Here is a 57,671-nt window from a genome sequence, read left to right as displayed (position 1 = left end):
CGCGTATTCCGGCGTGCTGCGCTTGCCGCGCATCGATTGATGATCGATCGCGTCGACGATGACGACGCCGTAGCCACGCTGAGCCCACAACTCACGCGTGCGTACAACGAAGTTGTCGTCGTGCTTGATTGAGCCGTCGCGTTCGATGCCGACATCGCCTGCTCCGCCCGGAAACATAACGATAATGCCGCGCATGTCATGCTTCGGACCATAGAACAGCACACGCTGATATGCGCCGCCGTCTAGCGGTAGGTCTTGCACGGCGCTCAGGATCGTACCGGCGCCGGACGTTGAATCCGTCGCTTTCTGACGCCAGGACGTCTCGTGGGCGCTGGCGCATAAACTCGACGTCCCGATCGCGATCGACGCGACATGAGCGAGCACGTGATTGGCAAGCTTACCGAGATGCATAGTTATCCAAAATATAATGTAAGAAAGAAAAAACCTTGGTGTAATTTGCAGCTGTTACTCGAGCATGGATGCATATCGAGTCTACAAGCGTTCGCCGGGTTAGGGTTGAAAGATGTTCGGCGTCCAATACGTTTGAATGCGATGACTCATAGTTGGTGCGTATGGTGAGCATTGTCTTCGCACCCCGCATATCGCCTCGGGACGGCGGCACCATGCAACGAGAGCTGAAGATGTAGTTTGCCGGTACCTTAAGATCCGTTCAGGAATTCAACGGTAGTCCTGATATCTATCATCAACGGCGCCAGGGAGATGTACGATGCGCACGTTTTTTACGAGGAATGAATCGGGCGCGGCTACCGCTGGGCCGAACCTGCCGGAGCTATACCTCGGATCTATCGCCTGTCTTAACCGGTACGACTGGCCGGGCCTTTATCACTTTGTGGCCGATGACGTGCAGTACAACGACAGAATGCTTCGCCTTCCAGGCTACATCCGAATGCAGAAGATGCATTGCGATGAAATCCCCGACCTTTACTTTCAGATCGGTACGCTGATGGCCTCGCCGCCGCTCGTCGCTAGCCCCCAGTCAGCGGATGACGACCGCTCGCCAACCGACGTCAGGCGTCCGGTCGAGTCTCGGAATGTTTTCGTAAGCCGAATCTCTTCGGCTGAAACATTCGATCCGCGAGCGTTCAGGCGCGCGGCGATGGCCGCAAAGGGCATAAAAGATGCGTCGTGTGAGCTAAAGCCCTGCAACGTTTTGGTCGATATCTCCGGGTGAGCCTCGCACCTTCGTCGCTCAGCGGCGCGACAGAATATCCCGAATACTCAATCACGCTTGGGTACACCCGAATGTCCTCACCGATCAGCGGCATCACCGACGCCCAGTTACCGGGCTTACAAAGTATTTCGCCTACGCCCGGCAGCGGCGGGCGGAAATCATCGAGTCAATCCGCAGGGCCGCAGATTGGCCTGGTTGATATCGGCCAAATGCAGGAAGTGCAGAACGATTTGACAACGCTTCAGGCGGTTGCGCTCCCGATGCTCGCGACGGCCAACGTCAGCCAGTTCGAGGCCGCCTTCGGGCAGATCCTGCAAACAGCAACCACCGTCGATCCAGCGACCGGGCAACGGGAGATGACGGCAACCGCTGACAGCGAACTGAGCGGTGCGCTTCAAAGCTTAATGGTGGAAAGCGGCTTTACGGCGCAGCAAGCCGAGGCAGCCAGTGCGAGTTTTGGCGAACAACTGGCAAAAGGCGGTTCTGTCAGCCTGAATGCAAGCTTCGCCGCGACCTCTGCCGAATCGTTCGCGGTATCCGGATTCACACAAGCTTTTGCGGGCAATATTGTCGTGTCGGCCGGTTATGGGACGACGCTGTCGGCGTCGGGGACAATCGTCAATGCACGCGCAGGTTCGGTGTCGATAACATTTGATCCCGATAGTGGCGCGTTGTCGGTTTCGCTCGACAATCAGTCGGTGTCCGCGACCTCGTCGGTTATCAGTGTTGCCAACCCAGGCGCGCTTGCTACTTCCGCCACGCCAGGCGCTTCGAGACCAGTCGGGCGGGATCAGAATCCCGAGGGTACTAACGACGACGGCGGAAGCCGTCCGCGCGGGCTGATCGCCGAACTCGGACACCCGACGCTGCACGGCGCAAGTACCGCACTCGATTTGCTGCGCGCAGCGGCCAGTGACGCGCAAACAGAAAACGCGGCCGGCGCCAGGCCCGGAGATCAGGTGCGGAATCGAAACCATGCAAAGCTCGCCGCCGTAACGGTGGGTTTCACGCAGCCCTTGTCCATCGCGAGCCACGCTGTAAATGGCGATCGCGCGACGCTGTTCAGGCGACCCGACGGCAGCACCGGTGTCGTGTCGTTCGGTCCGATGAACATCGAAGCTTGAACAGGGGACAGCCGCAGGCGCTCAAAATACTTGACCCGCGAGCCTGCGATCGCGTCGCCCAAGCGCGATAGATGTCCGCCGCGGGTTCGTAAGCGGCCGCTTCCGGACTACGCGGGAAAGGGCGGCAAGGATCGCTTTGAGTCGCCTCAAAATCCGGGACGTGCGCTTGCTGGCCGGGCAGTCATGTCCGTCACCGGGTTTTACGGAGGCCCGCACCGCGGCCTGGTCCGCTGCCCAACATCGCGACTCATGGCTGATCGCGAATCTCACCCGGGCCCTTACCCGTCCATCGTTTCAACGCCCGGCGGAAGTTGGCCGTGTCGCTGAAACCGACCAGCATGGCGACATCGTCCGTGCTGAGCTTCGTGCTCTTCAGATACTCGGTGGCGAGCGAGCAACGAACGTCATCGACAATCGCAACGAACGACGTGCCTTCCGATTCCAGACGCCGCCTCAGCGTTCGGCTGGTCATCCTGAGGGTGACCGCCACCGATTCCATGCTCGGAAACACACCCGGCTTGCGCATCAGCAGTTGATACACCTCGCCCGATACACCCGATGATGTTTTCGCCTGCCCGATCAGCCGGTCGCAAGTCTCCTGCAAGAGCGCGGCGGAATGCCGGTGCGCGAGATGCGGCTTCATGTCGAGTATGGCGCTGTCGTATATGAGCTGGCACTCCTCAGCGTCGAATTCGCACGGGCAACCCAGATACTGCGTATAGATCGCGGCGTAGTCCGGCGCCGGGTAGGAGAAGCGCGCAAGCATCGGCGGGCAGCGCTGCCCGGCGACATCTTCGAGATGCGTCACGTGCTGGGTGTATTGCTGCTCCAGCAGGAACTGCTGAACATCGTGCGGCAGGTTCGACGAGAAGGCGTCCGGAAAGGTCCAGACCGACGTATCGGGATACTCGGTCCACTCGATCGTGATGGTCGGCGTCGCCAGCCGATGATATTTGACGCCGAGGCGGAAGTAGTCGCGCAGCGAAAGACACGACATCAGGGCGTAGCCATACATTCCGTATGCGGCCAGATGAAGCCGCGCTCCCGTCCTGAACGGCGTGCCCGGATCGGACGAAAGGCTGACCGCATTTCTGCATACCGCCGCGTATTGCCTGACCGAGGTCATCACCGAAGCATCGTCAATCTGGTCAGGCTCGACGCCGCTTCCCCGCAGGCTGTCCTCGGGCGCAATGCCTTGCTCCGCAAGCACTTCGACCAGCGCCGCAATCTTATACGGCGCATAGATGCGCTCGTTCAATAGCGGGAATTTCGAGGACATCATGCCTCCCGAAGTGTCCGCGGGGGACATCAGCTTGTCCGAAAAAGACCTTACATCGTGAATCGTATCTCACTACTATCAATGGGACAAGAGACGGGTCCGCATCGTGGATGTGCGACCCGCAAACCAGTTGGAGACAAAGCACTAAATGGGAAATTCGGCCAGCAAAGTCATCATCACATGTGCAGTGACAGGGTCGGCGCACGTGCCGTCCATGTCGGAATATCTGCCACTTACGCCCGATGACATCAAGACACAAGCGCTCGAGGCCGCCGAGGCCGGCGCAGCCATTCTTCATCTGCATGCACGCAATCCGCAAGACGGCCGGCCAACGCCCTCGCCGGAAGTGTTCCGCCAGTTTGTCCCTGCGATCGCCGCACAGACCGATGCAGTCATCAACATCTCCACGGGCGGCAGCACGCGTATGACGCTCGACGAGCGTTTGGCCTATGCGCGTATTGCCCAACCCGAGATGTGTTCACTGAACATGGGTTCGATGAACTTTTCGCTGCATCCGGTCGCGGCAAAGATGTCGTCCTGGCGATTCGATTGGGAGAAAGAATACGTCGAAGGGATGGAGGACATGATTTTCCGGAACACGTTCCGGGACATCAGGAACATCCTCACCGAGTTCAACGACTACGGTACGCGCTTCGAGTTCGAATGCTACGACGTCGGGCACCTGTATAGCCTCGCGTATTTCATCGACATCGGACTCGTCAAGCCTCCATTTTTCATCCAGTCCGTCCTGGGCATTCTCGGCGGGATCGGCCCCGACCCGGAAAGCCTCTTATCGATGAGGTCGACCGCCGATCGTCTGTTCGGGCGTGAGAACTATCAGTTTTCGATTCTTGGCGCCGGCCGTCATCAGATGTCGCTCGTGACGATGGGGGCGATCATGGGCGGCAACGTCCGCGTGGGTCTGGAAGACAGCGTCTATCTGTCGAAGGGCGTGAAGGCAAAATCGAATGCCGACCAGGTCCGCAAGATTCGCAGAATTCTCGAAGAGCTTTCTTTCGATATCGCGACGCCGGCCGATGCCCGCGCAATGCTGGGATTGAAGGGACGCGAAAACGTCTCGCTTTAAACAGAGGGCGCCGCGCGCGAAGTTCGCGCAGGCGGGGCCGCGTTTCTCCTGCAACGCCGATCGGGCGTCACCCGACGCGCAACACAAGAAAAAACACGCAGGACAATTTCCGGAGACATCATGACTGCAGCCACGGTTGACCACAGCCTCGGTGAAATTCACCGGCGAGCGACTCGCAAGGCGATGACGCGGGTCGTCCCGCTGATGTGCGCGATCTATTTCATGTCGTTTATCGACCGCACGAACGTGGCGCTGGCCAAGAGCGCACTCGCGGCTGACCTCGGTATCAGTGCCGCCGCTTACGGCCTCGGCGCGGGCATCTTCTTTATCGGTTACGCGCTTCTCGAAGTTCCGAGCAATCTCGCGGCCCATCGTCTCGGTCCGCGAGTCTGGATCGCCCGCATCGCCGTCACCTGGGGCGTGTTATCCACGGCCATGATGTTCGTGCAAGGCGAGTGGTCGTTCTACCTTCTGCGCGTCTTGCTGGGTGTCGCGGAAGCGGGGCTGTTTCCGGCCTTGATGTACATGGTCACGTTGTGGTTTGCGCCTAAAGACCGGGCGGTCGCCGTGGGCTGGATTTATACGGCCCCTTCGATTGCGCTCATCATCGGCAATCCGCTCGGCGCAGGCTTGATGCAACTGGGCGGCATTGCGGGGCTGCGTGGCTGGCAGTGGATGTTCCTGCTCGAAGGCTTGCCCACCATCGTGGTCGGCATCATTCTGTTCTTCAAGCTGCCGAACCGGCCATCCGAAGTCGAATGGCTGACGCCGCAGGAAGCGCAGGCGCTCGAGGATCACGCGGTCATTGACACGCATGGGCACGCGGATCTCGCGTCGACGCAGTGGGTCGCCGCATTGAAACGTCCGACCACGGTGCTTATCGCGCTGATTTACTTCCTGAATCAGGTAGCGTTCGTCGGCCTTTACTTCTTCACTCCGTCGATTGTCGGGCAGATGCATGTGAAGTCGCCGCTTCTTGTCGGGCTGCTGTCGAGCAGTGTCGGCATCGGCTTCCTGATTGGCGTGTTAGCGCTGCCGCGCATCCACCGCCGCATCAACAACGATTGCGGTTTCCTGGGTGTCCTGACCGCGGGCGTTGTCGTCGCCGCATGTGCGTTTATCGCCATCCGGAATCAGGCGGCGCAAATCGTTCTGCTCGGCATCACGGGCTTGTTCGCGGGCGGCATTCTGCCTTCCTATTGGGCTGTCGCGATGAAGCGGTTACAGGGTGTGCAAGCTGCGGCCGGTCTCGCTTTCATCAATACGGTCGGTTTGCTGGGCGGCTTTGTCGGGCCGTATCTGTTCGGGCTTGCCGAGACGCTAACCGGCAGGAGCGACTCCGGCTTCAACGTCGTGGTGGTTGCATCGGTGCTCGGGTTGTGTCTCGTGCCGCTCCTGGCCAAGGCCATCCGCGCGGCGGAGCGTCCCATACCGGCAACGGGTAACGGGGCGCAGTTGAAGACTTCGAAGAGCTGACCGCCGGCGGACCGTGCAATTTCACTTTGTGGCTGCGACACATGGATACGTTTGAGCTTTTGAAGCCAAGACCCGGCCTGCGCGTGCTTATCTCGGGTGCGGCCGCGGGCATTGGAGCGGCGATGGCCGAGGCTTTCGTTCAGGCTGACGCACGCGTCTATATCTGCGATGTCGACCGCGCAGCAGTGGAAAATGCCAAAGAAAGGCATCCGAATTTACATAGCGGCGTGGCGGATGTGGCGAATCGCGAGCAGGTCGACAAGATCATCGACGACGCGCGCGCAACGCTCGGCGGCCTCGACGTTCTGATCAACAACGCGGGCATCGCGGGTCCGACAGGCGAGGTCGAGTCCATCCAGCCGGACGACTGGGAACGCACCATTTCGACCAATCTGAACAGCCAGTTCTACTTCCTGCGCAAGGCGGTGCCGTTGCTGAAAGAGACATCCGATTGCCCGGCGATCATTGCGATGTCATCGGTGGCGGGCCGGCTCGGCTACGCGTTTCGCACGCCTTACGCATCGACGAAATGGGCGATTGTCGGACTGGTCAAGTCGCTCGCAGTCGAGCTTGGACCGAGCAACATTCGCGTCAATGCCATTTTGCCTGGGGTCGTACAAGGCGAACGGATGGACAGCGTAATCGCGGCACGTGCCGAATCGACCGGCGTCTCGTTCGACGAGATGAAACAGCAATACCTGAAAAAGATCTCGCTTCGCCGCATGGTGACCGTCGACGACATTGCGGCCATGGCACTTTTCCTCGCGTCGCCCGCGGGGCACAACATCACGGGGCAAGCCATCAGTGTCGATGGCAACGTCGAATATCTTTGACGGCATCCCGACAGCATCACGCGCAGGGCGTCGCGGCCCCTAAAAAAGCGATTCGCTGTGCGATGGATTCAGACGAAAAACGTTGGTCATAACGGAGACATCATGATTCCAGTTCACCTGCGCGGTTCGAAAGTCGCGCGCGTCGTCGCGCTGTTGTTGACATCGGCCACCTCGGCATCCGGCATCGCGGCGACGCTGCCTGTGCACGATGTCGCCGCCTGCGAACGTCTGCAAGGCCTGGTCGTGCCCTCGTCCGAGATCGGCTTGCCGACATCGGGTGCGACCGTCACCGCGGTCACGCCGGTCGCTGCCCGCGGAAGCGGAGCAACTGCGTTACCGGCGTACTGCGAGGTCACGGGCGAGATCTCTCCACTCGACAGGTCGGCGCCGCAGATTCAGTTCAAGGTCGCGTTGCCTGCGCAATGGAACGATAAGGTCGTCATGTTCGGCGGTGGGGGTTTTGACGGCACCATTCCCGACGTGACGGGCAACGTACCGAATGGCCCGATCGATCAACCCGTGCCGCTCGGCCGCGGCTATGCGACCTTTGCGAGCGACTCCGGCCATCAGGCGAACGCGCTGGCTTCGCAGGACGGGCGCTTTGGCTTGAACGACGAGGCGGTCAGGAATTTCGGCGGCGACGCGTTAAAGAAAACGCACGACGCGGCGCTCGCAATCATCAAGGCCCGCTATGGGCATCTGCCGCATAAGGCGTATTTCGCCGGCGGATCGACGGGCGGGCGCGAAGCCGTGACGGCGATCCAGCGCTGGCCGTCGGATTGGGACGGGGCGATTGCATGGTATCCGGCCTGGGATGACGCAGCGGCGCTGCTCGGCGGTCATCGAATGAACCGCGCGCTAGCCAAACCGGGCGCGTATCTTTCCGTCGGCAAACGCAAGGCCGTGTACGATGCGGCGATTGAGGCGTGCGACGCGCTGGACGGCGTGGCCGACGGCCTGATCAGCGACCAGCAACAATGCAACGCACGCTTCGACCCGTCCACCGCGACCCTGAACGGCGCGCCATTGCGCTGTCCGAAGGGCGCGGACACCGGCGACAATTGCCTGTCCGACGCACAGATCGAAGCGTTGAAAACGATCAACACGTCAACCCGTTTTCGCTTTCGACTCGCGAGCGGCGAGACTCAATACCCCGGATACAACGTCTGGGGCGCCGATCTGGGCATTACCTCGCGCACTTCGCCCGTCGAGCCCGAGGTCACGTTCCTCGCCCTCGGAACCTCGCAGCCGGCCAATCCGATGCCTGCGACAGCGCCCTACATCAGCGTTCTTACCGACCAGTGGATCAAATATTCGGTTACGCGCGACCCGGGCTTCGATTCCCTGTCGCTCGATCCCGAGCAGCCCGGTGTCTGGGCCAACCGTATCAGCGAGCTCAGCTCGCAGCTCGACGCAAGCACCGATATCTCCGCGTTCAGGGAGCGAGGAGGGAAGTTGCTGCTCGTTCATGGCGTAGCCGATGTGCTGGTTAGCACGCGTGCAACCGAGCAATATTATCGACGGCTGCAAGAGCGGTTTGGCCCTCGCCAAGTCGATTCGTTTGTGCGCTTCTATGAGATTCCCGGAATGGGTCATGCGGCGAGCAGCACCTTCAACGCGACCTGGGATTCGCTATCGGCGCTCCAGCAATGGGTCGAGCGAGGCAAAGCGCCAGTCGGGCAAGTGACCACCGACACCGCCGGCGTCCCCGGTCGCACGCGGCCGCTGTGCGATTACCCGAAGTGGCCGCGGTATGAAGGCGGCGACGTCAATCGGGCCGATTCGTTCCAGTGTGTGGAGTAGTCGACGGCGTTGGGGGCGGTCTGGTCAACGCTTTAAACGTCGGAACAACCCGTCGCTTCAACAGCCACATTGATCGGTCCGACCGTCACCTGTGCGTGACCGGTTCCCGCCTGGCGTTTCTGCGCAGCACGTCGGCCGGTACCCCAAACGCGCGCAGGAACGCACGGCGCATGCGTTCCCGGTCCGCGAAACCGGTTTCCTGCGCCACCACGTTAATGGTGTGCCGGCCTTGCTCGATCATGAATCGGGCCGCTTCGAGGCGAAGCTGTTCCACTGCCTTTGCGGGCGACTGCCCCGTCTCGGCGACAAAGGCACGGCTGAACTGACGAGGGCTCAGATTGGCCACATCCGCCAGTTCTTCGATGGTCAGCGGATTGCGCAGGTTGCGTCGAATGTGCGCAAGGACCGATTCGATCCGATCGGATTTGGGCGTCATGTCGAGCAGCGCGGAATGCTGCTTCTGGCCGCCGAGCCGTCGCTGGTTCATAACGAGAAGTCTGGCGACCGATTTCGCGGCATCGGGGCCGAGGTCGTGATCGAGCAGCGCCAGTGCGAGGTCGATGCCCGCTGTCATGCCAGCCGAGCTCCAGATCGGGCCGTCGTTGACAAAAATCCGGTCTTCCTCGGTGATGACCTTGGGAAAACGCGCCCGGAATTCGGACGCATGAGCCCAATGCATCGTCGCGCGTCTGCCATCCAGCAAGCCGGCCTCGGCGAGAACGAATGCACCGCTGCAGATAGACGTTATCCGTCTTGATGCCCTGGCTGCCTCTTTCACGAACGCTATGACGCCAGCATCGGAAGACGGCATTTTCATTTCCGTGATGGAACCCACGATGACCGTGTCGAATGCCGGATCGCCAAACGCTTCGGTGTTCAATGACATGCCGCCCGAAGATTCGACCGGGCCGCCGTGCTCGGACAACACGTGGACCTCATAGCACGGACCTCGGGGAGGCATGTTCGCGACCTCGAACACCGTGAGGGCGGCGAGGCTCATCATCTGAAATCGTCTCGGCACGATGAAGCCAATCCGGTGCATATCTATTTCGCCATCCGCAATATGAACGTGGCATGAACGAGCGCCGTCTCGAGGTGATTCCCGGATAGCAGGCTGGTGAAACGGAGTGTTGCGCGTGCTGCGCCGAGCGACGGATGTCATGAATGGTGGCAACAACGACATCATCGTAAGGGCTCGGGCCGCTAAGGTACAAGCACTTCTCTCATCCGCCTCGCAGCAGCGAAAGGAACACCATCATGTCGAAAATCATCCGGGCCGCCGCCGTTCAGATCGCGCCTGTCCTCTATAGCCGGGAAGGCACAGTCGATAAAGTGGTCAGGAAAATTCTGGAGCTCGGCCGGCAGGGCGTGCAGTTCGCGACTTTTCCGGAGACTGTCGTTCCCTATTACCCGTACTTCTCGTTCATCGAATCGCCCTTTGCGATGGGCGCCGAGCATTACAAGCTGCTCGAGCAGGCAGTGACCGTTCCGTCGGACACGACTCGCGCAATCGGCGAAGCGGCCCGGCAGGCTGGAATGGTCGTGTCGATTGGCGTCAACGAACGCGACGGCGGCACGATCTACAACACGCAGTTGCTGTTCGACGCCGACGGCACGCTGGTGCAACGCCGCCGCAAGCTCTCCCCGACCTATCACGAGCGAATGGTCTGGGGAATGGGCGACGGCTCGGGCTTGCGCGCCATCGATACCGCCGTGGGCCGGGTCGGCCAGCTGGCCTGCTGGGAGCATTACAACCCGCTCGCGCGCTATGCGCTGATGGCCGACGGCGAGGAAATCCATTCGGCCATGTATCCGGGTTCGTTCGCGGGAGATCTGTTTTCCGAGCAGATCTCGGTCAATATCCGCCAGCACGCGCTGGAGGCCGGCGCCTTCGTGGTCAACGCGACTGCGTGGCTGACTCCCGAACAGCAACAGCAGATTCTTCAGGATACCCATACAACCGAGCCTGGGCCGATCTCCAGCGGCTGTTTTACCGCCATCGTTTCGCCGGAGGGTGAGTTCATGGGCGGTCAGCCGCTGCGTGAAGGCGAGGGCGAGATCATCGCCGATCTGGATTTCTGGCAGATCGACAAGCGCAAACGCATGATGGACTCGCGCGGTCACTACAGCCGTCCCGACGTGCTGGGGCTGGTGATCGACCGTACGCCGAAGACCCATGTGATCGAGCGGTCGCTGCGCGTGCCCGGAGAAGCGGCGGCGCCGGACCTGGAAGTGCTCGCCTGAGCCGTGCGCGCCATTGCGCGATGGCCTCGTCGAGTCCGCTTTTCGCGACTACGAAGCGAGACAAACGCAGACTGAACCGGACACCTTCACCCCAACACGCAGGAGGATGAAAATGAATTTCAACGATGTCATGCTGGAACGCAACGCCGACTTTTCCCAAACGGCGTTTGCACCTGAACTCGAGATGATGCCGTCGACAGGAACGGTCGTCGTCGGTTGCGTCGATCCACGCGTCGATCCGGCGAGTGTGCTGGGTTTGAAGCAGGGTGAAGCGGCCGTGATCCGCAACGTCGGGGGCCGGGTGAACAAATCGCTGCTCGAAACGCTCGCAGTGCTGAGCGTGGTCGCGAAAGCAGCGGGACGTCCCGACGGCGCGCGCAATCTTGTCCTGCTGCAGCACACGGATTGCGGAATCATCGGCTGCCACAAGCACGCTCCCGCCTTGCTCGCGAAGCATCTTGGCGTCGAAACGGACGCGCTTGACGACCTTGCTATTGCGAATCCCCACGAAGCGGTGGCGCTTGACGTCGCAGCACTCAGGGCGAACCAGCAACTCCCCGACGGCCTCGTCGTATCGGGTCTCGTCTACGACGTCAAAAACGGCCGGATCACCACCCTCGTTCCGCCCGCACCTTTGCGCGCATCAGCGGGCTGATCGATCGACTTCGCGCGGCCATGCCCGGATTTTTCGTCGACGAAGCTCAGGGCTGAATCTCGTGCCGCTGGGCGCCAAGATATTCGATGCCGCATTCGAGCACGTCACCGACCTGCATGAAGCGGTCCTTACCGAAACCGACGCCCGGCGGCGTGCCCGTGGCGATCAGGTCGCCGGGCAGCAGCGTCATGTGGGCCGAGAAGTAGGCGAGCATCTCGCCGATTCCGAACAACATGTCGCTCGTATTGCCCTGTTGTTCGAACTGGCCGTTCAGCTTCGTCCATAAATCGAGATTCATGCCGTCGACACCGGTGACAAGGTACGGCCCGATCGGCGAGTAGCCCGGCCGGGACTTCGCGCGCACCAGATGCTGCTGGCCTTCGGCATCGACCTGGGTGGCGCGGTCCGAGATGTCGTTGATGCAGACGAAGCCGAAGATGTAGCCGGCCGCGTCCGCCGCTGCGATGTCGCGAGCCTCGCGGCCCACCACGATTGCCAGTTCGACTTCCCAATCGAGCTTGACGCCGGGGTTGGGACCTCGCGCAATCGCATCGTTTGGCCCGGCAAGCGACGTGACGGCCTTGAGAAAGACTTCCGGTTCCACCGGCGGCTTCATCTTGAACTCTTCGATGTGCTTGCGGTAGTTGAAGCCGGTCGCCGCGATCTGCCGGACGCCGGCGATCGGCGCCAGGCAGGCGAATTCGCCGCTCAGCGGCGCGAGCCCAGCGGTATCGACCTGGTTCAGCACGCCGCTCGCGATCGCTTCAGGTGTGATGTCCGACACCACTGGGCGCAAGTCGAGATGTTCGCCACCTTTGACAATGATGGGAACGGCCTGGCCGTTCACGAGAACCCGGGCAAATTGTTGCATGATCAACGCTCCTTGATTTGAGGTTGCGCACGGCCTGTGCCGCAAATACCGGCGATCACGCCGATCGCAGAACACCACACCGATAACCGCATAGCCACCGCTTCTGACGATCGGGACTATAGCGGCGGCTCGCGATGCGTTCTCGTCGGAACCGGCGGGATTTGTCCGAAACGAAGATAAAGTTCACCGGAGCCGGTGAACGGCGATGGGCTCATGCTTGCGAAGCGATCGGGCCGAGATCGTCGTTGCTTTTCTCGCAGAGGCGCAAGAAAATGCCTGCCAGGGCGGTCGCTTGCAGCCCTACATGGGAAGGTCTTTGGGGGAGCTATCATGCAATCCGACGTGCCCCGCGTTTCATCCGCGCAAGCCGCGGTCGCAACGCCAGCGCCCATGTTCAGCGCCCCGGGTCATCCCGAGACCATATGGTCGGACGTCAACGGAACCGTCAATCAGTCCAGACATATCAACTGGGCAGGCGGCACCGCCGCCGCCCACCGTATCGGTTCTGTCGCAGGCGCCGCAAGAATCGTCACGCATTCAGTCGCCTTGCAATTCTCGTGGAACGGTGGATTCGTCGAGGCCGACGCGGAGTCGGGCAAGCATGTCTTCAGCTATCGAAACCGACCGCGTTATGGGCTTGTGCTGCCGCCAGGCAGTGAGGTCGAGTTTCGAATCAAGGAAAAATCGAACTATCGCTTCCTGTCCATCGAGCTCCAACCGGAATACATCCTGCAGACCTGCGAATTGCAGCATCTGAGTGCGATGGACATTCTCGAGACGTGGGGCTACGACCATCCCCTGTCATGGCAGCTTGCGCACCTTCTTTACGAGGAATGCGAGCGCGAAGGCCGACAGGGCCTGCTCTACCTCGAGACTGCGGTCACGCTTCTTTCGCTGCATCTCGTCAGGCACCTTTCCACCTTCACCGGAAAGAGCAATCTCGCTCGCCGCGGAGGACTGCCGCCCACTGTGTGCAAACGGGTGTGCGATTACATGATTGCGCGTCTCCATCACGATCTGTCGCTCACAGATGTGGCAAGCCTGTGCGGCCTTTCCACCGGACACTTTTCTTTCGCCTTCAGGCAATCGATGGGAATGCCGCCGCACGCCTGGCTGCGCGCCCAACGCATCGAAAGAGCCAAGGCGCTGCTGCGCGACAATACGTTGAGCTTTCCAGCCATCGGACTGGCGGTGGGATTCGCGAATCAAAGCTCGTTCGGCGTGGCATTCAGGAAGGAGACCGGCCTCAGTCCCTCCGCGTGGCGACGTAGCGTGCGTTGACCGTCGTACTGTCGATGCGCCGGTTTGACGGTCAAGGTGTCTGGATGCCCCGAGTATTGACGAACACGGCATATAAGGCTGAGGTCGCCGCGATGAACAAGCGGTTACGCTTGGGGCCGCCGAACGTCACATTCGCCACGGTTTCCGGCGTGAGGATCTTGCCGATCAACTTGCCCGTAGCATCGAAGCAGTGCACACCGTCGCCTGCGGCGACCCACAGATTACCGTCTTCGTCGAGCCTGAAGCCATCGGGTATGCCCGGATCGATCGTCGCAAACACGCGACCGTTCGTCAGTTTCCCGCCTTCCGTCACGTCGAATACGCGAATGTGATGCGGCGCGTCCGGCGCATGCGAACGGCCCGAATCGGCGACGAACAATTGCCGTTCGTCCGCGGAAAATGCGAGCCCGTTCGGCTTGACGAAGTCGTCGGCGACCACCGCGATTTCGCCTGTTTGCGGATCGCAGCGATACACATGGCAGCCGCCGATTTCGCTTTCGGCTTTATGCCCTTCGTAGTCGGTCAGGATGCCGTAGGGCGGATCGGTAAACCAGACCGTGTTATCGGACTTGATTACGACGTCGTTCGGCGAATTGAGCCGCTTGCCATCCACGCGATCGGCGAGCACCGTAATGGTGCCGTCCGGTTCGGTACGCGTGACGCGCCGGTTACCGTGCTCGCAACTGACAAGCCGCCCTTGACGGTCGCGCGTGTTGCCGTTCGAAAAGCCCGACGGGTAGCGGAATACGCTGACCTGTCCAGTTTCTTCCTCCCAGCGCAGCATCCGGTTGTTCGGGATGTCGCTCAGCACCAGATAGCGGCCGTCCGCGAAGTACACCGGGCCTTCGGCCCAACGCATGCCCGTGTGTAGCGTCTCCAGTGCGCACACCGGAATCATGTACCGCATGAAGCGCGGATCGATCGCTTCGAAATAAGCCATGACTATGTCTCCGTCGATATGACCGTGGCCATCGCGGCCGCTTTGCCTGCTTTTTTGTTACTTCGCTACTTCGTTTGCTTGCGGGGTTGCTCCGCGGCCTGTGTCGCATCGGCCGCCGTGCCTGGCGGACGCGGCGCGGCCTTACCCCGCACTTCCCAGTAGAACGTCTCAACATGGGTCAGATGCGTGCGCATGACCTGCTCCGCGCGGTCCGGATCGCGCGCGGCGATCGCGTCGAAAATGCGCGCGTGACAGTCGATCGCCGCGGACAGCGCATCGTGATGCCGCAGCGACGTATAGCGCTGGTTCTGCAGCACGCTAAGCACGCTGCGATACAGTGCGTCGATCAGCGGATTATGCGCAAGGCTCGCGATACCGAAGTGAAATGCATCGTCGGTTCTGGCGAAGGTTTCCATGCTGTCCGCGCTTGCTTCGTTTTCACGCAGCAGCTGCTCGAGTCGCTTGAGGTCGTCGGCCGAAGTCCAGCGGCATGCTTCTCGCGCGAGCGCCACTTCGGTGAAAAGCCGCGTCTGCTGGAACTGCTGCATGCCGCGCGGCGTCGAGGCGAACAGCAGCGCCGCGCCCGACAGATGCTCGAGCAGTTCGCTCGGGTCGGGCTCCACCACGCGCGCGCGCTCGCCCGCGCTCACCGAAATCAATCCCTTCTTGTTGAGCCACAGCAGCGCTTCGCGCACCGCCGGCCGGCCGACGCCGAAACGCTCCATCAGTTCGCGCTCGGAAGGCAGCGGGTCGCCCACGCCGACTTCGCCCGACAGGATCATCGCTTCCAGATGCTGGGCAACCTGATCGAACAGGCGCTGGCGTTTGATCGTGAAAGGGGAGGTGGGCGTGGACATAAAAGGCTCGTGGTCGCGGGGGATAAACTTACTATCCTACACGCTCCCCTCAGCGCCAAGCACGTGCCGTTTGGCGGCAACGAGCGCGGCAAGGCACCGGTCGCGCCATGCGCGGCGCGCGGGCAACGCATCGGCCGGCGTCACCGCGCGGCGCTGCTGCTCGATCGCGGCAACCAGCTGCGGTCCCCATTCGCGCGGGTCCGCCTGCTCTTGCGCGAGACCGTAATACATGGGCCCCAGGTTGCGGCAGTATTCGGCCACGCCTTGCTGCGCGTTGAGATCGATGGTCTCGAACGGACCCATGAAGAACCAGCGCAAGCCGAGGCCGTCGGCCACCGCCTTGTCGACATCGGCCACGCTCAGCACGCCGTCTTCGACGAGCCGGAACGCTTCGCCGAGCAGCGCGCTCTGCAGCCGGTTGACCACAAAGCCGTTGACCTCGCGCGAAAGACGGATCGGCGCCTGGCCGACCTGTTCCATCAATTGCGCGGCGCGCTCGACCACGGCCGGATCGGTCCAGGGCGCCGGCACCAGCTCGACGAGCGGAATCAGATGCGGCGGGTTGATCGGATGCACGACGAGGCAGCGCGCGCGCGTCGCGAGATGATCGGTGAACGCCGAAGCCGGCAACCCGGACGTCGAACTCGCGAGCACGACGTTCGGCGCGGCGAGCGTATCGAGCCGCTGGTATAGCTCGCGTTTGATCTGCACACGCTCGGGGGCGCTTTCCTGCACATAGTCGGCGCCGGCGAGCGCCTCTTCGAGCGTCGCGCACGGATGCAGCCGCGCGCAGACCGTATCGGCGTCTTCGCCGCCGCCGAGCCCCTGTTTCGCGAGGCTGCCGATCGACTCGCGCACGAACGCGAGCGTGTGCTGCGCGGCCGCGGGCGCCGCATCCCATACGGCAACGTCGAAACCGGCACGCGCAAAAACCAGTGCCCACGACGAGCCGACCACGCCACATCCAATCACTGCAATCCGTGTCATAAGCGTTCTACTCCAGAGAGATCAGCTGGCCGCCTTCACCGCGGCCTTGCGGCGGCGGATGGCCGCGTACACGGACAGGGCGACTGCCACGATCAGAATGCCGCCGTTGAAGAAATATTCGACATAGAATGGCGCGCCCAACTGCTGCACGCCCGAAAACGAGAACGCGACGATCAGGATCGCGAGCAGCGTGCCGCCGACATTCACGCGTCCGGGCCGGATCGAGGTCGCGCCGAGCAGCGACCCGGCGAACGCGGGCAACAGATATTCAGCGCCGACCGATGGCGTGCCCGAGCGCAGAATGCTGCCGAGCAGGACGCCCGCGACGCCGCACAACAGCCCCGACGCGGCGAATGCGCCGCCGATATAGCGGCCGGTGCGCAGGCCGGAGAGTTCCGCCGCGCGCGCGTTCGAGCCGATCACATAGAGGCCGCGTCCGACCGGCAGCCGTTCGAGCACGATCCACAACACGATCGCGACGACGGCGACGTAGACGGCGGGCAGCGGCACATAACCGAGCACCTGCGACAGATTCGAAAAGCCATCGGGCAGATTGAAGCCGGCGATCTGCTGGCCGCCCGTGTACCAGTTCGACACGCCATAGAGCAGCGAGCCCATGCCCATCGTCGCAATGAACGAATCGATCTTGAAGCGCGTGACAAGCACGCCGTTGATCGAACCGACCACCGCCCCGATCGCGATGACCAGCACGGCGGCCACGGGCCACGATAGTCCGTTGTTGACCTGGAAGCCGATCACAAGCACCTGCGCCATGCCGACGTGATAGCCGACCGACAGATCGAAGCGTCCGGTCGCGAGCGGCAGCATCACGGCGAAGGCGAGCAGGGCGGTGACCGATTGGCTCGTCAGCAGGTTGCCGATGTTGCCGCTGCTGAGGAACGTGTCCGGCCGCAAGGCCGAGAACACGATCAGAACGAGCGCGAACACGAAAATCAGTCCGTAGTTCGCGAACAGATCGGCTGCGCGCTTCGCGGCCGATGGCGGCGGCCTGCGCGGCGCGGTCGGCCCGGTCGCGCTGCCTGATTCGAGTCCGTTTCCGCTGGTGCTGTTCATACGTTATCCGAAAGGTAAGGCGATCCCGGCGCGCCGGGTACGCGTTCGCCAAGCGACGAGCGCGCGATCAGCGCATCCATCGTCAGTGCGTGGCCGGCGAGTTCCGCGGCGACACGGCCGCGATCGATCACCAGCGCGCGGTCGCAGACGGCCGCGACTTCTTCGAGATCCGACGACACGACGATCACGGCCGCGCCGTCCGCCGCCGCTTTGCGCAGCATCTGGTGAATCGACAGCTTCGCGCCGATGTCGACGCCGGCGGTCGGTTCCTCGAGTATGACCACGCGCGCGCGCGCTTCCAGCCAGCGCGCGAGACACACCTTCTGCTGATTGCCGCCGCTCAACCAGTCGATCAGCGAGCCCGGATTGCGCGGCCGCACGTCGAACTGTTCGAGACGCGCATGCACGGTCTGCCGCTCGAGCGCGGTGGCGCGCGGCTGCCAGAGGCCGCGCGCCATGATGCGCGGATTGGGGAACAGGTTTTCGGCGAGCGTCATGCCGGGAAACGTGCTCTCGCGCATGCGGTCGCCGGCGAGCAGCACGATGCCCGCGCGGATGCGCGCGCCGATATCGTCGGTGCGCGGCAGCACGCGGCCGTCGAGCACGATGCGCCCCGCATCCGCGCCGAGGGCGCCGAAGATCGCGCGGCCCGCGGCTTCCTGGCCGCCGCCGCGCAAGCCGACGAGGCCCAGCACTTCGCCCGGGCTCGCGTCGAACGACAGCGGTCCGCGGCCTTCGACCACCAACGCTTCGACGCGCAGCACGGCGGGCTGCCGGAGCGCATCGTGGCGCGCGATCTCGATGCTTTCGACCGGACGGCCGAGCATCTGGCCGATCAGCCGTTCCGGCTTCGTGTCGCGGATCTGCGTCGTATGCACGTGGCGGCCGTCGCGAAACACGGTCACGCGATCCGCGAGACCGAACAGTTCGTTGAGCCGATGCGATACGTAGATGATGCTGGTGCCCGCATCGCGCAGCCGGCGAATCGCTTCGAAGAGCCGCTGCGCATCGGCTTCGGGCAGCGCCGCCGTCGGTTCGTCGAGCACCAGCGCGCGCGGTTTGCCCGCGAGGCTGCGCACGATGCCGAGAATCGCCTTTTCGGCCAGGCTCAGCGTGACGACCAGCCGCTCGGGATCGGGCGGTTCGACATGCATCGCCGCATACAGCGGCGCGACCTGGCGCATCACCGCCGGCCAGTCGATCAGCCCGCGCCTGCGCGGGTAGCCGGCAATCAGCGCGATATTCTCGCCGACGCTCAGATCGTCGACGAGCGCGAGATCCTGGTGAACGAAGGCGAGCGGCAAAGCGTCGACGGCAGGATCGATCGTCTTGCCGTCGAGCAGTATCTCGCCGCCGTCGGCCTGATAGACGCCCGCGAGAATCTTGATGAACGTCGATTTGCCGGCACCGTTTTCGCCGATCAGCGCGTGAATCTCGCCCGCGCGCAATTCGAACGATGCGGCGTCGAGCGCAAGCGCACCGAAGAAGCGCTTGGTGATGTCGCGCGCCGCGAGCAGCGGCACGGCGCCGGACGTCATCGTCTAGCCTCCGCTCTTGCCGCTGCTTGTACCACCGCAGGCGGTATTCGTGCCGCGCCAGATATTCTGGTAATGGCACGCGAAGCCGTTGCTCGGGATGAACTCGTTGCTCTTGCCGCCCTCGCTGTCGGCATTCTCTTTCGTGACGAGGTAGGTCGGCTGCACGAATTTCGACGGCGGCTCGCCGGCCATCGCGCGCACGATCGAGTCGACCGCTTCGTAGCCGAACAGCGTGCTCGGTTCCGGCACGGTCGCGACTTCGTACTCGCCTTTGCGGATCATGTCGTAGGCGGACGGCGGCCCGTCCGAGCCGACCAGATGCACTTCGTCGGGTTTGACGCCCGATGCGCGCAACGCGGACGCGATATACGGATAGAAGTTGTCGCAGCAGGTCGTGCCCCACCAGCCCTTGCCCTGATTTGCGACGATGCCCGAGATGACAGCCGGAATCCGGCGCGTCTGATCGGCGATCGGAATGTTCACCATGTCGATGAACTTGCAGCCGCTGCATGCCTTGATCGGATCGGTCGCGGCCTGCGCCTTGAAGCGCGCGATAGCGAAGCTGTTGTCGAGGAAGTGCAGATCCCTGGCGGAGCCGTTCGATTGCGCAATCACGTAGGCCGCTTGCGTCTCGCCGATCTCAGCGGGATTCGACGAGATGTTGTTGTACAGGCCGAGTTTCGGGTCCGGGCCCGGGAATGCGGTGGCGTGAATGCCGATCACCGGAATGTGTTGCGCGACGGCCTGCTGGATCGGACCTTGCAGCGCGCTTGCATCGGCTGACGTCACGATCGCGGCGGGCTTGCTCGCGACCGCCTGTTGCATCGCGGCGAGCGTGCCGGTCACGGTGCCCTGGCCATTCAGCACGACGGCATTCCAGCCCAACGCCTTGGCCGCTTCGCTGACCCCGCGGCCCCAGTTGACGAACGACACGTACGACTGGTCCGCGGAGACGTAGACGATGGTGAGCGGTTTGGTCGAGGCGCGCGGACCGCTGGTCGGTCCTGTCCAGTCGGTTTGCGGCTGCGTGCGTTGCTTGACGAGGGTCTTCGCCTCGTCGACGGATATCGTCTTGCGGATTTGCGGCTGCGGCCAGGCGTCGTAGGGCGTGGCGCGCGTCTGCGCTTGCGCGAATCCATGACCGGCCGCAAGCAGTCCGCCGCACAGGAATGCGAGCAGCGCGGCCCCGCGCCGCCTCCGGCCGCGCGCCCTGAAGCTGCGGCCCGCTGCCGGGCAGAGCCGCTCATCGATGGTGTTCGACAGCATGACGTCTCCTTAATGGGTCGCCATCACGGCGACGTTTATTCAACACTTCGCGCGCTTGGTAGCTGTTCAACCAGTATGACAAGTTGATATGTCGGTAGTCAGCAGTGTTTACCCCCATGGGGATAAATGCCGACGCGTTGTACTTCTGGGGGCCGCTCGCGGACGCGTACCGTGCGAAACGCATCGATCATATGATCGATATGGATCAAATTCTCATTGTTTGTGCACCGATGGTGCGCCCATCGATGTGTCGAGCGCGTCGCAATCTGCGTCAGCGCATGGCATAAAGACGCCCGCGTCGCATGCATACGCGCGTCGGTGGTGAAAATCGCTGCGGGTTTACCACCGGGTGCGAAAGATTGACACCCTTTTGCCCGCCCTCTACGATAGCGCTCGATTGATCAATTGTTCATTGGTGAGCAAATGATGGAGGGACGGTGAGCGATCTTCTACTCGAGGCGAGCGGTCTTCAAAAGTCCTTCGACGGCGTTCCCGCGCTCGAGGACGGTCGCCTGAGCCTGCACCGCGGCAGCGTCCACGCACTGTGCGGCGGGAACGGCGCCGGCAAGTCGACTTTCCTCAGCATCATCATGGGCATCCTCGAGCGCGATGCCGGCACGGTTCGGCTCAACGGGCGCGAGATGCATTTCCGGTCGCCGGCCGACGCGCTCGCCAACCGGATCGCGATCATCACGCAGGAACTCACGCCGATCCGCGGCATGACGGTGGCGGAGAACCTCTATCTCGGACGCGAGCCGCGCCGGGCCGGGGTGCTGGTGAAATTCAATGCGCTCGCGCGCAAGGCCCAGCAGCTGCTCGACCGGCTCGGTTTCGCGATCGATGCGCGCGCAACGGTCGACTCGCTGAGCCTCGCGCAAATCCAGCTCGTCGAGATCGCCAAGGCGTTCAGCCGCGAATGCGACGTGATGATCATGGACGAGCCGACCTCCGCGATCGGCGAATCGGAAACCGAGGTGTTGTTCAATGCGATCCGCAGCCTGACTGCGCAGGGCACCGGCATCATCTACGTGACCCACCGGCTCTCCGAAGTGTTCCGGATTGCAGATCGATATACCGTGTTTCGCGACGGCCGCTTCGTCGACAGCGGCCGCATTGCCGATATCGACCGGTCGTATCTCGTCAGCACGATCGTCGGGCGCAAGCTGAACCAGAGCGAGAAAAAGCGCCGTCCCACCGGACCGACCGTCCTCGAAACCACGGGCCTCTCGCGCGATACGGAGTTCGAGGATATCTCGCTGTCGGTCAGCGCCGGCGAGGTGCTTGGTATCTACGGCTTGATGGGCTCGGGCCGCAGCGAGTATCTGAACTGCCTGTACGGGCTCACGAATGCGCAGGATGGCGAAGTGAAATTCAAGGGCCGCCGGCTCCCGCCGGGCAGCCCGCGCCAGGCGATCCGCGCCGGTCTCGCGCTCGTCACCGAGGACCGCAAGGAAACCGGCCTGATTCTGTCGTCGTCGGTGCGCGACAACATCTCGCTGTCCGCTTATCCGTCGCTGTCGCGCTTCTGGCTGATCGACGGGCGCAAGGTCAGGACGCTCGTGCGCTCGATGATCGAGCGCATGCGCATCAAAACCGCGTCGGCCTCGTTGCCGGTTTCGTCGATGAGCGGCGGCAACCAGCAGAAGGTCGTGCTGGCGCGCTGCCTGTCGACCGGTCCGGTCTGCCTGCTGTGCGACGAGCCGACGCGCGGCATCGACGAAGGCGCCAAGCGCGAGATTTATCAACTGCTCGACGATTTCGTCACGCAGGGCGGCGCGGCCATCGTCGTGTCGTCGGAAGCGCAGGAAGTACTCGACGTCAGCGATCGCATTGCGATCTTCAAGTCCGGGCGGTTGGTCTCCGTGATCGACGGCCATCTCTCCAGCCAGGAAGACCTTCTGCACCTCGCGTCATGAATACACAACTCTCACCTTCGGTCGCCGTTCCCGCGCAGCAGAGCCGCGCCGCACAGATGCATCAGCTCTACCGGCGCTACGGCATTCTCGCGGTGCTGGTGCTGCTGTGCATCGTGCTGTCCTTCGCGAACCCGTATTTCCTGACGTGGGGCAACATCGCCGATGTGCTCCGGCAGACCTCGATCAACGGCATTCTCGCGGTCGGCATGACCTACGTGGTCCTGACGGGCGGCATCGACCTGTCGGTCGGCTCGACGCTGGCGCTGGCCGGCATGGTCAGCGCCAGCGTCGTGACCGGCGCGCATCCGCACGGCGTCGTGCTCGGGCTGCTGGCGGGTCTGCTGGTCGGCGCGGCGGTCGGCGCCGTCAACGGCATCGTGGTCGCGCGGCTCGCGGTGCCGTCGTTCGTCGCGACGCTCGGCATGCTCAGCGTCGCGCGCGGGCTGACCTTCATCTACAACGACGGCATGCCGATCGCCGATCTGCCGGACGGTTTTCTGCGCACCGGCACCGGCACTTTCGCGGGCGTGCCGGTGCCAGTGATCGTATTCGCGCTGGTGGTGCTGCTGTTCTGGTTCGTGCTGCGCTATACGACCTACGGCCGCTACGTCTATGCGGTCGGCGGCAACGCGAAGAGCGCGAAGACGAGCGGTATATCGACCGGCAAGATCTTTTTTTCGGTGTACGTGATCGGCGGTCTGCTCGCCGGACTCGCCGGCATCGTGCTGGCCGCGCGCACCACGTCGGCCTTGCCGCAGGCGGGTCTGTCGTACGAACTCGATGCGATCGCCGCGGTCGTGATCGGCGGCACGAGCCTCTCGGGCGGCTCGGGCTCGCTTGGCGGCACGGTGGTCGGCGCGCTGCTGATCGGCGTGATCAACAACGGTTTGAATCTGCTGGGCGTGTCGTCCTATTACCAGCAGGTTGTGAAGGGCGTGATCATCGTCGGCGCCGTTCTGCTCGATGTATCGCGCAAGAAGCAGTGACCTCCATCCACGATCGCACTTAACAACAAACTCAGGAGACGATCAATGAAGCGAAGGAATCAGGCAGTGCTGGCGGCCATGCTCGCCGCGATGACGATGAGCGTTGCGCAGGCGGCCAAGCCGGTTCGTATCGGCGTCATGCCGTACGGGCTCAAAGCCGAATTCATGCAGATGTGGACCAACGCCGTCAAGCAGGATCCGGCGGTCAGGAACGGCTCGGTGCAGATCGTCGTGTTCGACGGCAACTACGACGCGCTGACGCAGAGCAACCAGTTCGACACGATGATCACGCAGAAGTACGACGCGATCATCTTCGCGCCGATCGACAAGAATGCCGGCTCGGCCTCGGTCGCCAAGGCCGTGGCCGCGCATATCCCGGTGATCGGCTCCAACACGCACGTTTCCGGCAACCAGCTGACTTCCTATGTCGGCAACGACGACGTCGTCGCGGGCCGGCTCGAGGCCGAAGCGATCGTCAAGGCGATCGGCGGCAAGGGCAATGTCGTGATCATCGAGGGGCCGATCGGCCAGTCCGCGCAGATCGATCGCTCGAAGGGCATTGCCGAGGTGCTTGCGCAGCACAAGGACGTGAAGGTGCTCGAGAACAAGACCGCCAACTGGTCGCGCGCCGAAGCGCTTGCGCTCGTCGAGGACTGGCTGACCTCGCATCCGGGCCAGATCAACGGCGTCATTGCGGAGAACGACGAGGAAGCGCTCGGCGCGATCCAGGCGATGAAGTCCAAGGGACTGGACCCGAAGAAGATTCCGGTGGCCGGCATCGACGGCATCGCCGACGGCATCCAGGCCGCCAAGCGCGGCGAAATGACGACGTTCTTCCAGGATGCGAAGGCGCAATCGCAGGGTGCGCTCGACCTCGCGATGCGCGCGGTGGTCGGTCCGTCCTACAAGCCGCAATCGGAAATCTGGACCGAGTACGGCGCGAAGATGCCGTGGAACGGCGGCAACGACAAGGCGTACACGGTGCCGTGGACGCAGGTTACGCAAGCGAACGCGGACGCCATCCTGAAGAAGGTTCGCGAAGTCTCGCAACAGTAAGCAGTCCGTCACCGACCGGAGTGGATCCATGGCGCAGCAAGCAGGCAATCTTTTCGATCTGAGCGGCCGCGTGGCGCTCGTTACCGGCGCGGCGAGCGGCATTGGCCTTGCGGCCGCCGAAAGCCTCGCGGCGGCGGGCGCGCGGCTCGCGCTGCTCGACATCAATCCGGCGGTGCGCGAGGTTGCCGCCACGCTGCCGGGCGGTGCCGGGCGCCACGTCGCGGTCGTGGCCGATCTTGTCGCGCCCGGCGCCGCCGAGGCGGCGGTGCGCGACGTCGCCGGTCAATGCGGCCAGCTTGACATCCTTGTCAATAATGCCGGCGTGGCGTTACTCGAGCCGGCCGAGACATTGAGCGAAGACGCCTGGGACCGCACCATGGCGCTCAACCTCAAGGCGCCGTTCCTGCTTGCGCAGGCGGCCGGCCGCGAGATGATCCGGCGCGGTTACGGCCGGATCGTGAACCTCGCGTCGCAGGCGAGCGTGATCGCGCTCGAGCGTCATGTTGCGTACTGCGCGAGCAAGGCCGCGATTGTCGGCATGACGAAGGTGCTCGCGCTCGAGTGGGCGAAGCACGGCATCACGGTCAATGCGGTTTCGCCGACCGTGGTTGAAACCGAGCTCGGCCGCAAGGCGTGGGCGGGCGCGGTCGGCGAAGCGATGAAGGCGAAGATTCCGGCGGGCCGCTTTGCCCGCCCCGAAGAAATCGGCGCGCTGATTCTCTATCTCGCAAGCGATGCCGCCGCGATGGTGAACGGCGAGAACATCGTGATCGACGGCGGTTATACCGCGCAATAGCAACGCAATCCGCAATCAGCAACGCAATCCGCAAACCGATAAGCGCAATCAGCAACGCAACAGGCAATGTCACAAGCGACCCGACGAGCGGTTCAACAGGCCGCTCGATACGCTCAATCAACGCAACCAGAGAGTTCGAGGAAATCTCATGAATCGCGTCATCAACAATCCGGATCTGGTTGTCGAGGACATGCTGTGCGGCATGCTCGCCGCGCATCCGGAACTGCGCGCGGCGGCCGGCAACCCGCGCGTGGTCTCGCATGTGAACGCCGGCCAGAAAGGCCGCGTGGGAATCGTCACGGGCGGCGGGTCGGGCCACGAACCGGCCTTTATCGGCTACGTCGGCGAGCACCTCGTCGATGCGGTCGCGGTCGGCGAGATCTTTTCGTCGCCGACCGCGAAGTCGTTCGCCGACGCCTTCAAGGCCGCCGACGGCGGCGCGGGCGTGGCGTGCCTGTACGGCAACTACGCGGGCGACAACATGAACGTGAAGATGGCGATGCGCATGGCCGAGCGCGACGGCATCCGCGTGGTGCCGGTCGTCGCCAACGACGACGCCGCATCGGCGCCGCCCGAGGAAATCGCGAAACGCCGCGGCGTGGCCGGCGAGATCGTCATGTGGAAGGTGGCCGGTGCGTGCGCCGCGCAAGGCGCATCGCTCGACGACGTGGTGTCGGCCGCGCGCCATGCGATCGAATCGACGCGTTCGATCGGCATCGGTTTGTCGGCGTGCACGATTCCGGCGGTCGGCAAGGCGAACTTCACCATCAGGGATGGCGACATGGAAGTCGGCATCGGCCATCACGGCGAGCCCGGCATCGAAGTTCAGCGCACCGTGCCGGCGAAGGATATGGCGAGGCGCATGCTCGATACGCTGCTGCCCGATCTGCCGTTCGCGCGCGGCGACAAGGTCGCGCTGCTGATCTCGGGGCTGGGCGCGACGCCGCTGATGGAGCAGTACATCCTGTACGGCGAGGTGGCCGACTATCTGCGCGAGGCCGGCATCGAAATCGGTTTTTCGCGCGTGGGCAACCTGTTCACGTCGCTCGAGATGATGGGCGTGACCGTCACGCTGACGCGGCTCGACGAGCGGCTTTCGCGTGCGCTTCACCATCCGTGCCGAAGCATCGGCATCACTGTAGGAGACGCATCGTGACCGACACTATCGACATGACCGCCGCGGGCAGCGTGGTGGCCGACCTGATCGGCGTCATCAATGCCAACCGCAATTATCTGAGCGAGATCGACGGTGCGATCGGCGACGGCGATCACGGTATCAACATGAGCAAGGGCTTCTCGCTGTGCGGCGAACGGCTGGCGAAACGCGCCGCGCCGCCGCCGCTGCCAATTGCGCTGGCCGATCTGTCCGATGCGCTGATGGGCGGTATCGGCGGGTCGATGGGGCCGCTCTACGGTTCGTTCTTCCTCGATATGAGCAGCGTGCTCGAAGCGCATACGTTGCTCGACAAACAGCTGTTTTATCGCGCGCTGTCGGCCGGTATCGACGCGATACAGGCGATCGGCGACGCGAAAGTGGGCGACAAGACGCTGATCGACACACTCGAGCCGGCGCGTGCCGCTTACGAGGCGGCCCTGAACAGCAACCGTTCGTTCCGCGAGTGCCTCGTGGCGATGACCGCGGCCGCCGAGGCCGGCATGAACTCGACGCGCGAACTGCGGGCACGCGTCGGTCGTGCCAGCCGCCTCGGCGATCGCTCGATCGGCGTGCTCGATGCGGGCGCGTGCTCATGCTTCCTGATCCTGCGCGGCATGAGCGAATCGCTTGGCGCCTTGCTCGCCGACGGCGCGAGCAACGGTATCGGCTCGAAGCAGGCGGAGAAACATCCCGCGTGAATGGACGGGCATTGGGCGCTCAACGGCGCTCAACGGCGCTAAAGGGACGCATGAGCCGTCGATGTATCGGCGCGAGGAGACCCGTCTATCTGAACGACGCGGGCGCAACGGCAAAACGGCAAAACGGCAAAACAGCAGAACAACAGAACTGCACAACAACTCAAGGAGACGAACATGCAGGCGAGCAAACGGCGGTCCTTGAAGTACCTGACGAGTATCGCGTTGCTGCCGCTTGCGGCCGGCGTGCGAGCCGCGGAGCAGAAGGTCAGAATCGGCGTGGTCGTGCCGACGCTCGATGCGCAGTTCTGGAACAACTACATCGATTTCATGAAGCAGGGCGCGCGTCAGCTCGGCGTCGAGCTGACCGTGCTCAATGCGGACAACAAGCCGGACCGCATGGTGAGCAGTCTCGAGGATCTGGCCGCGCAGAAGGTCGACGGCATCATCTTCACGCCGTACTGGTCGACGGCGGTGCCCGGCCTCACGCTCGCGAAGAATGCGGGCATCCCGGTCATCCTCACGGACTCCTATCCCGACTTCAGCCCGCAGACGCCGCGCTTTCCGAACTACATCGCCTTTATCGGTCCGAGCGACGAGGAGGCCGGCTATCAGATGGCGATCCGGCTGTTTTCCGCGGTGCCGGCCGGCGCCAGCGGAAAGAAGGTGATCGGCGTGGTCAACGGCACGGCCGGCACGTCGGTCGCGATCGACCGGCGCAAGGGCCTCGGGCGCGCGCTGAAGGAACACCCTGAAGTGGTGGTGGCCGGCGAGGTCGACGGCAACTTTGTGCGCGATACATCGCAGACCGCCTTCGAATCGCTGTATCAGGGGCATCCGGACATCAAGGGGGTCTGGGCCGCGAACGGCGGCACGGCAACCGGCGTGCTGGCCGCGCTCAGAAATGCCGGCAAGGTGCCGGGCAAGGATGTCTACGTGGTCGCGATGGACCTGAACCCCGAAAACGTCGACGCCGTGAAGCGCGGCGAACTGCTGTTCGATATCGGCGGCCACTGGCTGCAGGGCGGTTTTGCGCTCGTGATGCTGTTCGACCAGATCAAGGGCAAGCCCGTGAGCAAGCAGGACGATACGGTCAAACTGCATCTGCTGCCGCTGACGCGCGAGCAGGTGCCGCTGTTCGAAAAGGACTTCCCCGGCGGCATTCCGCCGTACGACTTCCGCAAGCACTCGCGCTTCTATACGCCGAGTGCGCCGGCGGCGTCGTTCGATATGAAGTACAGCTAGCCGCTCGCCATGGCGCGCACGCAACGCTTCAGTCCCATCAACGACGGTATTCGCCGATGACGCTGGTCGCCGAGCACATCAACAAGCGCTTCGGCAACACCGTTGCGCTGCGGGACGTGTCGATCGCGCTCGCGCCGAACGAGGTGCATGCACTGGTCGGCGAGAACGGCGCGGGCAAGTCGACGCTGCTGCGCATCCTCGCCGGCGCCGAGCAGCCCGACGAGGGCGCGATGCGCCTCGCCGATGCGCCTTACGCACCGCACGATACGCGTGAGGCCGAGCGGCGCGGCGTTGCGCTGGTTCACCAGGAAATCACGATCAATCCGTCTTTGACGGTGGCGGAAAACATCTTTATCGATCGGCTCGGCCGCTTCACGCGTTGCGGCTTCATGCAGCGCAAGGCGCTCGAGCGGGCCGCGCAGCAGGTGCTCGATAGCTTCGACGCGGGTATTCAGGTGTCGGCGGCGCTCGGGCGGCTCGATCTCGGGCAATGGAAATGCATCGAGATCGCGCGGGCGCTGTCGCACGAGCCGCGCATCCTGTTTCTCGACGAAGCGACGGCTTTTCTCGGCCACCGCGAGGTCGACGCACTGCTCAAGGCGATTCATACGCTCAAGGCGCGCGGGTTGTCGGTCGCGTTCGTGTCGCATCATCTGAGCGAAGTGACGGAAGTGGCCGATCGCCTGACCATTCTCAAGGACGGCAAGCTGGCCGGCAGCGCGAACGTGGCCGACATCGCGCCCGCCGAAATCCATGCGCGCATGGTCGGCCGCGATATCTCGGGCCACGTGTTTCCGCCGAAGGCGCAACGGCCGCCGGCGTCGGTCGTGCTGGGTGTGCAAGGCGTGAGCGTCGCCGGCCGCCTCGACGACGTGCGCCTCGACGTGCACGGCGGCGAGATCGTCGGCCTTGCCGGGCTCAAGGGAAGCGGCGGCGAGGCACTGCTCGAACTTGCAATAGGCGTGCTCGCCCCGCAGCGCGGCACGCTGGCGCTCGGCGCGAGCGCCTACGCGCCGAAGCATCCCGGGGCGGCATGGCGCGCCGGCGTCGCGTACCTGCCGGGCGACCGCACCGGCGAAGGGCTGATCGCCGATTTCAGCGTGCTGGACAACGTCGTGATGGCCAAGCCGCCGCGCCGCCTCGGATGGTTCAACGCGCGCGAGGCCCATCGCAACGCGTCAGGCCTCGGCGCGCGCCTCAAGATCAAGGCCGCGCATCCGGACGTCGCCTGCCGCACGCTGAGCGGCGGCAATCTGCAGAAAGTCGTGCTGGCCAAGTGCCTGCATGTCGCACCGCGTCTGCTGCTGCTGAACAATCCGACGCGCGGAGTCGACATCGGCGCGCGCATCGAGATTTACCGGGTGATCCGCGCGCTGGCGGAAGAGGGCGTCGCGGTGCTGCTCGTCAGCGACGACCTGCCCGAACTGATCGGCCTGTCGGACCGGCTCGCGGTGATGCGCGCGGGTCGCATCGAACACACTTTCACGGACGGCGACGCGCCCGACGAGACCACCATCGTCCGCCATATGACCTGAGACGCCCATGAACCGCCCGTCTACCTCGCTGTTTTCCGGCCGGCGCAAGCACGCCGGCAGTCCCGTTGACGCCGGCGCCGCGCACGAGCGGCCGGAACGGCTCCGACGCATGTTTCCGGTGCTGTTGCTGGCCGCGCTGTGCATCGCCTTCTCGATCAGCTCGCGACGCTTCCTCACGCCCGGCAATGCGCTGATCGTGCTGCAGCAGGCGGTCGTGCTGGCGGTCGCCGCGCTCGGCATGACCTTTGTCGTGATCGCCGGTTCGATCGACCTGTCGGTCGGCTCGATCGTCGCGCTGGCCGCGCTCGCAGCCGCGTCGAGCTCGAACGCGCTCGGCGTGTTCGCGATCGTGCCGGCTGCGCTGGTCGGCCTCGCGTGCGGCCTGGTCAATGGCGTAGTGGTCGCGAAAGGAAAAGTGCCGTCGTTCATCGTCACGCTGGGCACGATGGTGGTGTTTCGCGGCATCGTGCTGTATTTCACGCGTGGCGCGCCGGTCTCGATCGAGAGCGAAAGCTTTCTCGACTTCTATTCGGGCCGCTTTCTCGCCGTGCCGAATGCGGTGTGGATCGCGCTCGCCGTGGTGGTGCTCGGCTGGGTCGTGCTGCGCTTCACGGTGTTCGCGCGAGAGCTGAAGGCGACCGGCGGCGGAGAGCGCGTGGCGCGGCTGACCGGGATTCGCATCGATCGCGTCAAGATCGTGATGTTCGCGCTGCTCGGCCTGCTGTGCGGTATTGCCGGTCTGCTGCAAAGCGCGCGCGCCATGGCCGCCACCTCGCAGCTCGGCGAGGGGCTCGAGCTCGATGTGATCGCCGCGGTGGTGGTCGGGGGCACGCCGCTGACGGGCGGCCTCGGCAGTGTTCAGGGCACGATACTCGGAGTCCTGATCATTACGATCCTGTCGAACGGCATGAACATGGCGGGCGTCGATCCGTACCTGCAGAACATCGTCAAGGGCGTCGTGCTGATTGCCGCTGTGTTCGTGACGATCGACCGCAAGAAGATCGGGATCATCAAATAGACGCCCGAAGCGGCGTGCATAGTCACCATGCGAGTCGATCATTTGCGCATATGTGATCATTTGTTTTATTCGCCTGACACCGCCCCACCAGGGCTGCGCGCCGTGCATGGCGCCAAAGTCGGCAAGAATTTCAGCAATTCGCGACGAGAAATTGCTCTTGACTAATCAAATGTTCAATTTCACAATGCCAAAAATGCGAACTAATGCGCACGTCTGCGCGAAATCGCGCCTGGAGTGACTGAATGAAAATTGCAATCGGGTGTGACGAGGCCGCCTACGACCTGAAGGAGATACTGCTGGCTCACCTGCGGGAACGCGGTGTCGACGTGACAGATTTCGGCACCTATAATGCGCAGCCTGTCATCTATCCCGACATCGCGTTTACCGTGGCCGAGCGCGTCGTGGCGGGTGAATACAAGCGCGCGGTATTGCTGTGCGGCACGGGCATCGGCATGGCCATTTCGGCCAACAAGGTGCCGGGCATTCGCGCGGCGCAGTGTCACGATACCTATTCGGCTGAGCGCGCGAGCCGCAGCAACGACGCGCAGATCGTGACCATCGGCGCGCGCGTGGTGGGCCCGGAACTGGCGAAAACCATTGTCGATACGTTCCTCGCCGCGCAGTTCGACGGCGGCCGCTCGACGCCCAAGGTGCAGCGCATCGAGCAATACGAAACCGAGCTTCATGCGAAAGAGGAAGCGCGCGCCGCGGGCGGCAACCCGATACCGGGCTAATGCGCCGGTAGTGCGTAGGGCGGTGCGCGCCGGTGGGTATCCTTGCGATGGTCGCAGCCCGATTCCCCTTCTAAGGATTGCCTGATGGAAACCGACGAACTGACACGCCTTGCCACCCTCTACTATGTCGACGGGCTCACTCAGGAAGATCTCTCCAAGACGTTTTCCATTTCGCGCGCCAAGGTCGGGCGTTTGCTCAAGCGCGCGCAGGAAGAGGGGATTGTCGAAATTCGCGTGCGGCATCATCCGCGCGATACGAGCGAACTCGAACAGCAGCTTGTGACGCGCTTCAAGCTCGAGCGCGCGATCGTCTCGGTCAACCACAAGGATCAGGACAAGCAGCGGGAATTGCTGGCCGGCCTCGTCGCGAGCCATCTCGATCGCATCCTGTCGGACGGCATGATCGTCGCGGTCGGCATGGGGCGCAATATCAGCTCGATTTCGCAGCATGCGATTTCGTCGACGCGCCGTTCCTGCCAGTTCGTCTGCGCGATCGGCGGCGCGTATCGCGGCGGCGAAACCATGAATGCCGACCATATCTGCCGGCGGCTCGCGGCGCGCTTCGGCGGCGAAAGCGAAACGCTCTATGCGCCGGCGCTGGTGGTCGATCCGCAGGCCCGCGAGGCGCTGCTGCAAAACGATACGGTCAAGCAGACGCTCGACCATGCGCGGCGCGCTCAACTCGCGCTGATCGGTATCGGCGATATCAATGAAGACAGCAACATGGTGCGCATGGGCTGGTTCACGCCCGAAGAGATCGTCGCCGTGCGGCAGCTCGGCGCGGTCGGCGACATGATGGGTTACGACTTTATCGATCTGGCCGGGCAACCGGCGCGCACACCGTTCGCGGACCGTGTGATCGGGCTGTCGTTCGAGGACCTCGTGCGCATCCCCAACGTTATCGCGGTGGCCAGCGAGATGACGAAAACCACGGCCGTGCTTGGCGCGCTGCGCACCGGTGCGATCAATACGCTCGCTACCACCGAGGCCATTGCGCAGTCGGTACTGAGTCTCGATGGCGCCACGCGGCCCCGGCAAGGGGCGGGCGTCACGGCCGCTAGCGCGACCTGAGGCGCAGGTGGCGGGCGGGCATCGCCGCGCGGCCGCGCGGTAGGCACCGATCCCGGTGACTCACGTGTGCGAGCGGGCGCCGACCACCGGCGTCCCGCCAAGAATCCGTTCAACGACCGACCGCGTGGGGATCGGCGCAACCGCTCCAAAACCGAGCGTGGACAGGGCAGCCGCCACATTGGCGTAACGGGCGGCCGAAAACGGGTCGTCCCCGGCGCACAGCCGCGCGACGAACGCTCCGCCGAAGCAGTCACCCGCGCCGGTGGCATCGACCGCGCTCACCGGATAGGCGGGCACCAGCTGCCGACGGTCGGGCGTGGCGACATAGGCCCCCTCGCTGCCGAGCTTGAGTGCGACGATCCGCGGCCCACGCGCAAGCAGGAAGTCAACGATTGCATCGCGCGTGACGAGCCCCGTCAGTGCCGTGACATCATCCCAGCTCGGCAGACAGATATCGGTCTGGCGAACGACCTCGAGCATCGTCGCGCGTGCGCGCGCAAGCGGCCAGAGCTTGAGCCGCAGGTTCGTGTCGAACGACAGCTGCACGCCGTGCTCGCGCGCATGGGCTATCGCGCCGAATGCCGCATCGCAGGCCGTCGTTCCAATGGCGAGACTGACGCCGGACAGGTGCAGGACCGAAGCCCCGGCAAGCGTAGCGAGCGGAAGATCGTTTGCGGCGTAGCGGCTCGCGGCGGAACGGGCGCGCAGATACTCGAACTGATGTCCGCCCGGTCCGTGCGAAACGAAATACACGCCGGTGTGCGCCGATTCATCGATGCGCACCGCGGACGTATCGACGTTTTCGTGCTGCCAGAGTTCGAGAAGAAGGCGCCCGAACCGGTCGTCGCCGACTGCCGAGATAAAGCCGGTCTTCGCGCCCTGGCGTGCGGCCGCGATACAGAAATTCGATGTATCGCCGCCGAACCCCTGAAGATAGTCGGTAGCGCCCGCGGAACACTGACTGAATTCGACCATCGCTTCGCCAAACGCCACGATCCCGGGCTGTTGTTTGTCTTTTGCCTTCACGTCTTGTCGACCCCGTACACGGAACGTTTCGTCACATGACCGCGCCGCGCAGCCACGGCACGAACTCGCGGTCTCCCAGGCCGTTCTGTTCGCTGCAGGTTTTGCGCCCCGACGCGACCTCGAGTATCAGCTCGTATAGGCGCGCGCCGGCTTCCTCGACATTCAGCGAGCCATCGACAATCACACCGCTGTTGAAATCCATGTCGGACCGCATCCGCTCGAAAAGCGCGGTCGTCGTCGCGACCTTGACCGTGGGAACGGGCTTCGAACCGAACACCGAACCGCGTCCGGTCGTGAAGCAGACGAGGTTCGCTCCGCCCGCGATCTGACCGGTTGCCGAGACCGGGTCGTAACCGGGCGTATCCATAAACACGAGACCGTCTTCACGAACCGGCTCCGCGTAATCGTAGACGGCCTTGAGCGCCGAACTTCCCGCCTTCGACACCGCACCGAGCGACTTCTCGAGAATGGTCGTGATGCCGCCGGCCTTGTTTCCCGGAGACGGATTGTTGTTCATCTCGCCGCCGTTCTGCTCCGTATAGCCTTCCCACCAGTGCAGTTTGTCCATCAGGCGCTGCGCGACTTCTGCCGATGCAGCCCGTGCCGTCAACAGATGTTCCGCGCCATAGACCTCGGGGGTTTCCGACAGTATCGCGGTGCCGCCGCTGCGCACGAGCAGATCGACCGCCACGCCGAGCGCCGGATTCGCGGTAATACCGGAATATCCGTCGGAGCCGCCGCACTGAAGCCCAAGCTTCAGATGCGACGCCGGCACGGCCGCGCGCGTTGCGCGATTCGCCGCGTGGAGTTCCTCGCGAACGATTGCGACGCCGCGCGCCACGGCTTCGCGCACGCCGCCTTCATCCTGGATGACGAGCGTGCGGACCGGCCGCGCCGAAGACGCTTCGAGCCGATCGACCAGCCCGTCGACCTGGGCGACTTCACAGCCCAGTCCGACGAACAGCACGCTGGCGAAATTCGGATTGCGCGCATAACCGGTGAGCGTGCGGCGCAGCAGTGCCATTCCGTCGCCGTTGGAAGACATGCCGCATCCGCTCTGATGCGTGATCGCCACCACGCCGTCGACGTTTTCGAAGGCCGCGAGCGCATCGCCGCGAAATGCATCGGCGATTGCGTGGCACACGGTGGCCGAACAGTTCACGCTGGCAATCACGCCGATATAGTTGCGCGTTCCAGCCTGGCCGTCCGCCCGCCTGTAGCCGAGGAATGTATCCGCGCGATGGGCCGGCGCGGCGCGCGTAAGCGGCGCCTGCGCGTGCGCTTCGCTGCCGTGTTGCGACGGCATGCCGACGTTGTCCACGTGAACATGCGCGCCCACGGCAATGTCGCGCAACGCAATGCCGATTGTCTGCCGGTATTTCGTGACCTGGGCGCCTTGCGCGATGTCGCGTACGGCCAGTTTGTGTCCGGCGGGTATCGCCGACAGCACCGGTAGACGCTGTCCGTTCACCTCCACCCGCGCGCCGGCTTCGAGCGCCCGCAAGGCGACCGCAACGTTGTCGTCGGCGTGAAGGACGATGAGATCCTGATCTTTCATGACGCCGCGGCTCCTTTACCGGCCCAAGGCAGATCGTTCGCCGCCAGCAATGTGCGCAGCCGCGGTTGCGCTACCGGCAGCGACAGCGAATCGGCCAGTTCGACGAGTGGCTGTATCCGGCGCCGGATCTTCTCGCGATGATTGGCGGCGATATCGGCAATGCGATGCGCGAGAAAGGGATTCAGGAATCGCTCGCGAACACTATCGATATAAGCATGGGCGTCGCTTTGCAGACCCATCGCGCCGAATACGGGCAGCACTTCGTCGTGCCATACCGTCTCGAGTTCCGTTCGCACGCGGGCATCGCTCATTGCCTCCAGCACCGTTTCCTGCGCCGAACGGCCTTCGCTGAGCCACTTTTCGGCGAGCCACGTATGACCGAGATTCAGAAAGAACAGCTTGAGCTGCGCATAACGGCTCAGCTCATCGGTGAGGACGATCTGCTCGTGGGTGCACGGAAGCTCCATTCCTTCGCGCCGCTCGATTGCCCACAGCGCATATGGCTCCGCGACGGCGCCGACCGGATGGATGGGCGCGGACACAATTCGGTCGACGAGCGAATTGACCCAGACGCACCGCTCCTGCAGATAACGGATGAATGGCTCGGGCAGCGCCCATTGCCGGGCCATGCCAAGCACGATATCGCGCAAGGTATCGCCGTTTCGCTCGACGAGTTCGCACGGATAGACCGATACGCCGTGCTGCGGGCGCTCGCGCCAGCGAGCGTTGAGCAACACCAGCAGTTTGGCGGGATAACTGTGCGGCACGAGCGCGTCGCTCGCCAGCAGATCGGCCGTGTCGCGTTCATCGAGTTGATAACCGGCATCGCTGGTGTTCGATACGATGACGCGCACATCCTCGATCACCGCGCGACGGATCGCGGTCCAGTCGGTATCGGTTGCCCACGCATTGCGCACCACGCGGCATTCGACCACCCGGTCCACCACGCGGCCGCCTTCGCGACCCCGAATGTGGACGGGGTAGTGATCCGCGTGGGAAAGCGCCGCGATCCGCGCGCGGCTCGACTGGCTCGCCGTCGTCTGCACGACGCTGATGCCGCCCATCGCTGCGCCGCGTTCCAGCGCCTCGGAGACGAACAGTGCGACATGCGCAAGAAGGAAGCGGCTGGTGCCAAACTGCAGTATCGGTGTACTCATGAGTGCAATCCTGATTGCCCGGCAGCTTCCCTCAGCATTCGACCAGTGCTTTCACCACCGTTTGCCCCGGCTCCAGCAGGCGCGGAAAAGCGTCCGGCACGTCGGCGAGGCGCATGCGGTGCGTGTTGAGCGCCTGGTCCGGAATCAGGCCGGCGCGCATCGCGTCGAGCACCGTTTCGAAATCGGCAGCCGTCGCGTTGCGGCTCGCGAGCAGGGTCGTCTCGCGCTTGTGGAACTCCGGATCCGAAAAGGTGACCTGGCCGGGCACGATCGAAATGAGCGTGTAGGTGCCGCCATGCGCGACCAGGCCGAAGCCGCGATTCATCGCGTCGATATTGCCGGTCGCGTCGAACACGACATCGAAGAACTCTCCGTTCGTCAGCGACGACAGTTGCGCGGTGTCGTCGGGCCCGACCGGCACCGCCGCGCTCACCTGGAGCTGCGCGCTGCAGAACGCGAGCCGGTCGGCGCGCGTGTCGAGACACACGACGTTGCCGCCGCGCAGCTTCGCAAAGATCATGGCCGCCATGCCGATCGGACCGGCGCCCACCACGAGCACGCGCTGTCCCGCCTGCACGTTCGCGCGTCGTACCGCGTGCGCGCCGATCGCGAGGAATTCGAGCATGGCCGCCTGGTCGAGCGAGACGCCTTCCGCCTTGTGGACGAATTGAGCGGGCACGCTCAGATATTCGGTCATCGCGCCGTCGCGATGAACGCCGAGCACCTTGATGTTGACGCAACAGTTGGTCTTGCCCTGGCGGCAGGCCACGCAGGTTCCGCACGAAAGATACGGCATGACATATACACCGTCGCCGCAAGCCAGGCCCGAATCGACGTCCGCTTCGACCACGACGCCGGAGAGCTCATGCCCCATGACGCGCGGATACTGGAGGTACGGCTGGTTGCCGGTAAAAATATGGAGATCGGTGCCGCAGATGCCGACCCGGCTTACGCGCAGCAACACTTCTCCAGTCTTGCGCTCGGGCACGTCGGATTGGTGCGCGCGAAGCACGCCGGGAGATTCGCAAATGACGCTAAGCATAGTGATATCCTCGTGAGCGGGAAACGGGCGTGGCGTTCGGCGCGCCAACGCAAAAGACAGGCAGACGAGTCATGCGCGCCCTTCGGGCAGCGGCGCCCGCGCGTCGATCAGGTGTGCGGACCGCAGCGCGGCCCAGAAATCCGCGGGTATCGTCTGTTCGAGCCACGCAATGTTTTGCTGAAGCTGCGATGGGCTGCGTGCACCGACGACGCACGACACGACCGCCGGATGCGCGAACGGGAATTGCAGCGCGGCGGCGGGCAGCGGCACGTCGAAGCGCTCGCACAAGGCCGATAGCCGGCTTACCCTTTCGACAACCTCGGCAGGCGCGTCCGCGTAGTTGAACTTGCCGTTGCCGGCCAGCACGCCTGAATTGAATACGCCGGCGACGACGATCGCGGTCTGCAGGCGCGCGCAGACCTCGAGCAACGGCTCCAGCGCGGTCTGCTCCAGCAACGTGTAGCGGCCCGCAAGCATGATCGCGTCGAGCTCGGCTTCATTCAACGCATCGGCAGCGACTTCCCATTCGTTGACGCCGAGGCCGATCCCGCCGATCTCGCCGCTCGAACGCAGCGAGCGCAGCGCGCGGAACCCGCCGCCGTCAGTCAACTGCGTCCAGTAGTGTGCGTGCTGTCCGCCGTGCGTCATGCGGCCGATGTCGTGTACGTAAAGCACGTCGATTTGCGCGAGCCCGAGGCGCTGCTGGCTGTCCTCGTACGAACGCATGATGCCGTCGTAGCTGTAGTCGTATACCGGGCGGAACGGCAGCGGCTCGGCCCAGTTGTCGTCGCCGGGTTTGACGCTCGCGTCGGGGCGCATCAGCCGGCCAACTTTCGTGCTCAGCGTGTAGGCGCTGCGCTCGCGTGCGCCGAGCGCTTGCCCGACGCGTCGCTCCGAAAGCGTGTAGCCATAGTACGGCGCGGTGTCGAAGTAACGCAGGCCCGCGGACCACGCGGCGTCGGCAAGCGCGGTGGCGTCGGCAGCGGCCATCGGCCGGTAGAGCCCGCCGAATTGGGAGCAGCCGAGGCCGAGCGCGGTCATCGACAGGCCGCTGCGCGGCAGGGTGCGTGTTGCGCTTGCCTTCATGAAAGAGTAGGGATCCCTAAGTTCATTGCGACGAGCCATCGACGAAGCCCGCGCGCCGCGCCTGCGACGCAGCGGGACTGTCGCGATGCGTTGCGGGTTGTCAGTAGAGGACGTTCTTTGCCTGCTGCGAATCGAGGTTCTGCTTGTCGACCATCACGACGCCCGTATCGACCTGCTTCGGCACCGGCTTGCGCTCGATCACGCCGACGACCGTCTCGATACCTTTGTGTCCCATCTGCCACGAGCCCTGAACCGCGATCGCCTGCACCGTGCCGTCGCGCACGAAGCCTTGCAGGTCCTCGTTGCCGTCGAAGCCGATCGCAACCAGCTTGCCCGCCTTGCCCGACTGCTTGAGCGCACGGCCCACGCCCACGGCGGTCGGCTCGTTCGCGCCGAAGATGCCCTTCAGGTCGGGGTTGGCGGACAGCACATCGGTCGTCTGGTTCAAGGCCATGGCCATCTGCGACTGCGAGTAGTACGGTCCGACGATCTGCAGCTTCGAGTGGCTCGCGATGTATTTGCGAAAGCCCCCGACGCGGCTCACTTCCGAGCCGGCGCCCGGCACATAGGACATGATCGCGACCTTGCCGGTCTGTCCGACGCGATCGATCAGCGCCTTTGCGCACAGCTCGCCGGCCTTTTCGTTATCGGTCGACAAAAACGACTGGTAGTACTGCTTGCCCGAATCCGAAATCGCCGAATCGATGAGCACGACCGGGATATGCGCGTTCCACGCCTGCTTGATCGCGGGAACGAGCGCGTCGGGATCGGACGGCGCGAGCACGATGCCCGCGACATGCCGGTTGACCGCGTTCACGACCATATTGACCTCGTCGGCGATATCCGATTCGGCGGCCGGCCCCTGGAACGTCATCGTGTAGCCCTTCGCGTCGGCGAGCGCCGCGGTCGCGCCTTTCTGCACGTTCTGCCAATAGTTCGAATTGACCGTCTTGACGATCACGGCGATCTCGCCGCCCGCCGCATAGGCGCCGGTACTGAACGCCGCACATAGCAATGCGGAAACTGCCAGCATCGGGAATTTTTTCATGTCTCGCTCCTGTCTCTGGTGGTTGGACTTCTTGTGACTGCTTTTGAACGCCTCTGCTTACCTTATCGCCTGCGGTTGCGAAGCTGATCGATCCAGACGGTGCCGAGAATCACCACGCCGATGATGATCTGCTGGATGAAGCTCGACACGCCATTCATATTCAGCCCGTTGCGCAGCACGCCGATCACGAATGCGCCGATGGCGGTGCCCGAAATCGTGCCGACGCCGCCCATCAGCGATGTCCCGCCGATCACCGAACTCGCGATCGCGTCGAGTTCGTACATCACGCCTTCGTTCGGCTGCCCGGTCACGAGCCGCGACATCAGCACGCACCCGGTCACGCCGGCGAGGGCGCCCGAAAGCACATACGTAAAGAGCTTGACGCCCTGAACATTGACGCCGGAAAGCCGCGCCGCTTCCGCGTTCGATCCGACCGCGTAGATGTGGCGGCCGAGCGAGGTCCGCGAAAGCAGCACTGAGACGACGACGAACAGCAGCACCATGATGACGACCGGATAGGGAATGCCCGGGAAAGTGGTGTCTGGAAAACCGTCGGCGCCGATGTGCGAGATGCGGAACAGGGCGCCATTGCCGAGCGCGCCGAATGCGTCGCCGAGGTCCGACACAGGGCGCGCGCCGGTGATCTGCAGCGCCATGCCGCGTGCGACGAGCATCATGCCGAGCGTCGCGATAAACGGCGGCAGGCCCATACGCGTGACGCAGATACCGTTGATGAGGCCGCACAGCGCACCGACCAGAATGCCGCCCAGCATGGCGACCGGGACCGGTACGCCGGTCTTGGCGAGCAGCGCCGCGCACACGCCGGCAAGCGCCAGTACCGAGCCGACTGAAAGATCGATGCCGCCGGTGATGATGACGCAGGTCGCGGCCACGCCCAGATAGGCGATCGACGTCACCTGCAGGCCGACCGTCATCAGATTGTCGACCGAGAAGAATGCCGAGCTCGCAATCGAAAATGCGATCACGAGTACGACAAGGCTGCCCAACGCCGCGAATTTCTGAATGAGTTCGCGTCGCCGCTCCTGTGCGGACCGATTGGCGGCCTGCGTGCGATCCGATGTCATTTCAAGCATGGGTGCGCCCCGAAGCGTAGTGCATGATCTCCTCCTGGCTGGTGTGTTTTGTTTCGAGAACCGCCGCGATCCGGCCTTCGTGGAACACGGCGATCCGATCCGTCATGCCGAGCAGCTCGGGCAGTTCCGAACTGATCAGCACGACGCCCACGCCATCGGCAGCGAGCCGGTCCATCAGGCCATAAATGGCGAACTTCGCGCCGACGTCGATACCGCGTGTGGGCTCATCGAAGAACAGGATTTTCGATCCGCGATACAGCCATTTGCCGATCACGACCTTTTGCTGGTTACCGCCGGAAAGGTTGCGCGCGATCTGATTGACCGAAGGCGTGCGAATCGCGAGCTCCTGCACATAGCGGGCCGCAATGCGCGCTTCCTCGTTGAAGCGCAGGAAGCCTGCACGCGACGAGATGCCGCGAACATTGGCGAGCGTGACATTCGCGGCGACCGGCATGCCGAGGGCGAGGCCTTCCTTCTTGCGATCTTCCGAGAGATAGGCAATGCCGTGGCGAATCGCCTCGCGCGGCGAACGTATCGTGACCGGCTGGCCGCGCAGCGAAACCGTTCCGCCGTCGAGCGGATCGGCGCCGAAAATCGCGCGCGCGACCTCGGTGCGGCCCGCGCCCATCAGGCCGGCAAAGCCGAGAATCTCGCCTTTGCGCAGTTCGAACGAAAGCGGCCCGAACACGGCTTCGCGCCGCAGGTCGCTGACGCTCAGCAGCACTTCGCCGGTCGGCACCGACTGCCGCTGCGGATAGGCATCGTCGAGCGAGCGGCCGACCATGCGCGCGACGACGTCGTTCACGGTGAGCGCCGCGAAGCGGTCGGTCGAGATATAGCGGCCGTCGCGCAACACGGTCACGCGATCGACAATCTCCGCCATTTCGTCGAGGCGGTGCGAGATATAGAGGATCGCAACGCCCTCGGCGCGCAGCTCCTTGATGATGCGAAACAGGTGAACGGTTTCCGACTCCGTCAGCGACGAGGTCGGCTCGTCCATGATCAGCACCTGCGCGTCGAGCGACAGTGCCTTCGCGATTTCCACCATCTGCTGTTGCGCGATCGATAGCGCGCCGACTTTGGTGGTGGGTGCGATGGCGAGTCCAATACGGGCCAGGCATTGCTTCGCGTCGGCGTTGAGCCTGCGCCGGTCGACGAAGGGGCCGCGCTTGGGTTCACGCGCGAGATAGAGGTTCTCCGCGATGGACAGATCGGGGACGAGGTTCAGTTCCTGGTGAATGATCGCGATGCCCGCCGCCTGGGCGTCCGACGTCGACTGGAAATTCACCGGCTCGCCGCGGTAATGGATGGTCCCTTCATCGGGACGGTACTGGCCGCTGATGATTTTCATCAGCGTCGATTTGCCCGCTCCGTTTTCGCCGCAGATGGCGTGGACTTCGCCGCAATGCAGATCGAGGTGGATGCCGTCAAGCGCGACGACGCCGGGAAACTGCTTGCGGATGCCCTCGAGCCGCAGGATCTCTCCTTCCCAGTTGCGGCTGTCCGGCTTGCCGGCGATGTCCCTCAGGCTGCGAGGCGTGCTCATCGTGTCTCCTATGGACGGCCGACCTGGCGTGGCGCTGGTCAGTCCAGTTGTGACGCATTAAACCGCAATCTCGCGCTTTGGTCAATCCAGTTGGAAATTTACAAATTGACCTTACCAGTGCCGACAGTCCCGGTCAGAACACCTCATTTGCGGGTCCACATCGGCCGCGCTAGACTTCGCCACGACGCTGTTTCGAGCGCCTTCTGTGTACTGGATGCCAGCCGTTTATGAAAACACAAGAGCCCAAGCGGCTTTACCAATCCGTGGCTGCGGAGATTCTTGCGCTGATTCGCGAGGGCGAGTTTCCCGTCGGCGAGCGTTTGCCGCCCGAACGCGAGCTGGCGCTAAGACTCGGCGTCTCCCGTCCGTCATTGCGCGAGGCGTTGATTGCGCTCGAGATCGGCGGCCGCGTCGAAATCCGGATGGGTTCGGGCGTCTACGTGCGCGACACCGGCGCGGACGATGAAAGCGCGGTCGGCGCGGTGGGCGCATTGGGCGACAGCCCATCGGAATTGATGCAGGCGCGCGCGGCGATTGAAGGCAGTGTCGCAGCCCTTGCCGCCGCGCGTATGACGGCCGCCATGGTCGACCGGTTGAGGCGGACCGTGGACCGGATGCGCAGGCTCGCCGCGGCCGGCAAGACCCCGGTGGACGCCGACCGGCAGTTCCATATGCTGATCGCGGAGGCAGCGGGTAATTCGGTGCTTGCGCGCTTTGTGGGCGAACTGTTCGATAGCCGCCACGATCCGATTGCGGCCGCGATGCGCGGTCACACCGAGAGCGCGCAGACATGGACCGACGCCGTGCGGGAGCATGAAGATATCTTGCGGGCACTGCAGTCGGGCGATCCGATTGCTGCGCAGACCGCGATGCGCGCTCATCTGATGGCTTCGGAAGAGCGCTGGATCAGCGGCGTGCTCAAGCGGGATGCCGACTGAGCAGCGCGTCGCGCGCGCCCTGCGGGCAAGGCGCGCGAACTTTGGCGAGGCGCTGCGTCGATCGCTTTCTGGCGGTACGGTGGCTGGGCTATTTCACGAATGCCATCTGCACAACCTTCACGACAACCAGCGCCACCGCCACCAGCAGATAGCCGCGCAGCACGCCCATCCACACGCGCTTGGCTAGCGTGAGGTTCGGTGGCGGCAGTTCGTCCAGCGGCGGCATCCGCCACGTGTCGCGCGCAGATCTCGGATATATCTGCATCGGTGCATCGGCCGTTTCGCCTCGCAGCTTGCGAATCGCGACTGTTGCGGCATAACCGGCCACGGCCAGCAACGTGCCACCGGCGAGCACCTCGAGAATCGTTTGGCTCGCGATGTCGGGGTACATCACGGATGCAGTCAGGATGACGGACAGCATCACCAGCACCCAGACCACCGCACCGGTGAACAGATTGAGTTTCTTCGAGTTGACCCACGGCCCAAGCACGGCTCGGTCATTGCACAGCAGCAGCAGGAATACGGTCGCGCTGGGCAGCAATACGCCGGCGAGTGTCTGCACCGCTTCGGTGAGCAAACCCAGCGGGCTGCCAGGAATCAGAACCAGCGCCGCCGCCGCGGCAATAATGCCGAAGTACACGAGATAGAAGCCTTTCGCATCCGACACACTGCGGTGCAGTGAATGGCGAATCCTGAATACATCGCCGATCGCATACGCGGTCGCGAGCGATACCGCAGCGGCACCGATAATGCAGGCGTCGAGCAGCGCCACGGCGAACAGAACGGCTAACGTGCGGCCTGCATACTTCTGCAGACCGGCAATGACGCCGCCCGCATCCGTGAAGTTGCCGAATTCGGGCTTCCCTGCGTAAAGCGCAGCACAGAACGAGATCATCGCCACGGCGCCGATCATCACGAACACAATGCCGATCAGCAGATCGGTTCTCTCATACTTGATGAAACGCGGCGTGATGCGCTTATCGACGATATAGCTTTGCTGGAAAAACAGCTGCCACGGTGCGACCGTCGTGCCGACGATGCCGATGATGAGCAGCATCACGTCGCTGAGCTTCGCCTGTGCTGGCCAGTTGGGAATCAGGAAGTTGTGCGCTATCTGGCCGACCGGCGGGTGAATCGACACCAGCACCGGCACCAGCAGCAGGCTAAGCAGGCAAAGCACGACGGCGAATCGTTCGAAGCGCCTGAAGTTTCCTGTACTGACCGCAGCCATGGTCAGCGCCGCCGCGATACACACGCCAGGCACCTTCGACACACCGAAAAAGTCGAGGACGAACGTGATGCCGATGAACTCGGTCACGATGGTCAGTGCGTTGAGAATGAACAGATCGACGACACTGAACGCCCCCCAGAATTTTCCAAAGCGTTCGAAGATGAGGCGCGCGTGGCCGACGCCGGTTACCGCGCCTAGCCGCAGCACCATCTCCTGACTGACGAACAGCACGGGCACCAGCAGCATCAAGGTCCACAGCAAGGTGGTCCCATAGTTCTGTCCCGCCTGGGTGTAAGTGCCGAAAGCACCCGCATCGTTGTCGCCGACCATCACGATGAGGCCAGGGCCGAGAATCGCCAGCAGCGTGCGCAGACGCGCCCGCCAGCCGATGCGCGGTGCAATGTCGTGATGAGCGATGGTGCCCAGTGCGCCTTTGATGTCGCCGACGTGCGCCGTGTCGAGCACGGCGCTCCGCGTTGTTGAAACGTGCGGTGGAGTAGACATTTTGCCTGGTTCTCCAGGTGAGCTTAACGAATGGAATATGCGCGGTTCTGCTACGTCGGGACGTGCGTCGTCGAACGACGACGTCGCCGACGTATGGCGGAACGGGTGCGCTGCTTTACGAAGCGGGGGTGACGAGGCGCCGCCAGAGCGCGGCGAATTTATGCGGCGTGCGAACGTGCAGCGACAGCATCGAGTCGTAGTGGACGTGCGCTTCCTGCGTGTGGGGCAGGTGCGGCAGCAGAAGGCCGAAGGTCATGGTATTGCTCCCTGCGTTTGGCTTGACGCGGTTCGTGGAAAGCCAGCAGATGCAGAGGCGCACGCACCCTGTGCGCGACGGGGAGCGTCTACTCGCTTTCCTCAGGTAAAGGTAGAGATGAGTGGCATATGGGATAACTGTCACTGTCTGGCATGGCGGCTCCTTATTAACGTTGGCGACGGACGTGTTGATCCACGCGTCAGCCCACGCCCATTACTCGAAAAAGGCGCGAACGGACGCGGCAGCGAGTGGACACTCGCGACGCGATGCCACGCGGACGCAAACAAGCGCTGCGTTCACGTGACGCTACTCAAGGTGCACGGGAAGGTAACGACGACGCGCACCGTCTGCCTGCGGCAAGACGGCGGCTGGGAAAAGCGCGGACGTCCTGCGGTCAGGCAGCGAAACTGTTCGAAGGTCGACTACTGCAAGTGTCCAAGGCATCAGCCCCGTTCATTGAGACGGGCGAATTTTAGGCACTCTCCGAATCGGAAGTCAACAGGCTTCTTAAGCAGAGCAAATATAAATTTCGAACGCTGTTATCGAGCTGAAAACCAAGCGCCAAAGCACGCTCGAGCCTTGCAAAATGACAGGCAAGAAAGGGAGTGGAAGGGCATCGAAACGATGCGTGCAGCTGATCGATATGCGAGCCACACCGACGCACACGCTGCGCGCGTGCGGACCGCAACGGGCAGAGGCCGGCCGTCTCCCGAGACAGGGGATGCGGGCCGGACTGCGCGATACGCGCTAGGCCACCGTGAACTGCGTCATCATGCCGGAGTCCTCATGCTCCAGGATATGGCAATGCGCCATATAGGGCGCGTCGGCGGCGGCCGGGAGAGGAAAGCTCACCAGCAGTTCGCTGACGCCGGCATTCGCAATCGGCGCGATGTCTTTCCACCCGGCGCGATGCGGCGGCGGCGGCCGCCCGTTCTCCGACAGGATGCGGAACTGGCAGCCGTGAATGTGCACCGGATGCAGCATCTTGTCGTCGCCTTCCGAAATCCGCCAGCGCAGCAGCTCGCCGCGGGCGGCCGTAAAGCCCGGCTCCTTCAGTGAGAACGGCTTGCCGTTGACGCCGTTGAGGGCGAGCTGCTCGGCCATCGGCAAGGCCGGCTCGTTCTCGATCAGCTGCGTCACGCGGGCAACGACCTCCGGCGCGACTGGGCCCGGCGGCGCCGCACCCATCGGCAGCCCGGCCTTCATCAGCGGCATCATGCCGGCCTGGTCGCTGAACATATTCATGACCAGCGCCTGACTGACCGCGGGCGGCTCTGCGGGCAATGAAGGCAACTTGGCCAGCGCGTCGGGAAGCTTGCCCTTTCCCTGTGTGCCCACAGGCCGGATTGTCAGCAGCGGCAGCGGCTTGTCGAAGGGCGGCAGACGCATGATGGCGTCGCCCTCGGGCAACGTGACAAGGTCGAAGGGATTGCCGGAGCGGCAATCCACCATCAGTTCGAAGCGCTCGCCCGCATGCACGGTGAGCTGGTTCACCTCCACCGGCCGTTCCAGCAGCCCGCCGTCGGAGCCGATCACGAAGAGCGAGCGACCGTCCGAGGCGCTCAGCCGGTAGCTGCGCGCATTGGACCCGTCGAGCACGCGCAGCCGCACCCAGCCGCGCGCGGTGCGCGCCTCGGGATATTGCGCGCCGTTGATCAGCGGCACGGTGCCGACATAGCCGTTGGTCGCCGTGATGATGTTCATCGTGTCGAAGAACGCGCCGTCGCTGCGGAAGCGGCGATCCTGGATGATCAGCGGAATGTCGTCGATGCCCCAGCGCGAGGGCAGGGCCAGCCGGTCCGCCTCCTCGTCGTCGACGATCAGCAGGCCGGCGAGCCCCTTGATCACCTGCGGGGCGGTGGTGGGATAAAAGTGCGGATGGAACCAGAGTGTGGCGGCCGGCTGGTCGATCGGCAGCGTCGGCTGCCAGCGCCCGCCGGGTGGCACGGGCCGGTGCGGCCCGCCATCGACGTCGCCAGGGATGATGAGCCCATGCCAATGCACGGTCGTCGGCTCGGGCAGGTGGTTCGTAAAGTCGATCTTCACGGTCTGGCCGCGCCGTAGGCGCAGCGCCGGCCCGAGGAAGGCGCCGGCATAGCCGTAGGTCGGCGTGTTCCGGTTGGGCAGGAAGCGCCGGCTGGCGCCGCGGGCGTCGAAGGCGATCACGCCTTGCGCGTCCGGCCTGCGCTCCGGCGGGAGGGGCAGGCTAACCCGGGTATCGCTGGCCCAGACGGGGCGTGCTGCGAGTGCGCCGAGTGCGCCGAGTGCGGCGGCGGTCTGGAGCGCTTGACGGCGTGACATGGGCTTCATGGCGATGTCCACGGAAAAGCCGGCATGCCGGCGTCAGGATGGGTAGAAGGTCTTCACCGTGTCATGCAACTTCAACGACAGCTGCGAGGCGGCGTACGCATCCGTCACCTCCGCGATACAGGCGGCGCACTCCATTGCTGCATCCCGCTCCGCGCCGGCGGCGTTCACGCGGGCGCCGAAGCAGTCATTGCAACCCGGCGCGCGCGGCAACTGCGCATCACGCGCAGCGGACGATGTCATTGTAGGTGATGGCGCGCTCGTTGCAGAGCGGCGTTTCGATCGGGCCTTCATCGTTGTTCAGTACGACGATCATCGGCTTCAGGATGCGATGGGTGAACGGACATCCCGGTTTGAGATCGGAATCATCCAGTATCGGTATTCGTTATTCGCGACCGCCGCAAGTACCATTGAATCGAGCGCCCGAGGCACGTTCCCGTTCGGATGCCACCGGTTGAAACAGACGCCACGCCCATCACCCGTCAAGGATCGTTTTACATGGCTATCAGGATTGCACGTATCGAAACCCATCTGTTCCGCGCCGAAGTGACCGAGGCGGTGCAAACTTCATTCGGTTCGATCCCTCGGCGTTCGGTGCTGCTGCTTCGCGTGGAAGATGCCGAAGGGGCGTACGGCTGGGGCGAAATCTGGTGCAACTTCCCGCCGTTTTCGGCGGACAACAAAGTGCGCCTGATGGAGACGGTCGTTGCGCCCGCAGCGTTTGCCGGCGAGTACGACGACGCCGCACACGCATGGCACACCGTGACGGAAAAAACGCGGCGCTGGACCATCCAGAGCGGAGAGGCTGGTCCGATCGCAGCCTGCATCGCCGGACTCGATCTTGCGCTGTGGGACCTTCAGGCGAGGCGTGCCGCGCTTCCGCTTGGCCGCCTGCTCGGCGCACCGGCTAGCCGGAACCGTGTGCCCGTTTACGCGAGCGGACTCAATCCGGACTCGGCGGTCAGGACGGTGCAGCGCGCGAGAGAAAAGGGCTTTAGCGCCTTCAAGGTCAAGGTTGGCTTTGGCCTTGACAAAGACGTCGAAGTTCTCAAAGACCTGCAGAAGGAACTGCGCCGAGGCGAACGCCTGATGGTCGACGTCAATCAGGGCTGGGATATGACGCAGGCGCGCCGCGCCCTGCCGCGCCTTGCCGAATTCAATCTCGGATGGGTGGAAGAGCCGATTCCCGCGAACAGTTGCGCCGACGAGTGGGCCGAACTCGCGATGATCTCCCGCACACCGCTTGCGGGTGGCGAGAATGTCTCGGGCTTTGCGGCATTTTCGTCCTTGATCAATCAGGCCAGTCATCGGGTCGTGCAGCCGGACCTGCTGAAATGGGGCGGTGTGACCGGGTGTCTCGCGGTCGGGCGCCATGCTGTCGCGCGAGGTCTGACCTACTGCCCGCATTGGCTGGGAAGCGGAATCGGTTTGCTCGCCTCGGCGCATTTGCTTGCCGCGGCGGGCGGCGACGGTCTGCTCGAACACGATGTGATGGAAAATCCGCTACGCGAAGCGTTGGCGACGCCATTTCCGCGCGTCGAAAATGGAACCTTTGAATTGCCGGATACGCCTGGACTGGGCGTATTGCCGAACCTCAACGAAGCTTCCCGGTGGCTGTTGGATCATCAGGAATTCCGCGGCTAGCCATGCGGATCGAGACGCCGGCCGTCGCGAGTCACGATTGCCACGGCTCTCGCGTTGCATGCGAAGCCGATCTTCTTTGTATCACTAAGAATCGCATCTCCCCCAAGCCGGTCGAGGCGCACCTGAGACGGACGCTCGGCGCCTTCGTCTGCGAAGATTAAGTCTCGCTAGCCCCGAGTACTGGTCACCTGGGTTTCGGCTATCATCGCGGTCGCGCCGCGAAACCACGCCTGTCGTCGCGCGCCCTCAAGCCTGGCGCGCGAGCCATCGCATCGCCTGAAGCGCGCAAGCGATCTCCGGTTTGTCCGGCATGGGCCGCCATCCCGTTTCTTTCGACCGGGCCTGTCTCCCATTGCGTCGCCGCGCTCATTTCTTCATAGGGAAAGGTGAAATGGACAACGAAGCAGTCTGGCCGTTCAGAACGGTGGCCGCGCGATACGTCGCGGCCACCGGCTTCGTGACCGTCTCCTTCGCGTGCGCCGACTGGCTGTCGCAGCACTTCGTGTCCGCCGCCGCGTCGATGTCGCTGTGTGCGATCGTCCTCAGTTCGTGGCTCGGCGGCATCGGTCCGGGCATGTGGGCCGTCGTGCTGTCGCTCGTCGCATTCGATTACGGCTTCGTGCAGCCGCTGCATTCGCTGCGTGTCGACCCGATCGACTTGCCGCGCATGGCGATGTTTTCGCTCACGGCGACGTTTATCGGCTGCCTCGGCGCGTTGCAGCACCGCACCGCGCGCTCGCTTCGCGACGCACACCGGCGGCTCGCGCAGACGGTCTCGATGCTGACCGAGGCGAACCAGGCACTGCAAAGGGAAAATGCTGAACATCTGCGCGTGGCCGACCAGCTGCGGTTAAGCAGGGCGTTTCTCGCCGAAGGCCAGAAAATCAGCCGGACCGGCTGCTGGCGGTGGAACATCGGATCGGCGACGCTCGTTTGGTCGGAGGAGCACTACCGGATTCTCGGCTTCGCACCCGCGGCCACGCCGCCCAGCTTCGAAGCGATCCGGCGGCGTATTCACCCGCTGGACCGCGACATGGTCCGCGATGTCGTGCAGCGGGCGATCGAAGCAAACAGCGCGTTCGAATGCGAATACCGGATCGTGCTCCCGGACGGGGCGATCCGTCATGTGTTCGGCACCGGCCGGCCGCTGTCGTACGAGGACGGACGCGTTGTCGAATACATCGGCACGACGGTCGATATCAGCGCGCGCAAACGGGCCGAGGACCTGCTGCGCAAAAGCGAGAAGGCGTTCCGGACGCTCGCCGAAAACCTGCCGGACAGCGTGGTGCGATACAACCGGCATTGCGAACGCATCTACGTGAACCCGGCCTTCGAGCGCAACCTTCGCCTGTCCGCCCAACAGGCGCTCAACGTGCCGCTCAGGGAGGCGTGGGCATCCGACATTCCGGTCGAAGACTACGAGGCGATTGTCCGCCGCGTGCTGACCTCGGGCAAGGCTGACGAAATCTCGGGCGTCTGGAAGCGGCCCGGCCATGCACGGGTGTATAACTCCGTTCGCATTGCGGCCGAACGCGACGCGGACGGCGAGATCGTCAGCGCCATCGCGATCAGCCGCGACGTGACGCAAGCGAAAGAAGCCGAAATGCGCATCAAGGAATCGCGCCATCTGATCCGGCAACTGGCGGACCGCAGCGAGGCGGCGCGCGAAGAAGAGCGCAAGCACCTTGCGCGCGAGCTGCACGACGGCCTCGCGCAGTCGCTGCTCGCGGTGCGGCTGCAACTGGGTGTGCTCAGCCTCGAATTCGGCGCCGACGCCCCCGCGCTCACGAGGCGGGCGAACCTGATCGCCGGCCACGTCGACAGCGCGATCAAGGTCGTGCGCAACGCGGTAACCAGCTTGCGCCCGGTCGCGCTCGACCTGGGCGTATTGCCGGCTTTGGAGTGGCTGGTCAAGGAGTTCACCGGCGAGACCGGTATTCCGTGCAGGTTCAGTACCGATCTGTCGACCATCGCACTGCGGGAAAGCGAAACGACCGCGTTGTTCCGCATCACGCAGGAAGCACTGCGCAATATCATCCGGCATGCGCGCGCCACGCGCGCGTGCGTGCTGCTCAAGCGCCAGGCGCAAGGGTGGCTGCTCGAAATCCGCGACGACGGAATCGGCTTCGATGCATCGGAAAAGAAATCGAAGTCGTTTGGGCTGGTGGGGATTCGCGAGCGCGTTTTGATGTTTGCCGGCACTTTCGATCTGCTTACGTCACCGGGCGCGGGCACGACGTTGCGCATTCGCATTCCCGCCAGCGTATCGTCAGAGGCATCATGATCCGCATTCTGATCGCGGACGACCACGCCATCATGCGTGAAGGGATCAAACAGCTATTCGCGCTGGAGCCCGGCATCGAAGTCGTCGGGGAAGCCGCGAACGGCGGCGATGTGCTTGCCGCACTGCGTCGCACGCCGGTCGATCTGCTGCTGCTCGACATGTCGATGCCGGGTATCAGCGGCGTCGACCTGATCGAACACATCCGGGCGCGCGAAGCGGCACCGCCGATTCTCGTGCTGAGCATGCACAGCGAACTGCATTTTGTCCGCTATACGCTCAAAGCCGGCGCGGCCGGCTACCTGACGAAAGACAACCAGCCGCACACGCTGCTCGCCGCCATCCGCAAAGTCGCGGCGGGCGGCCGCTTTATCGATCCGCAACTGGCCGAGCATATGGTGTTCGACGCGGGCGAAGCGCTGCAAGGCGCGCCGCACGAACGGCTGTCGGCACGCGAGTTCGCGATTTTCCGGCTGCTGGCGCATGGGCGCGGCGTCAACGAAATCGCGGCGGAATTCGCGATCAGCAACAAGACCGTCAGTACGCACAAAGCTCGCCTCATGCAGAAGTTGAACTGCCGCAATAACGCGCAGCTCGTGCGTTACGCGGTGTCGCATCAGTTGATCGACTAGGCGCGCACATCGGCGCATGCGCCGCCCGTCACTGGCTGCACGCGTTGCCGGCGATGTCGGCCTGCGTCGACACGGGTATCGGGATCGCCCTACAACAGAATCAGCCCCGCCTGATTTTCACGTGCCCGTGCGGCGCGGATAGTTTCTCGCTTGCGTAGCGGCCTGTCTGGATCAGGTTCGACACGCTTACAAAAACAGAACACTGTATTCGAGAAACGGGCGGGGAACGGCGTGACGATTATTAGGAATATGGCGCTGACGTTGGCAGTCGCGCTACTGGCACTTGTCTTTATCACCGGGTATGGCTTGTGGCAACTGACCGCTTCCGAAGCGCGCTATGCGTACGTCGAAGCCAATACGATACCGGCCCTCGTCGACCTCGCCGAAGCCACCGCGCAGATGTCGGAAATCCGTGCAGCGACGCTGTCGCGTGCGATGACGTCAAATCCGCAGCTGCGTCTGCAAAGGGATCAGCGCATCGGCGACGCGCATCGGCGCCTCGATGAAATTCTCGTGCGCTACGCACACGATCACGTCGTCGACGACAAGGACCAGGCGTTCCTCGCGGCGGATACCGCGAACCTTGCCGCGTACCGCTCCGTCCAGGCGAAGTTTATCGACAAGACCTCGCAGGTGCTCGACGATAGCCAGCTCGACGCCGCGCTCGCGCCGCTGACGCCCGCCACCGCGGCCGTCGTCAAAGGCCTGAAGAACCAGACCGACTACAACATCGCCCAGGCGATCGCGCTCGGCGCACGCGGCGAGCGTGCCGCCACCGCGTCGGTCTGGACGCTCGCCTTGACCGCACTGGCCGTATTCGCATTGACCGGCGGGCTGGCCTGGCGACTGTTCAATCGCGTTCGCCGCGGACTCGCCGGCTTGCAGCAGACCTTGGGTGCGGTCAGCCAGTCGCTCGATCTGTCGCTGCGCGCACCCGTCGAGCGCCGCGATGAAATCGGCCGGACCGCCGAAGCGTTCAATCAGCTGATCGAGCGCGTCAAGGCCGTGCTGCGCACGGTGCAGGAATCGAGCTATTCGGTGCGCACGGCGGCTGCGCAGATTGCGGCGGGCAATGCCGATCTGTCGTCGCGCACGGAAGAGCAGGCCGCGTCGCTCGAAGAAACGGCGTCGAGCATGGAACAGCTGACCACAGCGGTGCAGCACAACGCCGATAGCTCGAAACACGCCAGCACGCTGACCGGCAGCGCCGCGCAACTGGCGCGCAAGGGACATGAAGTGGTGGTGCAAGTCGTGGACACGATGAGCGAAATCGACGAGAGCTCCGACCGTATTGCGCAGATCACCGGCATCATCGAGGGCATCGCGTTTCAGACCAATATTCTTGCGCTGAACGCCGCGGTGGAAGCCGCGCGCGCCGGCGAACAGGGGCGGGGCTTCGCGGTCGTCGCGGGCGAAGTGCGCAGCCTCGCGCAACGGGCGTCGAGCGCGGCAAAAGAGATCAAGGACCTGATCGCGCTGTCGGTGCAGAAGATTCATGCGGGATCGTCGCTTGCCAATCAGGCCGGCGAAGCGATCTCGGATGTCACGGCCGCGGTCGGCAAGGTGGCCAACGTGATCGGCGACATCGCACTCGCGTCCGAAGAGCAGAGCCGCGGCATCGAGCAGGTGAACCGGGCGATCATGCAGATGGATGAGGTCACGCAGCGCAACGCCGCGCTCGTCGAAGAAGCAGCGGCCGCCGCGCGCTCGCTCGAGGATCAGGGCACCGAGCTCGATACGGCCGTCAACGCGTTCCGGCTCGACGCGGCTGCCCGGCTGGGCACCGGACACGCCGGACACGCCTGACGCGCCCGATACCCGGCCGCGCCCGATGCGCGCGAACGTCCCGATCGGGCAACCGCGCGCGGCGCGATCGCGACACGCATCGCGCGCCCGATGCATCGGCCGTCGCACCGCGCGCACCGCCTCCCAGCCTCATTATGTTCAAGCGAATCAGGATACGCACGCTGATCACCGTGGTGATCGTCCTTCTGCAGACCTTGCTGGTGCTCGTCAGCGCCAGCGGACTGTATGGCATCGATACCGCGACGCGTGCGCACGAAGCGACTTATATCAACGTGTCGCAACTGCTGGCGATCGAGCGTCAGGAGCAGGGGCTCGCGAGGGCGCGCATGAAACTCGACCGGATCGTCGCCGACCCGGCAGCGAACGATCGCGAAGCTGCTCTCGACGATGCTAGCGCACTCATTGCGCGATCCGACCTGCAATGGCGGATGTACCGGCGCACGCTAACCCGCGATCACGAACGGTCGCTCGCGAGCGAAGTGGATGCGGCCCGGCAGCGGCTCAAAACGTATGGCTTCGCGCCGCTGATTGCGTCGCTGCGCACGCACGATCAGGGGCCTGCGCGTGCGCTGTCTTTCGCGGCACTCAATGCCGACTACAGTGCTTACACGCGGGCCGTCGCGAAACTGGAAGACGATCAGATCGACGAATCCACGCGCCTGTACGCGTCCGCCGTGCAGGCCGAGCAGTGGACGATGGGATTGACCGCGTTCATGATGCTCGCCGGCCTCGTGACCGCGCTGCTGGCGGCATTCGCTTTGCGCAAGACCATCTCGCGGCCGCTGCGCCATGCGCTCGACCTGCTTGCGCGGATCGAGGCGGGAAACTTCTCGGACACGGTCGTCATCGAACGCAGCGACGAGATCGGTGCGCTGCTGGCCGGCATGAAGCGGATGAAGGACGCCCTGAATGCGTCGCTTGGCAAGCTCAAGGCGAGCGAGCAGCGCTTTCGCGCGCTCTACGAGGCGACGCCCGCGATGCTTCACTCGACCGACTGCGACGGACGCCTGATGCACGTCAGCGAGACGTGGCTGGCGACGCTTGGCTACACGCGCGATGAAGTCATGGAGCGGCTTTGGACCGACTTTCTGACGCCCGATTCGAGGCGGCGCGCGATCGGCGCGGACTCGCCGTGCGACACGCCGCCTGGCTGGACTGCCGCTGCCGAGTATCGGATGCGATGCAAGAACGGGGCGCTGATCGATATCTCGGTCGCGTCGATCGTCGAGCGGGATCACCACGGTTATCCGGTTCGTTATCTGACGGTGCTCGAAGACGTGACCGAACGCAAGCGCGCGCAAGCCGAACTCGCGGCGCAGCTCGAGCGGCTGCGCGTGACGCTGCATTCGATCGGCGACGGCGTGATCACCACCGACGCGAATGGCAATGTCGAATATCTGAACCCTGTAGCGGAACAACTGACGGGCTGGCATAACGCCGATGCGCGAGGGCAATGGTCCAGCGCGGTATTTCGGATCGTCAACGAAACCACGCGGGCGCCGGCCAAGAATCCGATCACCGTTTGTCTTTCGGAAGACCGGATCGTCGGCCTTGCCAATCACACCATTCTGATTAGCCGCGACGGTAGCGAATATCACATCGAAGACTCCGCGGCGCCGATCAAGGACAGCGCGGGCCGCACGCTCGGCGTCGTGCTGGTGTTTCACGATGTCTCGGAGCAGCACCGGTTGAGCCAGGAGATGACCCATCGCGCGACGCACGACATGCTGACCGGTCTGCTCAACCGGGACGAGTTCGAGCGCCGGCTGCATGCCGCACTCACGTCCACCCGCACCGACGGTTCGAGCCATGCGCTGATGTATATCGACCTCGATCAGTTCAAGCTCGTGAACGACGCCGGCGGACATGCGGCCGGAGACCGTCTGCTCAGGCAGGTGGTGGAAGTGATCCGCAAGCTGATCCGGCCGGCCGACACGTTCGCGCGCCTCGGCGGCGACGAATTCGGGCTGATTGTCGAGCGATGTTCGATCCAGACTGCGCAGGACATTGCCGACCGGATCTGCCGCAGCATCGACGCATTTCGCTTCCGGCACGGCAACCTGCGCCTGCATACGGGAGCGAGCATCGGGCTCGTGCCGCTCGACGGGCGCTGGCCGAACACCGCCAATGTGCTGCAGGCCGCCGACAGCGCGTGCTATGCGGCGAAGGAGGCGGGCCGCAACCGCGTGCACACCTACGTCGAAGCGGACCAGATGATCGAATCGCGGCGTGAAGACATGCAATGGGTCAGGCGTCTCGAACAGGCTATCGATACGGGCCGCTTCGTGCTCCATTGGCAGCACATCACGCCGCTCGTCGACAGCGACGAGGGCATACACGGCGAAATGCTGCTGCGGCTCGTCGGTGAGGACGGCAAGCTGATTCCGCCAGGCGCGTTTTTACCGTCCGCGGACCGTTTTCAGATGACGTCGCGGATCGACCGGTGGGTGATTCAGCAGGTGTTCGCATGGATGACCGAGCACCGGGCGATGCTGTCGAACGTCAGTACCGTCGCGGTGAATCTGTCGGGTCTATCGATCGGCGATCGCGACTTCCAGCAGTACGCGCTCGACCTGCTGAACGCGATGCCGTTCGATCACGAGAAACTGTGCTTCGAAATTACCGAGACGGCGGCGATTACGAATCTCGGCGATGCAACCTGCTTCTTTCGGACGATGCAGGCGCGCGGCGTGCGCTTCGCCCTCGACGACTTCGGCAGCGGCGTATCGTCATTCGGATACCTGAAAAGCCTGCCGGTCGAATATCTGAAGATCGACGGCCAGTTCATCCGCAACCTCGAGCACGATCTCGTCGATCAGGCGACCGTGCGCTGCATTCGCGATATCGCGAGAATCACCGGCAAGAAGACGATCGCCGAATTCGTCGAATCGGAAACGGTGGAGACGCTGCTGCGCGAGATCGGCATCGATTACGCGCAGGGATTTCTGCGGCATCGGCCCGAGGCGCTCGAACTGGTTTTCAGCCCGTCGGCGTGAATCGCGGCCGTCGATGGCGAAGAATTCCCCGGAAAGATGCGCCCGCAACCTTCCGCGAATGGAGAAGATGACCGCGTCGCGGAACGTTGAACATTATTCAACCAGGGCGTTTATTGTTGAACATGACGAAGCCCTTCTAAAGATCTTGAGCATACGTGTCGATACGCCTGATTTCGGTGTTCCACACTACAGGAGCGCACCATGCGCATTGCGGGATCGGACTACTTCCAGACGATGGCTCTCGTTAACAAAATTGACGCGCAGCTCAATCAATCAGGCTCGGGTGGGGCGCCCACCACCGATCCTCTGCTGGACTCGGGATCGAGCGACCCGTTGCTGGGTTCGGGTTCAGAATCCGGTTCGGGCGACGCCGCGCCCGCTGTCGGCAACGCCGGCAACGGGCAGGCGCCGAGCGGCACGCACCGCAGGCACGTGTCGTCCGGAACGCCCGATAGTGGCACACAGGCACGCGGTAGCGCCCCGGCATCGCCGCCTTCCCATCGCGGCGCCAGCAGAATTCACGAAATAGTGTGAAAGCCGTGCCTCCCATGGCGCACCCGATGGGTTCGCGTCATGGAAGGTGGCGCTTTTCCGCGCGTCGCTACGCACGCTCAGTCAATGATCAATACCGGTTCGGCAACCGGTTGCGGCACCGCAGCGTGGGCGGGCGTGCGCCACGACACCGGTTCATGCCGCTCGCGGTCGACCGTCAGCGAAAACACATCGAAGCGGTTGTAGTACCCGACCACATCGTGGAACTGCTTCGGTTCGACACAGCGGTTCAGATCGAACTGCGCATAGGCA

At 63.8% G+C, this 57,671-nt stretch carries 49 protein-coding genes and 1 pseudogene (1 of these 50 cut by a window edge); 28 read left to right on the top strand and 22 right to left on the bottom strand.

Annotated features, from left to right (window positions below):
* Window positions 1–261, bottom strand: partial view of an alpha/beta fold hydrolase gene (locus ACYPXD_RS06770; protein WP_459708893.1) — the start only. The gene continues 462 nt to the left of window position 1, outside the view; 261 of the gene's 723 nt are visible here — the first part of the coding sequence; its start codon is at window positions 259–261; its stop codon lies beyond the left edge, outside the window.
* A 466-nt stretch (window positions 262–727) separates the two neighbouring features.
* Here ACYPXD_RS06770 and ACYPXD_RS06765 point away from each other — a divergent pair, with 466 nt between their 5' ends.
* Both ACYPXD_RS06765 and ACYPXD_RS06760 read left to right on the top strand, forming a co-directional pair.
* Window positions 728–1,192 carry a nuclear transport factor 2 family protein gene (locus ACYPXD_RS06765; protein WP_459708891.1) on the top strand — a complete coding sequence of 155 codons (465 nt, stop codon included), beginning with the start codon at window positions 728–730 and terminating at the stop codon, window positions 1,190–1,192.
* 71 nt (window positions 1,193–1,263) lie between these two features.
* Window positions 1,264–2,316 (top strand): hypothetical protein, encoded by a 1,053-nt coding sequence (locus ACYPXD_RS06760; protein WP_459708889.1) that lies wholly within the window; start codon window positions 1,264–1,266, stop codon window positions 2,314–2,316.
* Window positions 2,317–2,563: 247 nt separating this feature from the next.
* Here the strand turns inward: ACYPXD_RS06760 and ACYPXD_RS06755 are convergent, their stop codons facing one another.
* Window positions 2,564–3,595 (bottom strand): AraC family transcriptional regulator, encoded by a 1,032-nt coding sequence (locus ACYPXD_RS06755; RefSeq protein WP_459708887.1) that lies wholly within the window; start codon window positions 3,593–3,595, stop codon window positions 2,564–2,566.
* A 148-nt stretch (window positions 3,596–3,743) separates the two neighbouring features.
* On the opposite strand from ACYPXD_RS06755, the gene ACYPXD_RS06750 reads away from it, so the two are divergent.
* From ACYPXD_RS06750 to ACYPXD_RS06735, 4 genes are all read left to right on the top strand, one after another.
* A complete protein-coding gene (locus tag ACYPXD_RS06750) occupies window positions 3,744–4,682 on the top strand; it encodes a beta-keto acid cleavage family enzyme (RefSeq protein WP_459708885.1) in 939 nt (312 codons plus the stop codon).
* A 120-nt stretch (window positions 4,683–4,802) separates the two neighbouring features.
* Window positions 4,803–6,158 carry an MFS transporter gene (locus ACYPXD_RS06745; protein ID WP_459708882.1) on the top strand — a complete coding sequence of 452 codons (1,356 nt, stop codon included), beginning with the start codon at window positions 4,803–4,805 and terminating at the stop codon, window positions 6,156–6,158.
* Between the two features lie 41 nt (window positions 6,159–6,199).
* On the top strand, window positions 6,200–6,991 hold the full coding sequence (locus ACYPXD_RS06740; RefSeq protein ID WP_459708880.1) for an SDR family oxidoreductase: 792 nt from the start codon (window positions 6,200–6,202) through the stop codon (window positions 6,989–6,991).
* Window positions 6,992–7,093: 102 nt separating this feature from the next.
* Window positions 7,094–8,794: a tannase/feruloyl esterase family alpha/beta hydrolase gene (locus ACYPXD_RS06735; protein ID WP_459708877.1), complete on the top strand. Its 1,701-nt coding sequence runs from the start codon at window positions 7,094–7,096 to the stop codon at window positions 8,792–8,794.
* An 85-nt stretch (window positions 8,795–8,879) separates the two neighbouring features.
* On the opposite strand, the gene ACYPXD_RS06730 is transcribed toward ACYPXD_RS06735, so the two are convergent.
* Entirely contained in the window at window positions 8,880–9,836 is a 957-nt protein-coding gene (locus ACYPXD_RS06730) for a GlxA family transcriptional regulator (RefSeq protein WP_459709112.1), read from the bottom strand.
* 215 nt (window positions 9,837–10,051) lie between these two features.
* Here ACYPXD_RS06730 and ACYPXD_RS06725 point away from each other — a divergent pair, with 215 nt between their 5' ends.
* Both ACYPXD_RS06725 and ACYPXD_RS06720 read left to right on the top strand, forming a co-directional pair.
* The gene (locus ACYPXD_RS06725; RefSeq protein ID WP_459708875.1) at window positions 10,052–11,038 is read left to right on the top strand and encodes a nitrilase-related carbon-nitrogen hydrolase; all 987 of its coding nucleotides are present in this window, start codon (window positions 10,052–10,054) and stop codon (window positions 11,036–11,038) included.
* A gap of 112 nt (window positions 11,039–11,150) precedes the next feature.
* Window positions 11,151–11,693 carry a carbonic anhydrase gene (locus ACYPXD_RS06720; RefSeq protein ID WP_459708873.1) on the top strand — a complete coding sequence of 181 codons (543 nt, stop codon included), beginning with the start codon at window positions 11,151–11,153 and terminating at the stop codon, window positions 11,691–11,693.
* A 46-nt stretch (window positions 11,694–11,739) separates the two neighbouring features.
* Here ACYPXD_RS06720 and ACYPXD_RS06715 read toward each other — a convergent pair whose 3' ends face one another.
* Complete coding sequence (locus ACYPXD_RS06715; RefSeq protein ID WP_459708871.1) at window positions 11,740–12,564, bottom strand: fumarylacetoacetate hydrolase family protein; 825 nt, start codon at window positions 12,562–12,564, stop codon at window positions 11,740–11,742.
* 330 nt (window positions 12,565–12,894) lie between these two features.
* Here ACYPXD_RS06715 and ACYPXD_RS06710 point away from each other — a divergent pair, with 330 nt between their 5' ends.
* Complete coding sequence (locus tag ACYPXD_RS06710; protein WP_459708869.1) at window positions 12,895–13,845, top strand: helix-turn-helix domain-containing protein; 951 nt, start codon at window positions 12,895–12,897, stop codon at window positions 13,843–13,845.
* Window positions 13,846–13,876: 31 nt separating this feature from the next.
* Here ACYPXD_RS06710 and ACYPXD_RS06705 read toward each other — a convergent pair whose 3' ends face one another.
* From ACYPXD_RS06705 to ACYPXD_RS06680, 6 genes are all read right to left on the bottom strand, one after another.
* Complete coding sequence (locus tag ACYPXD_RS06705; RefSeq protein ID WP_459708867.1) at window positions 13,877–14,785, bottom strand: SMP-30/gluconolactonase/LRE family protein; 909 nt, start codon at window positions 14,783–14,785, stop codon at window positions 13,877–13,879.
* Between the two features lie 65 nt (window positions 14,786–14,850).
* Window positions 14,851–15,642, bottom strand: coding sequence for an FCD domain-containing protein (locus ACYPXD_RS06700; RefSeq protein WP_459708864.1), 792 nt, complete (start codon window positions 15,640–15,642; stop codon window positions 14,851–14,853).
* Window positions 15,643–15,678: 36 nt separating this feature from the next.
* Window positions 15,679–16,629, bottom strand: a complete 951-nt coding sequence (locus ACYPXD_RS06695) for a 3-hydroxyacyl-CoA dehydrogenase (RefSeq protein WP_459708862.1) — start codon at window positions 16,627–16,629, stop codon at window positions 15,679–15,681.
* A 21-nt stretch (window positions 16,630–16,650) separates the two neighbouring features.
* Window positions 16,651–17,703, bottom strand: a complete 1,053-nt coding sequence (locus ACYPXD_RS06690) for an ABC transporter permease (RefSeq protein ID WP_459708860.1) — start codon at window positions 17,701–17,703, stop codon at window positions 16,651–16,653.
* On the bottom strand, window positions 17,700–19,241 hold the full coding sequence (locus ACYPXD_RS06685; RefSeq protein WP_459708858.1) for a sugar ABC transporter ATP-binding protein: 1,542 nt from the start codon (window positions 19,239–19,241) through the stop codon (window positions 17,700–17,702). The genes ACYPXD_RS06690 and ACYPXD_RS06685 overlap by 4 nt, the downstream gene beginning before the upstream one ends.
* Window positions 19,242–19,244: 3 nt before the next feature.
* On the bottom strand, window positions 19,245–20,507 hold the full coding sequence (locus ACYPXD_RS06680; RefSeq protein WP_459708856.1) for an ABC transporter substrate-binding protein: 1,263 nt from the start codon (window positions 20,505–20,507) through the stop codon (window positions 19,245–19,247).
* A gap of 437 nt (window positions 20,508–20,944) precedes the next feature.
* Between ACYPXD_RS06680 and ACYPXD_RS06675 the strand changes: the two genes are divergently transcribed.
* From ACYPXD_RS06675 to ACYPXD_RS06625, 11 genes are all read left to right on the top strand, one after another.
* Entirely contained in the window at window positions 20,945–22,423 is a 1,479-nt protein-coding gene (locus ACYPXD_RS06675) for a sugar ABC transporter ATP-binding protein (RefSeq protein WP_459708854.1), read from the top strand.
* Window positions 22,420–23,409, top strand: coding sequence for an ABC transporter permease (locus tag ACYPXD_RS06670; RefSeq protein ID WP_459708852.1), 990 nt, complete (start codon window positions 22,420–22,422; stop codon window positions 23,407–23,409). Before ACYPXD_RS06675 ends, ACYPXD_RS06670 begins: the two co-directional genes overlap by 4 nt.
* Before the next feature lie 45 nt (window positions 23,410–23,454).
* Window positions 23,455–24,465, top strand: coding sequence for a substrate-binding domain-containing protein (locus ACYPXD_RS06665; RefSeq protein WP_459708850.1), 1,011 nt, complete (start codon window positions 23,455–23,457; stop codon window positions 24,463–24,465).
* 28 nt (window positions 24,466–24,493) lie between these two features.
* The gene (locus ACYPXD_RS06660; protein ID WP_459708848.1) at window positions 24,494–25,261 is read left to right on the top strand and encodes a GolD/DthD family dehydrogenase; all 768 of its coding nucleotides are present in this window, start codon (window positions 24,494–24,496) and stop codon (window positions 25,259–25,261) included.
* Window positions 25,262–25,409: 148 nt separating this feature from the next.
* Complete coding sequence (locus ACYPXD_RS06655) at window positions 25,410–26,417, top strand: dihydroxyacetone kinase subunit DhaK (RefSeq protein ID WP_459708846.1); 1,008 nt, start codon at window positions 25,410–25,412, stop codon at window positions 26,415–26,417.
* Window positions 26,418–26,431: 14 nt separating this feature from the next.
* Window positions 26,432–27,115 (top strand): dihydroxyacetone kinase subunit DhaL, encoded by a 684-nt coding sequence (gene dhaL, locus ACYPXD_RS06650; protein ID WP_459709110.1) that lies wholly within the window; start codon window positions 26,432–26,434, stop codon window positions 27,113–27,115.
* 174 nt (window positions 27,116–27,289) lie between these two features.
* Window positions 27,290–28,357 carry an ABC transporter substrate-binding protein gene (locus ACYPXD_RS06645; protein WP_459708844.1) on the top strand — a complete coding sequence of 356 codons (1,068 nt, stop codon included), beginning with the start codon at window positions 27,290–27,292 and terminating at the stop codon, window positions 28,355–28,357.
* Window positions 28,358–28,413: 56 nt separating this feature from the next.
* Window positions 28,414–29,892 carry a sugar ABC transporter ATP-binding protein gene (locus ACYPXD_RS06640; protein ID WP_459708839.1) on the top strand — a complete coding sequence of 493 codons (1,479 nt, stop codon included), beginning with the start codon at window positions 28,414–28,416 and terminating at the stop codon, window positions 29,890–29,892.
* A 7-nt stretch (window positions 29,893–29,899) separates the two neighbouring features.
* Window positions 29,900–30,910, top strand: a complete 1,011-nt coding sequence (locus tag ACYPXD_RS06635; protein ID WP_459708836.1) for an ABC transporter permease — start codon at window positions 29,900–29,902, stop codon at window positions 30,908–30,910.
* Between the two features lie 242 nt (window positions 30,911–31,152).
* Complete coding sequence (gene rpiB, locus ACYPXD_RS06630; protein ID WP_459708834.1) at window positions 31,153–31,644, top strand: ribose 5-phosphate isomerase B; 492 nt, start codon at window positions 31,153–31,155, stop codon at window positions 31,642–31,644.
* 84 nt (window positions 31,645–31,728) lie between these two features.
* A complete protein-coding gene (locus ACYPXD_RS06625; protein ID WP_459708831.1) occupies window positions 31,729–32,715 on the top strand; it encodes a sugar-binding transcriptional regulator in 987 nt (328 codons plus the stop codon).
* Between the two features lie 60 nt (window positions 32,716–32,775).
* Here the strand turns inward: ACYPXD_RS06625 and ACYPXD_RS06620 are convergent, their stop codons facing one another.
* From ACYPXD_RS06620 to ACYPXD_RS06585, 8 genes are all read right to left on the bottom strand, one after another.
* Complete coding sequence (locus ACYPXD_RS06620; protein ID WP_459708828.1) at window positions 32,776–33,741, bottom strand: sugar kinase; 966 nt, start codon at window positions 33,739–33,741, stop codon at window positions 32,776–32,778.
* Between the two features lie 31 nt (window positions 33,742–33,772).
* A complete protein-coding gene (locus ACYPXD_RS06615) occupies window positions 33,773–35,299 on the bottom strand; it encodes a UxaA family hydrolase (RefSeq protein ID WP_459708826.1) in 1,527 nt (508 codons plus the stop codon).
* Entirely contained in the window at window positions 35,296–36,456 is a 1,161-nt protein-coding gene (locus ACYPXD_RS06610) for a mannitol dehydrogenase family protein (protein WP_459708823.1), read from the bottom strand. The genes ACYPXD_RS06615 and ACYPXD_RS06610 overlap by 4 nt, the downstream gene beginning before the upstream one ends.
* A 31-nt stretch (window positions 36,457–36,487) precedes the next feature.
* The gene (locus tag ACYPXD_RS06605; RefSeq protein WP_459708821.1) at window positions 36,488–37,498 is read right to left on the bottom strand and encodes a zinc-binding alcohol dehydrogenase family protein; all 1,011 of its coding nucleotides are present in this window, start codon (window positions 37,496–37,498) and stop codon (window positions 36,488–36,490) included.
* A 69-nt stretch (window positions 37,499–37,567) separates the two neighbouring features.
* Window positions 37,568–38,584 carry an aldo/keto reductase gene (locus ACYPXD_RS06600; RefSeq protein WP_459708819.1) on the bottom strand — a complete coding sequence of 339 codons (1,017 nt, stop codon included), beginning with the start codon at window positions 38,582–38,584 and terminating at the stop codon, window positions 37,568–37,570.
* A 100-nt stretch (window positions 38,585–38,684) separates the two neighbouring features.
* Window positions 38,685–39,632, bottom strand: coding sequence for a substrate-binding domain-containing protein (locus tag ACYPXD_RS06595; protein WP_459708817.1), 948 nt, complete (start codon window positions 39,630–39,632; stop codon window positions 38,685–38,687).
* A gap of 62 nt (window positions 39,633–39,694) precedes the next feature.
* On the bottom strand, window positions 39,695–40,726 hold the full coding sequence (locus tag ACYPXD_RS06590) for an ABC transporter permease (RefSeq protein WP_459708815.1): 1,032 nt from the start codon (window positions 40,724–40,726) through the stop codon (window positions 39,695–39,697).
* Window positions 40,719–42,272, bottom strand: a complete 1,554-nt coding sequence (locus tag ACYPXD_RS06585) for a sugar ABC transporter ATP-binding protein (protein ID WP_459708812.1) — start codon at window positions 42,270–42,272, stop codon at window positions 40,719–40,721. The genes ACYPXD_RS06590 and ACYPXD_RS06585 overlap by 8 nt, the downstream gene beginning before the upstream one ends.
* A gap of 227 nt (window positions 42,273–42,499) precedes the next feature.
* On the opposite strand from ACYPXD_RS06585, the gene ACYPXD_RS06580 reads away from it, so the two are divergent.
* On the top strand, window positions 42,500–43,210 hold the full coding sequence (locus ACYPXD_RS06580) for a FadR/GntR family transcriptional regulator (RefSeq protein WP_459708809.1): 711 nt from the start codon (window positions 42,500–42,502) through the stop codon (window positions 43,208–43,210).
* An 88-nt stretch (window positions 43,211–43,298) separates the two neighbouring features.
* Here the strand turns inward: ACYPXD_RS06580 and ACYPXD_RS06575 are convergent, their stop codons facing one another.
* The 3 genes from ACYPXD_RS06575 to cueO form a co-directional block, all read right to left on the bottom strand.
* Window positions 43,299–44,945 (bottom strand): NRAMP family divalent metal transporter, encoded by a 1,647-nt coding sequence (locus ACYPXD_RS06575; RefSeq protein WP_459708807.1) that lies wholly within the window; start codon window positions 44,943–44,945, stop codon window positions 43,299–43,301.
* A gap of 115 nt (window positions 44,946–45,060) precedes the next feature.
* Window positions 45,061–45,201, bottom strand: a complete 141-nt coding sequence (locus tag ACYPXD_RS06570; protein WP_459708805.1) for a hypothetical protein — start codon at window positions 45,199–45,201, stop codon at window positions 45,061–45,063.
* A gap of 747 nt (window positions 45,202–45,948) precedes the next feature.
* On the bottom strand, window positions 45,949–47,511 hold the full coding sequence (gene cueO, locus ACYPXD_RS06565) for a multicopper oxidase CueO (protein ID WP_459708803.1): 1,563 nt from the start codon (window positions 47,509–47,511) through the stop codon (window positions 45,949–45,951).
* 58 nt (window positions 47,512–47,569) lie between these two features.
* Between cueO and ACYPXD_RS06560 the strand changes: the two genes are divergently transcribed.
* From ACYPXD_RS06560 to ACYPXD_RS06530, 7 genes are all read left to right on the top strand, one after another.
* Window positions 47,570–48,058: a hypothetical protein gene (locus ACYPXD_RS06560; RefSeq protein WP_459708801.1), complete on the top strand. Its 489-nt coding sequence runs from the start codon at window positions 47,570–47,572 to the stop codon at window positions 48,056–48,058.
* Window positions 48,007–49,152, top strand: coding sequence for a mandelate racemase/muconate lactonizing enzyme family protein (locus ACYPXD_RS06555; protein WP_459708799.1), 1,146 nt, complete (start codon window positions 48,007–48,009; stop codon window positions 49,150–49,152). The genes ACYPXD_RS06560 and ACYPXD_RS06555 overlap by 52 nt, the downstream gene beginning before the upstream one ends.
* A 391-nt stretch (window positions 49,153–49,543) precedes the next feature.
* Entirely contained in the window at window positions 49,544–51,436 is a 1,893-nt protein-coding gene (locus ACYPXD_RS06550) for a PAS domain-containing protein (RefSeq protein WP_459708796.1), read from the top strand.
* Window positions 51,433–52,065: a response regulator gene (locus ACYPXD_RS06545; protein ID WP_459708794.1), complete on the top strand. Its 633-nt coding sequence runs from the start codon at window positions 51,433–51,435 to the stop codon at window positions 52,063–52,065. The genes ACYPXD_RS06550 and ACYPXD_RS06545 overlap by 4 nt, the downstream gene beginning before the upstream one ends.
* Window positions 52,066–52,296: 231 nt before the next feature.
* Entirely contained in the window at window positions 52,297–53,871 is a 1,575-nt protein-coding gene (locus ACYPXD_RS06540) for a methyl-accepting chemotaxis protein (protein WP_459708791.1), read from the top strand.
* Between the two features lie 134 nt (window positions 53,872–54,005).
* A complete protein-coding gene (locus ACYPXD_RS06535; RefSeq protein ID WP_459708789.1) occupies window positions 54,006–56,867 on the top strand; it encodes an EAL domain-containing protein in 2,862 nt (953 codons plus the stop codon).
* A 201-nt stretch (window positions 56,868–57,068) separates the two neighbouring features.
* On the top strand, window positions 57,069–57,401 hold the full coding sequence (locus tag ACYPXD_RS06530; RefSeq protein WP_459708787.1) for a hypothetical protein: 333 nt from the start codon (window positions 57,069–57,071) through the stop codon (window positions 57,399–57,401).
* 77 nt (window positions 57,402–57,478) lie between these two features.
* On the opposite strand, the pseudogene ACYPXD_RS06525 reads toward ACYPXD_RS06530, so the two are convergent.
* A pseudogene (locus ACYPXD_RS06525) lies at window positions 57,479–57,671 on the bottom strand (carbon-nitrogen hydrolase family protein); the annotation flags it as partial.

The sequence above is a fragment of the Paraburkholderia sp. 2C genome (assembly GCF_054589215.1).
Note: the sequence above shows the minus strand (reverse complement) of the source record. Positions and strands in the feature narration are given on the sequence as shown.

Coding starts and splice junctions, on each gene's coding strand:
- ACYPXD_RS06765 (WP_459708891.1), top strand. CDS start 728: ATGCGCACGTTTTTTACGAGGAATGAATCGGGCGCGGCTACCGCTGGG.
- ACYPXD_RS06760 (WP_459708889.1), top strand. CDS start 1,264: ATGTCCTCACCGATCAGCGGCATCACCGACGCCCAGTTACCGGGCTTA.
- ACYPXD_RS06755 (WP_459708887.1), bottom strand. CDS start 3,595: ATGTCCTCGAAATTCCCGCTATTGAACGAGCGCATCTATGCGCCGTAT.
- ACYPXD_RS06750 (WP_459708885.1), top strand. CDS start 3,744: ATGGGAAATTCGGCCAGCAAAGTCATCATCACATGTGCAGTGACAGGG.
- ACYPXD_RS06745 (WP_459708882.1), top strand. CDS start 4,803: ATGACTGCAGCCACGGTTGACCACAGCCTCGGTGAAATTCACCGGCGA.
- ACYPXD_RS06740 (WP_459708880.1), top strand. CDS start 6,200: ATGGATACGTTTGAGCTTTTGAAGCCAAGACCCGGCCTGCGCGTGCTT.
- ACYPXD_RS06735 (WP_459708877.1), top strand. CDS start 7,094: ATGATTCCAGTTCACCTGCGCGGTTCGAAAGTCGCGCGCGTCGTCGCG.
- ACYPXD_RS06730 (WP_459709112.1), bottom strand. CDS start 9,836: ATGCACCGGATTGGCTTCATCGTGCCGAGACGATTTCAGATGATGAGC.
- ACYPXD_RS06725 (WP_459708875.1), top strand. CDS start 10,052: ATGTCGAAAATCATCCGGGCCGCCGCCGTTCAGATCGCGCCTGTCCTC.
- ACYPXD_RS06720 (WP_459708873.1), top strand. CDS start 11,151: ATGAATTTCAACGATGTCATGCTGGAACGCAACGCCGACTTTTCCCAA.
- ACYPXD_RS06715 (WP_459708871.1), bottom strand. CDS start 12,564: ATGCAACAATTTGCCCGGGTTCTCGTGAACGGCCAGGCCGTTCCCATC.
- ACYPXD_RS06710 (WP_459708869.1), top strand. CDS start 12,895: ATGCAATCCGACGTGCCCCGCGTTTCATCCGCGCAAGCCGCGGTCGCA.
- ACYPXD_RS06705 (WP_459708867.1), bottom strand. CDS start 14,785: ATGGCTTATTTCGAAGCGATCGATCCGCGCTTCATGCGGTACATGATT.
- ACYPXD_RS06700 (WP_459708864.1), bottom strand. CDS start 15,642: ATGTCCACGCCCACCTCCCCTTTCACGATCAAACGCCAGCGCCTGTTC.
- ACYPXD_RS06695 (WP_459708862.1), bottom strand. CDS start 16,629: ATGACACGGATTGCAGTGATTGGATGTGGCGTGGTCGGCTCGTCGTGG.
- ACYPXD_RS06690 (WP_459708860.1), bottom strand. CDS start 17,703: ATGAACAGCACCAGCGGAAACGGACTCGAATCAGGCAGCGCGACCGGG.
- ACYPXD_RS06685 (WP_459708858.1), bottom strand. CDS start 19,241: ATGACGTCCGGCGCCGTGCCGCTGCTCGCGGCGCGCGACATCACCAAG.
- ACYPXD_RS06680 (WP_459708856.1), bottom strand. CDS start 20,507: ATGCTGTCGAACACCATCGATGAGCGGCTCTGCCCGGCAGCGGGCCGC.
- ACYPXD_RS06670 (WP_459708852.1), top strand. CDS start 22,420: ATGAATACACAACTCTCACCTTCGGTCGCCGTTCCCGCGCAGCAGAGC.
- ACYPXD_RS06665 (WP_459708850.1), top strand. CDS start 23,455: ATGAAGCGAAGGAATCAGGCAGTGCTGGCGGCCATGCTCGCCGCGATG.
- ACYPXD_RS06660 (WP_459708848.1), top strand. CDS start 24,494: ATGGCGCAGCAAGCAGGCAATCTTTTCGATCTGAGCGGCCGCGTGGCG.
- ACYPXD_RS06655 (WP_459708846.1), top strand. CDS start 25,410: ATGAATCGCGTCATCAACAATCCGGATCTGGTTGTCGAGGACATGCTG.
- dhaL (WP_459709110.1), top strand. CDS start 26,432: ATGACCGCCGCGGGCAGCGTGGTGGCCGACCTGATCGGCGTCATCAAT.
- ACYPXD_RS06645 (WP_459708844.1), top strand. CDS start 27,290: ATGCAGGCGAGCAAACGGCGGTCCTTGAAGTACCTGACGAGTATCGCG.
- ACYPXD_RS06640 (WP_459708839.1), top strand. CDS start 28,414: ATGACGCTGGTCGCCGAGCACATCAACAAGCGCTTCGGCAACACCGTT.
- ACYPXD_RS06635 (WP_459708836.1), top strand. CDS start 29,900: ATGAACCGCCCGTCTACCTCGCTGTTTTCCGGCCGGCGCAAGCACGCC.
- rpiB (WP_459708834.1), top strand. CDS start 31,153: ATGAAAATTGCAATCGGGTGTGACGAGGCCGCCTACGACCTGAAGGAG.
- ACYPXD_RS06625 (WP_459708831.1), top strand. CDS start 31,729: ATGGAAACCGACGAACTGACACGCCTTGCCACCCTCTACTATGTCGAC.
- ACYPXD_RS06615 (WP_459708826.1), bottom strand. CDS start 35,299: ATGAAAGATCAGGATCTCATCGTCCTTCACGCCGACGACAACGTTGCG.
- ACYPXD_RS06610 (WP_459708823.1), bottom strand. CDS start 36,456: ATGAGTACACCGATACTGCAGTTTGGCACCAGCCGCTTCCTTCTTGCG.
- ACYPXD_RS06605 (WP_459708821.1), bottom strand. CDS start 37,498: ATGCTTAGCGTCATTTGCGAATCTCCCGGCGTGCTTCGCGCGCACCAA.
- ACYPXD_RS06600 (WP_459708819.1), bottom strand. CDS start 38,584: ATGAAGGCAAGCGCAACACGCACCCTGCCGCGCAGCGGCCTGTCGATG.
- ACYPXD_RS06595 (WP_459708817.1), bottom strand. CDS start 39,632: ATGAAAAAATTCCCGATGCTGGCAGTTTCCGCATTGCTATGTGCGGCG.
- ACYPXD_RS06590 (WP_459708815.1), bottom strand. CDS start 40,726: ATGCTTGAAATGACATCGGATCGCACGCAGGCCGCCAATCGGTCCGCA.
- ACYPXD_RS06585 (WP_459708812.1), bottom strand. CDS start 42,272: ATGAGCACGCCTCGCAGCCTGAGGGACATCGCCGGCAAGCCGGACAGC.
- ACYPXD_RS06580 (WP_459708809.1), top strand. CDS start 42,500: ATGAAAACACAAGAGCCCAAGCGGCTTTACCAATCCGTGGCTGCGGAG.
- ACYPXD_RS06575 (WP_459708807.1), bottom strand. CDS start 44,945: ATGTCTACTCCACCGCACGTTTCAACAACGCGGAGCGCCGTGCTCGAC.
- ACYPXD_RS06570 (WP_459708805.1), bottom strand. CDS start 45,201: ATGACCTTCGGCCTTCTGCTGCCGCACCTGCCCCACACGCAGGAAGCG.
- cueO (WP_459708803.1), bottom strand. CDS start 47,511: ATGAAGCCCATGTCACGCCGTCAAGCGCTCCAGACCGCCGCCGCACTC.
- ACYPXD_RS06555 (WP_459708799.1), top strand. CDS start 48,007: ATGGCTATCAGGATTGCACGTATCGAAACCCATCTGTTCCGCGCCGAA.
- ACYPXD_RS06550 (WP_459708796.1), top strand. CDS start 49,544: ATGGACAACGAAGCAGTCTGGCCGTTCAGAACGGTGGCCGCGCGATAC.
- ACYPXD_RS06545 (WP_459708794.1), top strand. CDS start 51,433: ATGATCCGCATTCTGATCGCGGACGACCACGCCATCATGCGTGAAGGG.
- ACYPXD_RS06535 (WP_459708789.1), top strand. CDS start 54,006: ATGTTCAAGCGAATCAGGATACGCACGCTGATCACCGTGGTGATCGTC.
- ACYPXD_RS06530 (WP_459708787.1), top strand. CDS start 57,069: ATGCGCATTGCGGGATCGGACTACTTCCAGACGATGGCTCTCGTTAAC.